At 57.0% G+C, this 54874-nt stretch carries 54 protein-coding genes and 1 tRNA gene; 13 read left to right on the top strand and 42 right to left on the bottom strand.

Annotated elements, in window-relative coordinates; translation table 11 throughout:
- Positions 1–114 precede the first annotated feature (114 nt).
- The 5 genes from AB7D48_RS14375 to AB7D48_RS14355 form a co-directional block, all read right to left on the bottom strand.
- Positions 115–564 carry a hypothetical protein gene (locus AB7D48_RS14375; RefSeq protein WP_427980423.1) on the bottom strand — a complete coding sequence of 150 codons (450 nt, stop codon included), beginning with the start codon at positions 562–564 and terminating at the stop codon, positions 115–117.
- 482 nt (positions 565–1046) lie between these two features.
- Positions 1047–1832 carry a TetR/AcrR family transcriptional regulator gene (locus AB7D48_RS14370; RefSeq protein WP_427980420.1) on the bottom strand — a complete coding sequence of 262 codons (786 nt, stop codon included), beginning with the start codon at positions 1830–1832 and terminating at the stop codon, positions 1047–1049.
- 161 nt (positions 1833–1993) lie between these two features.
- The gene (locus AB7D48_RS14365; protein ID WP_427980418.1) at positions 1994–2740 is read right to left on the bottom strand and encodes a maleate cis-trans isomerase family protein; all 747 of its coding nucleotides are present in this window, start codon (positions 2738–2740) and stop codon (positions 1994–1996) included.
- A 21-nt stretch (positions 2741–2761) separates the two neighbouring features.
- Positions 2762–4462, bottom strand: coding sequence for an AMP-binding protein (locus tag AB7D48_RS14360; protein ID WP_427980415.1), 1701 nt, complete (start codon positions 4460–4462; stop codon positions 2762–2764).
- A 7-nt stretch (positions 4463–4469) separates the two neighbouring features.
- Entirely contained in the window at positions 4470–5369 is a 900-nt protein-coding gene (locus AB7D48_RS14355) for a VOC family protein (protein ID WP_427980413.1), read from the bottom strand.
- Between the two features lie 82 nt (positions 5370–5451).
- On the opposite strand from AB7D48_RS14355, the gene AB7D48_RS14350 reads away from it, so the two are divergent.
- The 6 genes from AB7D48_RS14350 to AB7D48_RS14325 all read left to right on the top strand — a co-directional run bounded on the left by AB7D48_RS14350 (position 5452) and on the right by AB7D48_RS14325 (position 12852).
- Complete coding sequence (locus AB7D48_RS14350; protein WP_427980411.1) at positions 5452–6690, top strand: hypothetical protein; 1239 nt, start codon at positions 5452–5454, stop codon at positions 6688–6690.
- A 71-nt stretch (positions 6691–6761) separates the two neighbouring features.
- Positions 6762–7910, top strand: coding sequence for an FAD-dependent monooxygenase (locus AB7D48_RS14345; RefSeq protein WP_427980409.1), 1149 nt, complete (start codon positions 6762–6764; stop codon positions 7908–7910).
- 122 nt (positions 7911–8032) lie between these two features.
- On the top strand, positions 8033–8527 hold the full coding sequence (locus tag AB7D48_RS14340; protein WP_427980407.1) for an acyl-CoA thioesterase: 495 nt from the start codon (positions 8033–8035) through the stop codon (positions 8525–8527).
- A gap of 120 nt (positions 8528–8647) precedes the next feature.
- Positions 8648–9385 carry an SDR family NAD(P)-dependent oxidoreductase gene (locus tag AB7D48_RS14335; RefSeq protein WP_427980405.1) on the top strand — a complete coding sequence of 246 codons (738 nt, stop codon included), beginning with the start codon at positions 8648–8650 and terminating at the stop codon, positions 9383–9385.
- Between the two features lie 50 nt (positions 9386–9435).
- Entirely contained in the window at positions 9436–10944 is a 1509-nt protein-coding gene (locus tag AB7D48_RS14330; RefSeq protein WP_427980403.1) for an aldehyde dehydrogenase family protein, read from the top strand.
- A gap of 975 nt (positions 10945–11919) precedes the next feature.
- Positions 11920–12852 (top strand): helix-turn-helix domain-containing protein, encoded by a 933-nt coding sequence (locus AB7D48_RS14325; RefSeq protein WP_427980401.1) that lies wholly within the window; start codon positions 11920–11922, stop codon positions 12850–12852.
- A gap of 15 nt (positions 12853–12867) precedes the next feature.
- Here AB7D48_RS14325 and mobF read toward each other — a convergent pair whose 3' ends face one another.
- The 17 genes from mobF to AB7D48_RS14240 all read right to left on the bottom strand — a co-directional run bounded on the left by mobF (position 12868) and on the right by AB7D48_RS14240 (position 29960).
- Entirely contained in the window at positions 12868–16578 is a 3711-nt protein-coding gene (gene mobF / locus AB7D48_RS14320; RefSeq protein WP_427980399.1) for a MobF family relaxase, read from the bottom strand.
- Between the two features lie 52 nt (positions 16579–16630).
- Positions 16631–16984 (bottom strand): hypothetical protein, encoded by a 354-nt coding sequence (locus tag AB7D48_RS14315; protein ID WP_427980396.1) that lies wholly within the window; start codon positions 16982–16984, stop codon positions 16631–16633.
- A gap of 7 nt (positions 16985–16991) precedes the next feature.
- Entirely contained in the window at positions 16992–17216 is a 225-nt protein-coding gene (locus AB7D48_RS14310; RefSeq protein WP_427980393.1) for a hypothetical protein, read from the bottom strand.
- An 11-nt stretch (positions 17217–17227) separates the two neighbouring features.
- Positions 17228–18169 carry a hypothetical protein gene (locus tag AB7D48_RS14305; protein ID WP_427980390.1) on the bottom strand — a complete coding sequence of 314 codons (942 nt, stop codon included), beginning with the start codon at positions 18167–18169 and terminating at the stop codon, positions 17228–17230.
- Entirely contained in the window at positions 18166–19782 is a 1617-nt protein-coding gene (locus tag AB7D48_RS14300) for a type IV secretory system conjugative DNA transfer family protein (protein WP_427980388.1), read from the bottom strand. The genes AB7D48_RS14305 and AB7D48_RS14300 overlap by 4 nt, the downstream gene beginning before the upstream one ends.
- A 247-nt stretch (positions 19783–20029) precedes the next feature.
- Complete coding sequence (virB11, locus tag AB7D48_RS14295; protein WP_427980385.1) at positions 20030–21070, bottom strand: P-type DNA transfer ATPase VirB11; 1041 nt, start codon at positions 21068–21070, stop codon at positions 20030–20032.
- Complete coding sequence (gene virB10, locus AB7D48_RS14290; RefSeq protein WP_427980382.1) at positions 21060–22223, bottom strand: type IV secretion system protein VirB10; 1164 nt, start codon at positions 22221–22223, stop codon at positions 21060–21062. The genes virB11 and virB10 overlap by 11 nt, the downstream gene beginning before the upstream one ends.
- Positions 22220–23176: a TrbG/VirB9 family P-type conjugative transfer protein gene (locus tag AB7D48_RS14285; protein WP_427980380.1), complete on the bottom strand. Its 957-nt coding sequence runs from the start codon at positions 23174–23176 to the stop codon at positions 22220–22222. Before AB7D48_RS14285 ends, virB10 begins: the two co-directional genes overlap by 4 nt.
- Positions 23173–23865, bottom strand: coding sequence for a type IV secretion system protein VirB8 (locus AB7D48_RS14280; protein WP_427980379.1), 693 nt, complete (start codon positions 23863–23865; stop codon positions 23173–23175). The genes AB7D48_RS14285 and AB7D48_RS14280 overlap by 4 nt, the downstream gene beginning before the upstream one ends.
- 9 nt (positions 23866–23874) lie before the next feature.
- Positions 23875–24168 (bottom strand): type IV secretion system lipoprotein VirB7, encoded by a 294-nt coding sequence (locus AB7D48_RS14275; protein ID WP_427980378.1) that lies wholly within the window; start codon positions 24166–24168, stop codon positions 23875–23877.
- Positions 24165–25100, bottom strand: a complete 936-nt coding sequence (locus AB7D48_RS14270; RefSeq protein WP_427980376.1) for a type IV secretion system protein — start codon at positions 25098–25100, stop codon at positions 24165–24167. Before AB7D48_RS14270 ends, AB7D48_RS14275 begins: the two co-directional genes overlap by 4 nt.
- 8 nt (positions 25101–25108) lie before the next feature.
- On the bottom strand, positions 25109–25459 hold the full coding sequence (locus AB7D48_RS14265) for a hypothetical protein (protein WP_427980375.1): 351 nt from the start codon (positions 25457–25459) through the stop codon (positions 25109–25111).
- A gap of 2 nt (positions 25460–25461) precedes the next feature.
- Positions 25462–26100, bottom strand: a complete 639-nt coding sequence (locus AB7D48_RS14260; RefSeq protein ID WP_427980372.1) for a type IV secretion system protein — start codon at positions 26098–26100, stop codon at positions 25462–25464.
- 87 nt (positions 26101–26187) lie between these two features.
- The gene (locus AB7D48_RS14255; protein ID WP_427980369.1) at positions 26188–28578 is read right to left on the bottom strand and encodes a VirB4 family type IV secretion/conjugal transfer ATPase; all 2391 of its coding nucleotides are present in this window, start codon (positions 28576–28578) and stop codon (positions 26188–26190) included.
- Positions 28565–28900, bottom strand: coding sequence for a type IV secretion system protein VirB3 (locus AB7D48_RS14250; RefSeq protein ID WP_427980368.1), 336 nt, complete (start codon positions 28898–28900; stop codon positions 28565–28567). The genes AB7D48_RS14255 and AB7D48_RS14250 overlap by 14 nt, the downstream gene beginning before the upstream one ends.
- A gap of 1 nt (position 28901) precedes the next feature.
- Positions 28902–29243, bottom strand: a complete 342-nt coding sequence (gene virB2 / locus AB7D48_RS14245; RefSeq protein WP_427980366.1) for a pilin major subunit VirB2 — start codon at positions 29241–29243, stop codon at positions 28902–28904.
- A 3-nt stretch (positions 29244–29246) separates the two neighbouring features.
- A complete protein-coding gene (locus AB7D48_RS14240) occupies positions 29247–29960 on the bottom strand; it encodes a transglycosylase SLT domain-containing protein (protein ID WP_427980364.1) in 714 nt (237 codons plus the stop codon).
- A gap of 670 nt (positions 29961–30630) precedes the next feature.
- Between AB7D48_RS14240 and AB7D48_RS14235 the strand changes: the two genes are divergently transcribed.
- From AB7D48_RS14235 to AB7D48_RS14225, 3 genes are read left to right on the top strand one after another with little or no spacing between them, the layout of a single operon-like run.
- Complete coding sequence (locus AB7D48_RS14235) at positions 30631–31272, top strand: hypothetical protein (protein ID WP_427980362.1); 642 nt, start codon at positions 30631–30633, stop codon at positions 31270–31272.
- Between the two features lie 26 nt (positions 31273–31298).
- Positions 31299–32237 (top strand): hypothetical protein, encoded by a 939-nt coding sequence (locus tag AB7D48_RS14230; RefSeq protein WP_427980359.1) that lies wholly within the window; start codon positions 31299–31301, stop codon positions 32235–32237.
- Positions 32234–32929 (top strand): hypothetical protein, encoded by a 696-nt coding sequence (locus AB7D48_RS14225; RefSeq protein WP_427980356.1) that lies wholly within the window; start codon positions 32234–32236, stop codon positions 32927–32929. Before AB7D48_RS14230 ends, AB7D48_RS14225 begins: the two co-directional genes overlap by 4 nt.
- Positions 32930–32969: 40 nt before the next feature.
- Here AB7D48_RS14225 and AB7D48_RS14220 read toward each other — a convergent pair whose 3' ends face one another.
- The 7 genes from AB7D48_RS14220 to AB7D48_RS14190 all read right to left on the bottom strand — a co-directional run bounded on the left by AB7D48_RS14220 (position 32970) and on the right by AB7D48_RS14190 (position 39512).
- Entirely contained in the window at positions 32970–33599 is a 630-nt protein-coding gene (locus tag AB7D48_RS14220) for a plasmid pRiA4b ORF-3 family protein (protein ID WP_427980354.1), read from the bottom strand.
- Between the two features lie 91 nt (positions 33600–33690).
- A complete protein-coding gene (locus AB7D48_RS14215; protein WP_427980351.1) occupies positions 33691–34230 on the bottom strand; it encodes a GNAT family N-acetyltransferase in 540 nt (179 codons plus the stop codon).
- Entirely contained in the window at positions 34227–34523 is a 297-nt protein-coding gene (locus AB7D48_RS14210) for a DUF1778 domain-containing protein (protein WP_427980349.1), read from the bottom strand. Before AB7D48_RS14210 ends, AB7D48_RS14215 begins: the two co-directional genes overlap by 4 nt.
- 186 nt (positions 34524–34709) lie before the next feature.
- On the bottom strand, positions 34710–35030 hold the full coding sequence (locus AB7D48_RS14205; protein ID WP_427980347.1) for a DUF736 domain-containing protein: 321 nt from the start codon (positions 35028–35030) through the stop codon (positions 34710–34712).
- 419 nt (positions 35031–35449) lie between these two features.
- Positions 35450–36232, bottom strand: coding sequence for a hypothetical protein (locus AB7D48_RS14200; RefSeq protein WP_427980345.1), 783 nt, complete (start codon positions 36230–36232; stop codon positions 35450–35452).
- Complete coding sequence (locus AB7D48_RS14195) at positions 36229–38463, bottom strand: ThiF family adenylyltransferase (protein WP_427980343.1); 2235 nt, start codon at positions 38461–38463, stop codon at positions 36229–36231. The genes AB7D48_RS14200 and AB7D48_RS14195 overlap by 4 nt, the downstream gene beginning before the upstream one ends.
- Positions 38460–39512: a hypothetical protein gene (locus tag AB7D48_RS14190; protein ID WP_427980341.1), complete on the bottom strand. Its 1053-nt coding sequence runs from the start codon at positions 39510–39512 to the stop codon at positions 38460–38462. The genes AB7D48_RS14195 and AB7D48_RS14190 overlap by 4 nt, the downstream gene beginning before the upstream one ends.
- A 304-nt stretch (positions 39513–39816) precedes the next feature.
- Between AB7D48_RS14190 and AB7D48_RS14185 the strand changes: the two genes are divergently transcribed.
- Both AB7D48_RS14185 and AB7D48_RS14180 read left to right on the top strand, forming a co-directional pair.
- Positions 39817–40125, top strand: a complete 309-nt coding sequence (locus AB7D48_RS14185; RefSeq protein ID WP_427980339.1) for a helix-turn-helix domain-containing protein — start codon at positions 39817–39819, stop codon at positions 40123–40125.
- Positions 40122–40655, top strand: a complete 534-nt coding sequence (locus tag AB7D48_RS14180; protein ID WP_427980337.1) for an ImmA/IrrE family metallo-endopeptidase — start codon at positions 40122–40124, stop codon at positions 40653–40655. The genes AB7D48_RS14185 and AB7D48_RS14180 overlap by 4 nt, the downstream gene beginning before the upstream one ends.
- Positions 40656–40757: 102 nt before the next feature.
- On the opposite strand, the gene AB7D48_RS14175 is transcribed toward AB7D48_RS14180, so the two are convergent.
- Together AB7D48_RS14175 and AB7D48_RS14170 are read right to left on the bottom strand one after the other, a co-directional pair.
- Complete coding sequence (locus tag AB7D48_RS14175; protein ID WP_427980428.1) at positions 40758–41693, bottom strand: DUF2493 domain-containing protein; 936 nt, start codon at positions 41691–41693, stop codon at positions 40758–40760.
- Positions 41694–42004: 311 nt separating this feature from the next.
- Positions 42005–43120: a DUF7146 domain-containing protein gene (locus AB7D48_RS14170; protein WP_427980335.1), complete on the bottom strand. Its 1116-nt coding sequence runs from the start codon at positions 43118–43120 to the stop codon at positions 42005–42007.
- A 176-nt stretch (positions 43121–43296) separates the two neighbouring features.
- Between AB7D48_RS14170 and AB7D48_RS14165 the strand changes: the two genes are divergently transcribed.
- Positions 43297–43569: a hypothetical protein gene (locus AB7D48_RS14165; RefSeq protein ID WP_427980333.1), complete on the top strand. Its 273-nt coding sequence runs from the start codon at positions 43297–43299 to the stop codon at positions 43567–43569.
- Positions 43570–43651: 82 nt separating this feature from the next.
- Entirely contained in the window at positions 43652–44122 is a 471-nt protein-coding gene (locus AB7D48_RS14160) for a type II toxin-antitoxin system VapC family toxin (protein WP_427980331.1), read from the top strand.
- A gap of 65 nt (positions 44123–44187) precedes the next feature.
- On the opposite strand, the gene AB7D48_RS14155 is transcribed toward AB7D48_RS14160, so the two are convergent.
- The 11 genes from AB7D48_RS14155 to AB7D48_RS14105 form a co-directional block, all read right to left on the bottom strand.
- Positions 44188–44799 carry a hypothetical protein gene (locus AB7D48_RS14155; RefSeq protein WP_427980328.1) on the bottom strand — a complete coding sequence of 204 codons (612 nt, stop codon included), beginning with the start codon at positions 44797–44799 and terminating at the stop codon, positions 44188–44190.
- Entirely contained in the window at positions 44765–45130 is a 366-nt protein-coding gene (locus tag AB7D48_RS14150) for a DUF6915 family protein (RefSeq protein ID WP_427980426.1), read from the bottom strand. Before AB7D48_RS14150 ends, AB7D48_RS14155 begins: the two co-directional genes overlap by 35 nt.
- Before the next feature lie 10 nt (positions 45131–45140).
- On the bottom strand, positions 45141–45638 hold the full coding sequence (locus AB7D48_RS14145) for a DUF6878 family protein (RefSeq protein ID WP_427980326.1): 498 nt from the start codon (positions 45636–45638) through the stop codon (positions 45141–45143).
- Positions 45639–45734: 96 nt separating this feature from the next.
- Positions 45735–47873 (bottom strand): ParB/RepB/Spo0J family partition protein, encoded by a 2139-nt coding sequence (locus tag AB7D48_RS14140; protein ID WP_427980324.1) that lies wholly within the window; start codon positions 47871–47873, stop codon positions 45735–45737.
- Positions 47874–47962: 89 nt separating this feature from the next.
- Positions 47963–48352 carry a hypothetical protein gene (locus tag AB7D48_RS14135; RefSeq protein WP_427980322.1) on the bottom strand — a complete coding sequence of 130 codons (390 nt, stop codon included), beginning with the start codon at positions 48350–48352 and terminating at the stop codon, positions 47963–47965.
- Between the two features lie 115 nt (positions 48353–48467).
- On the bottom strand, positions 48468–49673 hold the full coding sequence (locus tag AB7D48_RS14130; protein WP_427980320.1) for a DUF932 domain-containing protein: 1206 nt from the start codon (positions 49671–49673) through the stop codon (positions 48468–48470).
- Positions 49674–49774: 101 nt separating this feature from the next.
- Positions 49775–50620, bottom strand: coding sequence for a hypothetical protein (locus AB7D48_RS14125; RefSeq protein WP_427980318.1), 846 nt, complete (start codon positions 50618–50620; stop codon positions 49775–49777).
- Positions 50621–51118: 498 nt separating this feature from the next.
- Positions 51119–52198, bottom strand: a complete 1080-nt coding sequence (locus tag AB7D48_RS14120) for an IS5 family transposase (RefSeq protein WP_048880429.1) — start codon at positions 52196–52198, stop codon at positions 51119–51121.
- A 64-nt stretch (positions 52199–52262) separates the two neighbouring features.
- Positions 52263–52637 (bottom strand): hypothetical protein, encoded by a 375-nt coding sequence (locus AB7D48_RS14115; RefSeq protein ID WP_427980316.1) that lies wholly within the window; start codon positions 52635–52637, stop codon positions 52263–52265.
- Positions 52638–52957: 320 nt separating this feature from the next.
- A complete protein-coding gene (locus AB7D48_RS14110; protein ID WP_427980314.1) occupies positions 52958–54457 on the bottom strand; it encodes a site-specific integrase in 1500 nt (499 codons plus the stop codon).
- A gap of 262 nt (positions 54458–54719) precedes the next feature.
- Positions 54720–54796 (bottom strand) — tRNA-Met (locus AB7D48_RS14105).
- Positions 54797–54874 lie beyond the last annotated feature (78 nt).

The following is a 54874-nucleotide window of genomic DNA, read 5'->3' as shown; positions in this document are numbered from 1 at the left end:
GCCAATCCAAAGCCGTTCAGATGGACCAAGAGCGCCGACGATATCCTCGCCTCAATTCAACGCTTCTGCCTGCGGTCCCTCACAAAAATGCCCAAAATGAAGACAAATTCCGAATCAGGACACTAGATTGCCTCCTCCTCCTTCGAATTCGTGCTGCAAAAGCTGGTAGGATGAATAGACGATAGGCTGACTAATCGCGGCGGCATAGCTTGCTCCGAGAAAATGCCATGGTGAAACCCACATAAGAATTGGCACTTCAACTAGCACGGTGAGATGCGTATTTGGCACCTTATCACCAGGGCTATAACCTTGAGCGGCGCCAGTAGGCGATCCGTATAAACTGTAAGAAGTATAGTAATTATCTAGTTCACCATAGAGTCCCGGCGGTGGCAGGACGCCTGCCGGCGCTCCTAGAAACAATCCACGTAATTGCTGGTCCCATAACTCCTCTGCGTTGGCAACATTTGCTGCGAACATTGCATTAATTGTGCACAGCACAAATAGCGTCACGAATCTAAAACGTAATGAGGAAAATTTTCCAACCCCGTATTTTATATTTTTCATCTGGTTTCCCCCGATTTTTCTTGACGTTTTGTAAAACGATATTCGCTTAGCATTCTCTTTGTTCGGGAATGCTTTTGACAATTTGACTTGGATGATTGTTTTTCGTCATTTATGTCAGATTATCAAGGGTAATTTTGCCTGACATGAAAATATTTTTGATTTTTGTGCCCGATACAAACAATAGTCTGCAAAATCAGAAGCACCGCATAGTCGATGCTCGTATCGATTTAATATAAGTGAAGAGATTCCATTATTGGCTGACTACTAGCGACCAGAAGGTGAATTCATTGAGCTTACAGCCAAGCTGTCCTGTTGACGCTACACATCGTATGATCTGTCGGCACCGATTTGCCTTTTAGGTAAGAGATCTCTGCAGCATCATGAAACGTCATAGCAAGGCTCGCGACGGCCACGACACAGTAATACACCGAATGGAAATATCCGGATATGTTTTGAACGCACCCAAAAACCGAACCGATGTTCTATCGGTTCGGTTTTTGGATCAACCGCTCAAGATGGTCGATATCCTCTCTTAAGATACGTAACCCGTCGATCGGATCGGCACTTCGCTCTCTATAAGGATCCCTACGCAAAACTGATGCAAGGGCCATATCTCCGAGAGTTTGCACGATCTCTTCCACTACGAGTTTGCCATCTGGCTTAAACCACCAGGCCGTCCAAGAGCACATGCCAATGATAGAGAACGCGGCGACACGCGCGTTTATGGGGCGGAATAACCCACGGTCGATGCCACGATCGATGATCTTTGTGAAATTCTCGAGTACCGCCCGTTTAGCAGTGGAGTGCACTCCTAAAAGTCGTGCTGGTAACTCGCTTTCGGAACGATCGACGACCTTAAACAGTAACCTGTGCTCAAGAATCCATTTGGCGTGTGATTGAGTTACCAAGCGCAGGGCCTCTGCAGGCTCTAGCTCGGAACGCTCTGCGATTGCGCTAGATTGCCGCTGGCTGGAGACCGTGACTTCCTCCACCAGCGCCTCGATTAACTTTTCTTTACTCGGAAAATGATAATATAATCCTGGTCGGCTGATGCCAAGACCATCGGCCACGTCCCGCAAGCTTGTTCCGCGGTAACCTTTTTCAGCAAAGATCCGAGCCGCGGTGTCGAGCGCAGACTGTTTGATAAGCGCCGTCCGCGCACCATTGCTCTGGTCTCCACCAGATTTACTTATTGGGGATGCAATTTTCGCATCCGTCTGGGAAGCAACAACCTTTGCACGGCTGGATTTGGTATTGGGCTTGGTCATTAGTGGATGATGGAGCATAGGTTTGATATGGGCAAGGATTAGTCGCCAAAAGTTTCAAACCAATCGGCAGTTCAACATCTTCTCCAACTCATTGGTTAACACAAGCGGCCAAAATCTGAAACTTTTAAGTCTTACTATGGGCAGGGAGGACTACCGGCCCATCATCCCATCAACAGCGCACCGGCGTTAGGGACAAACGGCCTTAGTCCGAGCTTGTCGAGCATAATTCTCGTCGTACAGACGGCCGTTGAGATCACAGGAGTTCCAAGCTTGTCTTGAGCAAGCTGAATCGCAGGAAATGAGGGCATTTGTACGCAGGCCGATAGAATGACCACATCAACACCTCGTGTATCGAGCCGCATGACATCGTCTAATAGACGCAATGGGTCACGGCGGCCGACTTCCAAATTATCGGATATTTCAAAGCAATCCCATGAGGTTACGCTAATTCCCTCGGCCTCTATATAGTCAACTACCTTTTGCGTCAAAGGCCGCATATAGGGAGCCAGAAGTGCCACGCGCTTCGCGCCTAGGATGTGCATGCCTTCGATAAGCGCACCGGCCGACGTCATAACTGGACAAGGGCCACCCGCTTCTTTGGCGGCTGCGGCCAACTCCATCTCGGTTACGCGGTGATGGCCCAGTCCCATCGCCATGATCGCCACGAGACAAGCTGTGCTCATCACGTCGACACGCGCATCGGCCAGCTCGGCGGCGCATCTGGTTCCCTCGGCATTCATCTTTCGGAGCTCTTCCAATTCAACTTTGTGCATTCGCATTCGGCTCGAATGAAAGGTAAAACGCTCTTCTGGAATAATCCCTTCGCGTGAGCGCAACATCGCGGGGATTTCTATTTCCATGGTCGTATTAGAACTGGGTACAATTTGCCCGATACGGAAATTTTGCACGGCAAGATAACTCCTAAATAATTAGTTTCCGCGGTGAGCAGACGATTCGGCCTCAAGCAATTCTCTTATTCTTTTCCGTAAAGCCATGCGATCCAACTTTCCGACGCGAGTGACTGGAAAAATGTCGATCCTCTCAACGCGTTCGGGACATTTGAATTTTGCAAGGCCTTGGGCCACCAAAAATCCAGCAAGCGCGGAAACGCCCGGCGCCTCGGCTCCGGGCCGGGGAATGATAAAGATGCAACCCTTTTCGCCGAAAATTGGATCCGGCATAGCAACGAGACGAGCTTCTGCGACATCAGGATGACGAGCAACGAGCGTTTCAACCTCCTCGCAGCCGATTTTTTCGCCACCTCGGTTCACATTATCTCGCGTCCGTCCCCGGAAGTGGTAGCCTATTTGTCCCTTTACCTCGACATGGCGCATGATATCGCCGGATTTGAAAAATCCGTCACTGTCCAGAACTTCGGCGGTTGCGTCCGGCGCGCCATAATAGCCCTTGAGAGATGAGGGTCCTCGAAAAATAAGTTCGCCGTCTTGTCCGGGAGCAGCTTCGGAGCCAGTTACAGGGTCGACGAGTCTAATTACGTCGTCAGGGATCCCGGAGAAGCCATTGCTCTCATGTCGAATTGCCGCAGCACTCTCCGGTGCACTGCCGAGCAGCAATCCCTCGGTAATGCCATAAAGATTAACACAAGGGACGCCTAGATGTTGCTCAAGCGTTCGCGCTCCACTCATTGTCGCGAACATGCGCAGACTCTTCAAGTTGTGGTCGGCAAGATCTTTGTAGTTCAAGATCTGCCCCCCCACTGGCCCGATCGAGATAGCATGCGTCACTTGGTGGCGCTCGATTGTTGCAAGCAACTGCCTGATGTCCAGCTTAGGGAGAATGACTGTGGAAGAGCCAAGCACCAGCGGAGGTATCATTGCATATACCTGCCCCGCGTTATGCAGAAGCGGGAGAGGCCAGATCATCCTGTCCTCACACCCGAAACCAAACTGTCGCATGCCGGCGACAGTGTGAGCGAGATATTCACCGTGGAAACGCGGAATAATCTTGGGGATACCGGTTGTGCCGCCCGATAGTTGGAAGCTTAGCACGTCGCCTGAGCCAATCGGCAGATCGACTAGGTATGCTCGCGCATCTTTCGGCGAAATGGCTGACGCTAGCGCTATAAGATCCGCACCGATTTCCGGCCGAGAACCGCGCAAAATGCAGACATGCTCAATCGTAGAATGTTCTCCCTTCATGCGATCAGCAAAGGCCGCGAGGTCAAAGCTGCTAAAGTCACATTGAACAATGTGCGCACGGGCACCTGACAATGTAATAAGCTGACGGATCTCGATCTCACGATATTGCGGTATCGCGCAAACGGGTATCAACCCTGCTTTATAAAGGCCGGTAACTGTGATAACTGTCTCGATCGTGGTGCCAAGCTGTACGACCACACGGTCTCCCGGTAGCAGTCCAAGGCTGAGCAAAGCAGCGCCTACACGGTCGCTTTCAATATCCAACTCCGCAAAACTAAGTAAACGCTCATCGCTGATGAATGCCGGGGAGTTTGGTTGCCTTTGTGCCTGAATGTGTAAGGCATCACCAACGGTCATGTCAAACCACGACCCGTTGCTAATCCACTGGGCAACGTCCTCCGGCCGTGAATAGACGACGCCCGGCAGACGGTTCAGCACCGAGCCTACGGCTTTTTTTGTTCCGCTAGCCATCGTTCTGTTAACCCGCCTCAATGCTTAACGTGTCCCGATCAAAACGGGTTATGCGCCCAACGATGCCGCCTGTCGGGACGCCATACCAGACCGCCGGCTTCAGCCCAAGAGTTCGGCGATCGAACCTTAGGGGACTGGTTGAGCGAATCCTATGGTATCCATCTGAAGAGATGTCTACTTCGCAGTTAGGAAGGTCGCGCGCAGCCGCAATGATCGATGCGAACTCAGGTACATTGGGAATGCGAAGAGTGACCACACCGCGCTCATTATTCGTGCCAGACGAGGTTTGCCCCTTGCGGCTCCACACGTCATCGATGGCTTTGATGCGCTCTCCCTTGGCGGCAGCCTCGCGTTCAACCGCAATCCCGGCCTCAATCGTTGCGGCTGCATCCACGGCGTCAATCGTATTCAGGTCACGCAACTTACGGGTAAATTCGACGAAATAGCCATTCGGATCCCGGCAGTAGATGGATTCGATCACCTCATGAGCGACATCGACCGACACTTCAATACCGAACCCCTCCAAACGCTTACGCCAACGGGCAAGGTCGGCCTCATTTTCGACCAGCCAAGCGGTGTGGGTTGCGTCAAACACATGATCTTCGGGCCAAGGCTTGGCCGGTGCGCGCTCGGCAGACGCAGGAACGGGCTGTTTGAGATAGTAAAAGAAAGCGATGGTGCTGTTGTTGCCGCTATCAAAAAAGAAATGAAGGAAGTCCGGGTGCGTCGCCGGCCCCCAGCCGCGTGCTGAGATAGCATGAACAAGCGGTAATCCAAGAATATCCCGATAGAAATGGACGGTTTCCTCAAGTTTCCAGGTGGGGCGGGCGCTATGATCAACTCCGTTCAATCTTAAAGGGGACTGTGCGGCTTGCGGATCGGGTGTACGGGAATTGTTGGTTTGCATGACATTATTCCTCCACTTCGTCATACTTGACAGTTTTTGGTCATTTGAGTCAAGTATTGTCAAACTAAGACTAGGAGCTGAGATGTCCGAGAAGGTTGCAACGGCAGGATTTCGTAACGCTGGCTGGACCATGGGGGCCCTTCCACCTGGTGTTCAGATCTCCATCCATCCACTCGCCACGCAAGATGGAGCGGCGGTAACGGGTATCCTTTACCGTTCTGGGGGGGCGGATACTGTCTTCTGTATCATGCATCCTCGCGAATTCCTCGCATCTCATTATCTGGTGCCGGCATTGGTCGCGGCAGGCTTCGCGGTTTGGACGCAGACATCCAGGTCGGTCGGTCAGGATATGCGGCTCGAACATGAATTTGCCGTGATTGATGCCGCCGCAGGAACCGGGTTTCTGCACGCGCAAGGGTTCAAACGAATTATCCTGATCGGGAATTCCGGTGGCGCAAGCCTTTATGGCTTATATAATCAACAATCCCTGCTTGCTGCGGAGCGCCGCTTGACGCGAACACCGGGTGGTCGTTCGGTACCACTTGCGACAACCCAAATGCCCGTCGCGGACGGGATGATCTTCGTCTCGCCGCATCCAGGCCAGGGCCAACTCCTCATGCGCTGCATCGATCCGGCGGTACAAAATGAGCAGAATCCGCTGGCAACCATCCCCGATCTCGATTTCCTCAATCCCGAAAATGGCTTTCAGCCAGGTTCAAAAGGCTCATCTTACCCGGCCGCATTTGTTGAGCGTTATCGCCTAGCACAGCGAGAGCGGGTAGCTCGTCTTGATGCCTTAGCCTCCAAGATGATCGAAGAGCGGATGGAGGCGCGCAAGCGTGCAAAGGCGGGCGGTTCTCTGCAAGACGCACGGCTAGGCGCCGTCAGTGGGCTTTTGACGGTATGGCGAACTGATGCCGATCTGCGTTGCTGGGACCTTTCACTTGACCCTTCCGAGCGCAAGCTTGGATCCGTCTGGGGTAAAAACCCCATTGATACTAATTACGGCGTCCCTGGATTCGGACGTGTTTGCACGCCGGAAGCATGGCTTTCGACATGGTCAGGGCTAAGCTCGCGCGCAGATCTATTCACGACAGCGACCAACGTCGAACAACCCTGTTTGCAGATCGAATATACTGGTGATAACACGGTGTTCCCGTCTGACGGGGAGGCGATATTTGCAGCGATCGTCAGCGGCGCGAAAGTCCGTGCACGTTTCCGTGGCGACCATCATGGCCGTGCCTTAGAGCCAGAAGAGCGCCCAGGTCGTGACGATGCCGCAGCGGAAATTGTCCGCTGGACCCGCGAAATGTGGGGCTAACACGGTGACAAGGGCCACGGTATCTACCGCGGCGATGAAGAATAGCTAAAGCATCGTAGTGAGGACGAAAGATGAAAATCGATATTGTTGGTGCCGGGCCCTCGGGTCTTTTCTTTGCCTACCTTATGAAGCGAGATTTTCCGCATTATCGAATCCGTATATTCGAGCAAAATCCGGCAGAGGCAACATTTGGATTTGGCGTCGTATTTTCTGGACGAGCCCTTCATTATCTTTCATTGGGTGATGCCAAGTTGATCGAGCGCCTTTCGTCCAGAATGCAAAAATGGGATGATCAGCATATCGTAAAAAATAACGAAAGAGTCGTAATCGATGGCAGTAGTTATGCCGCAATCGAGCGTCTGACTTTGTTGCGTGAGTTAAGAGAAGCTTGCGGTCAGCTTGACATCCCGATTCAGTATGAGCAGCGCATTGTAGACCTCGATTTATTCGAAGATTGCGATGTGCTGGTCGGTGCCGACGGCGCTAATTCCATACTACGCGATCGGTATTATGATGCATTCGGTACGCGGGTCAAAGATTTAGGAAATTTTTTCGCCTGGTACGGTGTTGACCACGCCTACCCCGCGCACACTTTGACATTCAAACAGAATGCAGAGGGAACCTTTTGCGGTCACCATTATCGCTATACACCAACCCGGAGCACCTTCGTTGCCGAGGTCGATAATGCCACCTGGTACAGCTCAGGCATGTTTGAAATGAGCAATGAGGACCGACAAATCCTATTCGAGCGTCTATTCGAAACCACACTGGGCGGCCAAAAATTGCTTAATAACCGGTCAAATTGGAAGCGCTATCGGTTGGTCGAGAATAATCGTTGGCATTTCGGCAAAGTTGTGCTCATTGGCGACGCATTGCGCACAGCACATCCATCCATCGGTTCTGGTACCCGGCTCGCCATGGAGGACGCGATTGCGTTGTGGTATGCTTTCGGCCAAAAAAAAACCAATATCGAAACATTATTTAGCTCATACGAAGCAGAACGAGCTCCAATACGCAACAAGCTTAATAAGGCAGCTGCGGCCAGTATTGCCTGGTATGAGGATATGGCTGCCAAGATGAGTATGGATATCTATCGTTTTGCACACGATTACGCGGTACGCACGGGCATCATGACAGTACGCAGGCTTGCAGAAGAAAGCCCTCAATTCAGCGCGCTTTATGCTGAACGTGTCGGCTCGCAAGCTGCGCTCTCCGCATGAAAGGCTATCATTGCTTCTCTGATATACAGACGGAATCGGCGGCAGATAAGACAACTGGCATAACGCATAGTTCATCGTTTATCCGTCGATCATCACAGTGAAAATTTAGAAACAAATTCGGCATGAGTGACAATTCGCTTTCCAGTTATCAAACTTTTGGAAATCTAACCATCCCAGCCGCAAACGAGGAGCTGATCTCGAACGTGCCGGTTATTGTCCGTAAGCGAGTTGCCTTTGGCGACTGTGACCCTGCCGGCATCGTCTACACGCCACGCTTCGCCGACTATCTCATCGTTGCGCAGAGCTGGCTACGAGAAGTGCTCTTCGATCAGCCGCTCCCTGTAGAGCTACCAATGCGAGGCATGACCCTTGATTTCCGTCTTATGATGCGTGCGGGTGATCGGTTCGATATGAGATGCGACGTAACGGAGATTCGACGTCGGATGTTTACGATTAAAATCGTAGGTGTAGGGGGGGACGGGTTAGTCACGTTTGTTGGTACCCTATCACCGATCGCGTACGATCAAAAACGAAGATGCTCTGTAGATTTACCTAAATGTTTGCGAGATCGGTTGTATCAATATCAAGAAATATGTCGAGCTTCAGAGGAAGCTTGAAGTTTATCTCGATAGGAGATGGTTTTCTACCGCACCTACCAACGAGGCGCTTCGTCAAGGTCGGTTCAGAAGAAATAAAGCGCTTCTTTAACATTGAAACATCCAAATGGGGGAGAGTACATGAAAAATACACATGAAGGCCGGGTCGCGTTGGTAACGGGTGCCGCGAAGGGGATTGGACAGGAGATTTGCATTCGCTTGGCTGAGAGGGGAGCGACGGTCGTTCTCGTTGACCTGGAAGATCCGGCAGAAACGGCATCCCTGATCGGCGGCAACCCGCTGCGCTTGACCGGTGACGTTAGCAATGCAGAGAGCTGGGTACAATTTGCTCGGCTTACCGATGAACGGTACGGTCGTGCTGATATTGTTGTCAACAATGCGGGCATCTATCCATTCGCGGAGATTGACGATTTGACATACGAAATATGGTCGAAGACTCTACGAGTTAACCTTGATGCACATTTCTACTCGGCAAAATCCTTTGTACCGCTCATGAGACGCAATCAATGGGGCCGTTTCGTTAACACTTCCTCGAACTCAATCGGAACACCGCTTGCCGGATTAAGTCACTATATGGCTGCCAAAATGGGTGTCATCGGTTTTGTGCGTGGACTTGCCAACGACCTAGCCAAGGACAAAATCACGGTCAATGCCATTCTCCCGGCGATTACTAAAACACCAGGTACAAGCGGAATGCCCGACGAAATGATCCGTACGGTCTGGGAGCAGCAAGCGATCAAGCGATTTGCTGAACCCAGTGATATTGTGGGGCCAATCCTATTTCTGACGAGCGATGACGCGACCTTCGTAACCGGACAGGCTATTGTCGCCGACGGAGGGATGTACAAAGTTTCCTAACGCTAGATTGAAAAATACGCTTTCATAGGCGCAAAATAGGGGAATCGACCATGAATACGATAGCAAAAGCGAGCGCTAATGTACCTCTCCATCTCGAGAGCTATGGAAACTACATCAATGGTGAGTGGGTTGAAAGTACAAGCGGACGAATGATCTCCCTCTTTAACCCTGCGACGGGCCTGCCACTGGCCACCATCCAGGCGAGCAACGAGGTAGACACCGCCCACGCGGTAGCAAGCGCACATGCCGCATTTCCAAACTGGTCGCGCACGAAGCCCGGCCAGCGCCAAGAGATTCTTTACGAGATCGCGCAGCGCCTGAAGCGGCGCATCAATGATTACGCAGTGCTCGAAACGCTCAACAATGGTAAACCAATCATGGAGGCCCTCCATTTTGATATGCCGATGGCGATCGATCAATTTCTATTATTTTCTGGCATGTCCTGGGATCTTCATGGCGGATCAATGAAGCACGGCAGTGCACTTGGCATCATCCACCGTGAGGCGCTTGGCGTATGTGCGCAGATTATTCCCTGGAATGTACCGATGATCATGCTTGCCTCCAAGTTGGCCCCAGCTCTCGCTGCCGGCAATACGATCATCATGAAACCTTCTGAGATCGTATGTTTATCGGTCATGGAGTTTTTCAGGGAAATGGCAGATCTAATTCCACCGGGTGTTGTAAACTTGCTGTGTGGTTATGGACCAGATGTTGGGGAGGCTCTGGTAACCGACCCTAGGGTTCGAAAAGTTGCTTTTACCGGTTCTCGGCCAACGGCACGCAAGCTTATCCAATATGCCTCGGTCAACATTATCCCACAGACTATGGAGCTTGGCGGGAAGTCAGCAAATATTATTTGCGAGGATGCTGATATCGATGCGGCGGCAGAAGGCGCGGCAATGTCAGTCGTGCTTAATAAGGGCGAGGTCTGCCTCGCGGGTTCACGCGTGTTCGTGCACAAGAAAGTTGAGGACAAATTTTTAGACAAGTTCCAATCTATTCTAAGGGAGGTTCGGATCGGTGATCCGATGAATCCCGAGACACAACTGGGTGCTATGGCATCACAGGCGCAATTCGATAAAGTGATGGGTTATCTTGAGATCGGCCGTGAAGACGGTGCCAAGGTCGTTTTGGGCGGCGCCCAGGCAAATGGGGAAGGTCTCGATCGAGGGTTTTATATTCAACCAACCATCTTCACGGGGGCAAGCGAGGATAGCCGTATTTCACAGGAAGAGATTTTTGGTCCGGTCTCGACAGTCCATGCCTGGTCTGACGAAGAGGAAATGCTCCGCTCTGCAAATAACTCGGTTTACGGCCTCGGTGGCGGCGTATGGACGAAGAATATCTCGCAAGCCCATCGTATCGCAGGTGCGCTCGAGACTGGGACTGTCTGGATTAACCGCTATTATAATTTCATGACCGGCATGCCCATCGGGGGTTATAAGCAGAGTGGATTCGGGCGTGAGTTTGGACGTGAAGTACTCGATCATTATACTCTTACGAAAAGCGTCATCATCAATCTCGATGATGGTCTAGTCGGCGCCTTCGACCAAACCTAATCCGACCGCCAAATTATGCCCAGAGATCCACTCAGCAGAGGAGCAAGAAGTCGGAGACACAGAAGGAGATACGGCTATAATCACCACTCGCCCGCAAGCCGTAGCCGGTACCCGTCCGGTCTGCGGGTGAGTGTCTAGCCGCATTCACAGTCGCTACCCAGTGTTTGGTAGGTTTACCAATTGATTGCTGCAGCTCCTGGTCTTGACGCGTCAGTTTTATTGCCTTGAGGCTCAGTGTAGGCCGTGGGTTTTCGCCAAGCGATTCAAGGAATTGCCACCATGGGGTGCCAAACTGGGCGGCTGGACGTGATAGCGCCCCACTAGGCCTCGCGTTAGGTGGCCCGCCGATGGCAAATTTTGCTACCCGACTTACGATCCCAATCAGCAATGATACGGTAAACTCGAATTTTGCAGCACGGAGTGAAGGAAGGTTAGGGTTTACCGTCGCAGGTGGCAGGACAGATTTTCGAAGACCAGGAAGTCTGGTGGAGAGCCCGTTCTGCTGAAGTTAAACGGTGAGAGATCATCAATATCGGCTCTGGATAAAATCAGCTGTACACAGAAGAACGAACACTCTCCGCCGGTTAGCCGGAGCTGGTCCGGCTACTGGCAACGACACGCAGCGTGACGGCGTCACCGATTGTCCAGATGCACATGCCTTTGCGCTTTTCAACCATGCGGACAAGCTTGCGCCTTGCCGCATGACGCAGGGCTTGGACGACAGATTCGATCCGCCACGAGTCAGATCAAACCTGAGAAGAATACCCTCAGGCGTGGCGACTCACCCTCTTGGTCACCCGGATTGAGAGCTACCCATGATATTGCATCTCTCCTTATCATGATAACTGCAATGGATTGGCTATAGAGCCGTTACTCGAAGAAGAGTTAGAAAACAGGATCTACGATACATATATTTATGTAACCCAAAGGCCCTTCTTCTTGACTTCAATGAAATTGTTCTGAATAGGAATAATCGTGTCGCCGCTGTTCGCTTCCTCTCCACCGGAACTTGTTGATTTCACAGGCATTTCCAGCCTATCCAAAAATATCGAAATCGTGAAACGACTAACCTATGGTTCTATTGCATTTGGATTCTACCGGCACCGCTCCAATGACGGGACCTTGATCGGTACAATTCAGCACTCTGTTCTCATCAATGAAGATGTCCCATTTGATCTTGATTGGCGGCCAAATGGTATTTCTAAAATACAGAAAACGGAAATATACACTGGAATAATTCAGATTCATCCTTCCGACGTACTGATTTATAAGCGCTGGAACCGGCCCTCGCGGATGCTGTTTTTCGCGATAGACCAATCATTCGTCCGACGTACCCTAGAAGACATCTTCGGCAATAGTTCCATACAACTCAAGCCCAATATTGGTATCCAAGACCAAGTGATTGCCGGCATGGCAGAATCATGGCGCGAAGAGCTGCGCCAAAATGGGGCAGGAGGTCTTGTTTATGCAGAAGCTTTAGCAACAGCATTGGTCGTCCATCTGTCTCGAACCTATGGGGCCAACCACGCCGAGCCCCCTCACTTTTCCGGTGGCATGAACGCAGTTCGCCTCAACCGTGTCGCTCAATATATCGAGGATCATCTGGCCGAGGACATGAGCCTCCTCACCCTTGCTCAAGTTGCTGACTTCAGCGTTTACCATTTTAAAGAAGTCTTCAAAGCAGAAACCGGAAAAGCGCCGCACCAGTATTTAATCGAACGGCGCATTCATCACGCAAAAGAGATGCTCCTGGCAGACGATCTGCCAATCGTGCAGATTGCGCTTGCCGTCGGCTTCTCCAGCCAGAGCCATTTTACGCTCAACTTTCGTAAACTGACAGGACAGACACCTCTAAGATTCCGCCAGGAGAGCAGGCATGGCAGCAATGATACGCCGCTCGAAGAATAAGGGTATAATCAAATATCAGCGAATTATGTTGTTCTTCTGTGAAGCGTTTCGGGTCAAATTCCGTCGTTCTTCTGCCCCCTGATGCAGCCTCATTGTATTCCAATAATCCACCTCAGATTGCTCCTCACCGGCGAGTTGTCGCGCGGTATTCGCAATTTTCTCGACAAGAGCCATTCCTAAATGCGCAATGCGTACCAGAGCGACCGCGCGTTCCCGCAAATGTTCGGCCACCATCGGAAACTGCTCGGTCAAAGCTCGGCTCAACCGGCTGTCCGCAAATCGACGGCCAAGAGAAATCCTGTCTCCGCGCTGTTCCTCCTTTGCCTCTATGGCATGAAGCGAAACCTGAACCGTACGGATCGTCCCGCGGCGCAGATCCGCCGACCGCTCCATCATATCAAGAGCCGTCTCCTTAACCGGCTGCTTCGAGAAATTCCTGACGATGTTGTTCAGAATGTCCCCACGCATGATTTCACGCCGGTCCCCCAGCGGCCGCCGCGCGACGATCTCCGCCTGTTCTGCCCCCTCGGACGTCACGATAAAACTCTGTTCCCGGTGCCTGCTGCCGGACGTGTAGGCCCCAAAGGCAGAAACCAGCCGCGTGCCGGCGGTCACTGCATGGATGTGCTCAGTCACGGTTGTTCCCTGGGCCGTATTGGTCGTGAGGGCATCGCCATAAGCCAACAGCACCCGATCGCCGGTCTCATCCCGGAGAGAACCCCATGCGACCAGCCCTTCCCTTCCGGCAGAATTACGAAGAACCAGACCCTCGCTTCCGACCGAGACTACTTCCAGCACCGTGCCATTGCGACCGATATTCCCGACTGTGCCGCTCTCCGAGAATTTGGCATTGACTCGACGGAACAGACGCACCCGGTCGCCGTCGGCCAATGCCATGTCGTAGGTACGACTCCCCTCCCCATCGGTAGCTTTGATGATGAGACGGTCCTTTTCAATCTCACCCATCCGCCGCCGGCGGGTGCGGATCGCCAAACTTACATCATGAGCCTCAGCATTTGTCGGCGCGCTCACGGATATGCTAAATTCATTGCGATTCTGATTAACCCCCCGGCGTTCCGCCCATAGATCTGCGATATATTCTACCGCCTCACGATAACCTCCCGGCACAATCCGCAACGTGCCATTGGCGTCCTTACGCTTCAGCGCCTCCTCGGCTTGGCCATTGCGGAACATGAGGACCGTCTCACGTTCTTCCTCATCCTTCTGCCGAACGGAGCTGATCAATTCCGGAATCTTGCCGCCCCCCAAGGCTCGCCGGAGCAATGTGAGGACCGCCCCCGCTTCTACCGACTGCATCTGACTGGGGTCGCCCAGCATCACCACCTGGAACCCGGTTTGCTTCTGAAGCGTCAAGATTTCGTTCAACTGCCGCGTACCTAGCAGCCCGACCTCATCGATGACGATGATTGCTTTAGGATTGAGCCGAAGTTTTCCCTGTTGGGCCGCATGCAGGAAGGACGCAACTGCCCGCGTGTTACGGGGCGCGATCCCCGCCTCAGTCAAATCATCCGCCTGCCGCCACGCCAAAGCGATACCATATACGGTCCGCCCATCATCCTGCCAGGCACGGACCAGCGGCTTGAGCAAAGTGCTTTTGCCTGATCCAGCCACGCCAATGGCCACGCCAATGCGCCCGCCTATCCCCAGCTGATCAATAATTTTCCGCTGCGCGCGACCATGCCCCGTTTTAAAATCAATCTCCGGAAAGGACACGATCGCGGCATTGATCCGTTTCGGCGTAAGAGCGCAGCTTCGATCCCGACTCCCAGCCCGCGCAATTTTTATGAGGCGTTGTTCCTCCTGAATATCAAGCGTGGTGGTGATGGCGATACGGTCCCGCCCCTGATTGCCTTTGACCGTTCCCCAGATCAGCGCGGTATCCTGCCCGCGGCGCTGGACACCACGCTCACGGAACGCCTGGGCCACGGCATCGACATCTTCCGCCGCATCCACGCCGGCAGCGATCAGCCCCTTCGCTGCCGCAATCCTCGCATCCGCACCGTCCACAACTGCCCGCCGGTCGAACAACTTGGCAAGAAGAGGAACCGCAACCTGGTACGCCTCCTCCAAACGCCGCGCACGCTCGGGCACAGAAACCCGCACATCGGGCTTCAGGACGCTGCTATGCACATAACCGATCGCAGCAGCCGTGCGGCACCATGCCTCAAAATCACTGATGTCGTCTGCTTTCCCTTCCTTCCGGTTCTGCACACCGGATTTAAGCAGCGCAATTTTGCGCTCGGGATCAAGATTATCCCAATCCAGCCCCTGAGACAGCGCAAAGGCACGAGCTGCATCCGTGCCATTTACCGTCCGGCGGCTGAACTGTTCCACCACCTCGTCCGGCACGGCGGAAAGTTTCGCCAGCTCGGTGCGCTGATCCAGCTCAATTTCCACACCATGTGTGCGGAGATTGGTTGCAAGATATGCCTGATAGAGCGCGCCCCATTCATGGATACGGCCCTCAAGCTGCGCGAGATCAAGACTGCCGACCCGGCCGCTGGGCGTCTCGACAACATTGAGCACGGCAACATGGGTATGGATCTGCATATCACCCGGCACACGCCCTTTGGTGCTGGTGAGGCGATGCAACTCGGTGAATGGCTGGCCCAGATCGTCGGTCCGGATGATTTCAACCGTGGGACGCGCCGCGTAATGGTCGAACGAGACCCAGCCGATGCTCCCCGCCTCATAGCCCAACCGGGCAGACCGCCCCATGGACGCCCGGCCAATCTCCTTCTCGATGGCAAGCATCACACTGTCGATGGCATCTCGGTGTGCCTGGTGGATGATCGCCCGTTCCGCGGACGTCGGCGCAAAGGCCCAGGCAATCGAGATAGATTTTGGTGCCGAGAAGGTGAGGTCGATATAGCCGTTGCGGGATTTCGAGGTCTCCAGGATGATTCGATATTCCCGGTCGCTCAGCTCCTGCCCTCCCGCGGCTTTGCCTGACAGGATATTTTCCCGTTCCTCGTCACTCAGCTTCCGTGATTTGCCCCCAAAGGCCAGGGTCAGCCGCCGCAAGGCACGCTTCGCCTCCCGTTCCGGCAACTCCTCTCCCTTCCCGGTGCGCCCTGCAAGCACGTGCTCCAGCTCGGCGCGTGTCGGCCGCCGGCCCGGGTCAAGGCCGAAGATTTGTGACATGGGCAGACTGGCGGTTTGTGCCGCCCTGCCCTCGATGGCACCGCCGTCTGCGCGTTGGCCGTTAAGCAAGAAGGCCACCTCTCCAGGTCGCAACCCCCGGTGCGGATCAATACCGAGGCGTTTCGCCAGAGCAGGATTCATATCGCGCCGCGGCGTCGCGATGGCGCTGCTATAATCGCGAGCTGTCCGAGCGCGCTCTGTTTCGGCATCAAGGCGGGGGACCGCAATTTCAGCCCTCAAGCGGCCCCCTGAGGCCAACGCCTCGTCCCGGCTGACCATCTCGGCCGCCACGAAAGCAGCCAGGGCACGCAACACCAGCACGTCCCAATCCAGTGCACCGCCGCCATCATCGCGATAGGCATTGTCGCCCAACCGATCGGCTTCCGCCTTCACGGCTTCATCAAGCGCATCACCATCTGGGATCACCCCGTTCACAGCGAGCCTCGCATAGCGTGACGCCACCGCATCCGCTGGCGTCGGCGGCCTCACGCCCTGCTCATAATATTCGGCCATCGCGGCCATTTCCGGGGAAAGGGTCTGCTGCAGAAGATGCTCCCCCATCAGACGCGCCGCCGAGGGCGCCCCTGCCGCGCCCGTCCGATAGGTCAGCATTTCACCGCGTTCCCCCGTTGGTGTGGGGTGGCGCCGGGAATATCCTCGCCTCTTCCCTCACGGCTCCGGCAAGAGTGTCCGCCAGCCGGTCAAATTTCAGCTCCATCGTGCCGATAGACGCATCCAGTTCCATAATCGCCGACGTCAGCTCGCCCAACACCTTGGTCACGGGCGAAGAAGCGGGCTCTTCGGCCGCATATTGGCTAAGTTTTCCAAGGAGATTCGCCTGCGCCCGCAACGTGTCGATCATCAGCCCCAAGGCGCCATTTATGGCATCCTGACCAGACTGCAGGGCCACCAGACGATCGATGATCGAAGCTACCTCCGAAGCGTCACGGGCATTTGCGTCAGCCATGGCGCCGCTACCGTGTGAGCCTGCGCCCGAGCGGCAGATCGAGGGGCGGCGCTTCCAGCTCGTTCAAGGTGGGTTGCCTGGCACTATCCGGAATACGAGATTCCGCCCGCGCATCGCGGAGCAAATTCATAGCGCGAGACAGAGCCGCATCCTTTCCATATCCGCCCTGACGCGCAACGGCGAGCCAGTAATTCGCTGCGGCGCGGTCAAGATCGGCGACGATTTCTGCCATGGTGTGCCCTCCTAAATCGAGCGCCCGCGCCGGGCTGCCGGGGTAAGCCCCTGCGTTGGCGATAATGACGCCCCAGGAAATTGCTCCGAAATGTTACGCCAATAGCTGGTCGCATCCGCAGCGGGGCGATGAGCAAATTCCCGCCTGTCTCTGCTGGCAGTTGCCGCCGTGCGGGTACGCGCAAGTGCGGTGCTGTCCTTCTGCACTGCCACTGCACGGGTTTCGCGCTCGGGCCGTTGTTGCGCGGCCAGACCAGTACGGATTTCGATACCAGCCCCTCGCAGCCGACCGAGAATATCCGCGACAGCGGTAAGCTGCGCCTGATAGGTCCTGCCCTCAAATGAGGGCTCAAGAGCCAAATCACGCCCCACGGATTTTACGGCACCCAGGTCGGTGGTCTCCCGCGTCAGATCAATGACGCGGTTATCACCATAGAGCACGCCCCGTATTTTTTCATCCAGAGACGCAACGAACAGCAGTTCGTCCCTTACCTCCCCCGACGTGCGCGCATCGCGCCAAGCACCCGTCTCATAGGAAAAACTCAAATCATCAAAGCGCTCCCTGACATCCAACGCCGCCGCACGTACAGCCTGCGGCATGTCCCGGCCAAGGCGTGCATCGATCTCCTGATCCAACCGCACATGAAAATATCCAATATGCCGCGTCTCCACATCCTCCGCAAAATCCGGTTTCCATCCGACAAAGCGGGGCGTGACATGCTCCCAGAGAGACGCCGCAAATTGCAGCGGCACCTCTCCTTCCACCGCAAACGAGCGAAGTCGCGCCGTGAATTCGTCAATCTGGTTGCCCCGGCGCAAAGGGTCGCTGCCATCATCGGCAAAATGATAACGAAAATCGATCCCGCGCCCCTGCTCCTGCAATGCGGTCAATTCGTCGACCTGCCGGTCTGTAAGCCCGGCGGCTTTAAGGGCGTCGGTGATTGACCCGCTCATTGCGCCGCCTCCTCACGAGGTGACGCGGGCGACGTGCCCAGCGGCCGATAAAATCGGTTGGGTGCCACACGCTCTTTGAAGTCCGGCCTCCTGAAGTAGATCGCGCGCCCGCAGCGCAGGGGCACCATGCCGCGGCCCAAAATAAATTGTTCATCGTCACGAACATCATGCATCAGCTCCGCCGCGCGGATCAGCGGCCGGCCAATCTCATGATAGGAGATGTTCGAGCCGCGCGAGAGGTTTGAGGCTTCCATCGCCTTACCAGCCTTGCCGGTATTCGTCCCCTCGGAGCTTGCCATCACGCCAAAAGTGCCGAAGGATTTTTCCAGCTCGGTGGCGGTATCGAGATCCTGCACGGCAGCGTAACAACGATAGGAAACGCCATCATACCAAGAGCGCTTGCCCTGCTCCCCCCATTGCTCAACGATCTGCCCTGTGGACTGGTAGATCGGCTGAAGCGTGATGCCGTATTTGCGCCCCGCATCGCGCGCGGTTTCCAGGATTTTCATATAACCAAGGCGCGCCGCCTCATCGAGCAGGAACAGCACCCGCCCGTTGACATCGCCATCTGCCTCATACACCGCGTTCAGCAATGCCCCGATAATGGTCCGCGCGATGCCCGGCTCCGTCTCCAGCGCCTTCATCGGCATTTTGAGAAACACCGTCGTCTTGCCGTCCAACAGGGCAGACGTCTTGAAGCTCGCACCTGAAACAAGATGACTGAACGCTTCATTGCCCAGCCATGTCGTCATTTCCGCGGCACCGCCGATAACGCCACTGAATGTTTCCTCGACCAAACCACAGAGCGGTCCCGCCAACTGGCGTGCGTACATGCTGGGGCTGCTCTCAAAAATACCGTGCAAGGTCGCGCGTATCTGATCCGCCGGCAGGGCAATGGCCCGGCGCACGGTATGCAGCGTCTTCAACTCCGGCGGAGCATCAGGATCGAAAACGAGGTGCGCAAGAGAACAGCGCACAACGTTACGCGCCATGCTGTCGAAAAAATCATCCTTCTTATTGGCGGGCTTCGCATCGCCACAAATCCAGGCAACTACGGATGCGATATTGGTCGCCGCCAGCAGCGAGCCGATATCGATCCAATCAACCACATTGATGCCCGTTTGTCCGGCTGGGTCGAGCTCATAGACATTGTGCCCCATCGCCTGCCTCGCGGCGCGTAGCATAGGCGCCAGCTCGCCCGATGGATCAAGCACAACGGCAGAACCGGTCCAGTGTAGCAGAGTGGAAACCGCGCAGGTGGTTTTGAATCCACCACTGCCGATGATCATCAGCGAATGAGTTGGCCCCTCCCGGCAAGGGTCAATCAGCAGCGGCGCTTTACCGCCCTGCCCCCAGCTTCGCGGATTATCCGGATCAAAGCGTTTGCGCGCCGCCTTATCCTGATCAACCCGGTACGCCTCACCGACGACAATCCCGCCAAAAACAGGATCAGGGCCAGAGAATCTCCCTTTTGCCGCCGCCATGCTCATCCATTCGGACCGGCCGTGATTGTCGGTTACCGCGAGAGGAGATGAAACGATGCCGCCAAAGAGCGGACGGCGCAGGCGCGGCCCCACGACCTGCCGGCTCCGGTAAATCAGGCCAGCGATCATCACCAAAGGCGGCACAGCCCCCACCCCGGCGCCAATCTTCAGCCATAGGGCAACACGCGCATTTCCATCTTCATTCAGCGCGTAAAGCCACCACTGCCAGAACGGGTGCGGAAAATCACGCAGCAACCCGGTACCCATGAGGAACACGAGCGACGCTCCCACGGTCCATGCAGCTACAGCCAGAATCAGGCCGAAACCAAACCTGACAATAAACTGGCCAACCTCCTCTCCAACCAAGGTGCTCATGTCACGCTGCCCTCAATAGCTGGGTTGCACTCTCGCCCCGCCGTGCGGCATCGGGGGCGAACCAGACCTCACAGATTTCGTAGATCGTCCCTTCGTTCCGGAACGGGATGATGACGTCCACGGCCGCAGCCAGAAAATCCATCAACGTCTTGTCGTCCCACCGCCCGCCCTGAGGGCTGCCCTTCACCAGCGCAAAAAGCCGTTTGAATGCCTGCTCAGGGTCGCGGCCATGTATGGTGGTGATCGAGCCGGGATGACCGGAAACAACCTCGTTGATGTACGTCCAGGCCGCATCATCGCGCAGCTCCTGCAGCAGAATGCGGTCCGGCTTCATGCGCAAGCTCGCCTGAAGCAAGGATTCCGCGGCGACCCGTGATAGCCCAATCCCATCCTTCGAATACAGCAGCCGGACATGGTTCGGCTGGGGGATGACCAATTCCAGCGTGTCCTCAATGGTGATCAACCGCTCGTGGGCAGGGATCGCGCTGATCAGCGTCTTGCTCATCGTGGTTTTGCCGGAGCCGGTGGCGCCGCAGAGCAGGATGGTGAGGCGCATTCTGACCGCGGCCTCCAGAAAGCTCTGCAAATCTCCCGCGTCGTATAAGGCCAGCAGCGCACCAAAATCGCGCTGTGCCGCCGCCCTCCGCCCCTGCCATTGGTTCCAGCGCGTTGCCTGGTAGCGCGAGGTCAGCGCCGCCAAAGGGGCCACGGACTGTCCCGGCTTCCGGATCGTGAGACTCACCGTGCCAGCCGGCACGGCAGGCGGCAGGCAGATTTGCAGCCGTTCCCCGCCCGGCAGCTCGGTCGCGCAAAGCGGGCTGCGCGACCCGACATCCTGCTTGCGCAGCGCCCCGGCCAGGGTGGCGATGTCTTCCAGGTCGGCCAGGGACAGCCCCACCTCCCGGCACTGAAACGCGCCACGCTGGCGGACGAACAACTCACCCGGACGGTTGATGCAGATTTCTTCGGTCGCCGGATCGCCCAGCCATGGCGCGAGCGGTTTCATGAGGAAAGAGAGTTGGCGCGCTGCTTCACCAGCCATTGCTGCCTCCTGCCGTCTGATGATTGACCTGAAGCTTGTAGACATCCGAGAAATCGAGATCGTGAGCCACGAACAAGGCGACGGTCTCGGCCTGATTCTTGGTCAAGGTCGGCGGGATATTGATGGAATTCTGTAAGGCCGTGTTGGCGATTGTCTGGCCATTGCTTTGGGCGGCGTAAACAAAGCCCAACGCGGCCTGGCTCGACGTCGAATTATTATCCCCATTCCCCGCCGCGGTGACGGTCGCGGCATCCAGCGCGCCCTGTACCAGCGTCAGCATCAGCGCACCGCCGAAACGCTGCCAAAAATGGTTATCCACCGCCCCGGGCAGACCACCGCGCCCAAGTTCATCCGCGCCCGGAGAATCCAGCGTGACGATGACATGCTCCGGTGTCTCGGCCCGTGTCCAATCCACAAAAACACGGTTCTGTCCTTGGAGAAGCCCGCTTTCGATCTGACCGACAATTTTGGTGCCGGCATCGAGCAGCACGACATTGCCTGTCGTGCCGCGAATATCGATCGGCACCACGCAGGTCACGAGGCTGGGCAGCTCGGTGTTGATCGCGGTCTGCAGGGTGCAAGGGATGAGCGTGCCCTCGGTGATGACCATATCCGGGTTGGGCAGAACGGACGCCTTTTCCCCGTCCAGCACCGTTGGCTTCAGCCTGGCCGCCAGCGGGGTGGTATCGGCCACCTGGGTCGCTCCCGTACCACCACCTCCTCCTTCCGGCCCGCTACCTGTTTGCGCGGCCGCCGCAGAGGGTTGCGGCACAATGTCGCCACCGCTGGAAAACGCCATGATCGGCGCCGAGGCGGGAGATTCGCGCGGCTCACCGCCAAAACTTGCCGTTTGTGGCGCCGGCGCCGGCATGGGGATAGACGGTTCAGACTTGAGTGGTAAGGCAGGCGGCGCGTTGAAATTCTCGCCACCCATTCCGTACACCCCCGGAGCTGCTTGCTGCCGATCATCGGCCCTGTGATGGCTGTAGAGCGCGTTGAACCAGATGTACCCCAGGATGATCACGCCCATCAGGACAATGAGGCCCAGCTTGGTACCCGTCGAAAGCTCACGGCGGGGGGCGCCAGCGACCGGAGAGCGGCCATTATCGGCAGGCGAAGGCGCCTGGCCGGCCGGCGGCAAATTCTCGCTCATGGCGTGCCTCCCGTAGTGCTACCGGTACCGGCTTCCGGGTCATCGACCATACGCGAGACATCTGGGCTCGTGGTGCCCGTGCCAGGGTTGCCGCCGACGCTATCAAAGCCAAGATTGTAAATATTGAGCACGGTACCGCCGTCACGCAGCCGAATCTCGCGTGCCGTCTGGCCGATTTGCAGAGTTGAACCGCTGACCGCATAGGAAGCCGTCGCCTCCTTCCCATCTGGGTTGATGACAAATACGGCGGGGATGCGCGCATTGCCCGCAAATTGCAGAACGGTGGAATAGCCATTGTCCCACACAGCGAGGGGGACGAGATTCTTGTCGCCCTGTGCCACATATTTGTAGTTCCGCGGGCCGGCAAAAGGATTGGTGCGAGCAGCATCGAGCAGCGCCTCCGCAGCGCGCTGATTCGCCTGTGCCAGCGCCTGTGCGTTCAACTGCGTGACTCTTCGCGCCTCCTCCGCCGCTCGCGCAGCTTCAGCCGCAGCAACATCTTCCGGATAGGTGAATTGCACCGAATAAAACACGCCATTGCTGCCATCCGCCGCAGGAGACGGAGCAACGGTCTCGATCTCGAATACATACCGGCGGAGCGACCCATCCGCCCTCTGGGTCAGGACGATGACCGGCTGCAAAGAGAGGGCCGCACTGGGCTTAAAGAACAGGTAATTGCCCTTCGGAACCGCCGCCAAATGCAGGCTGTCGGTGACGGCCACCGATGTAACCGTTTCTGTGGCGGCAAAACTCACCACCATCGTATTGCCCACCAGGGTCGAGAGATGCACCACCTGGCCGGGGTTGTACGCCACATAGCGCATGCGGCCATCATATTGGCCTGCCGCCGGCACCTGATCTGCCCGGGCCGGCGCAAACGGCGCGAGCACCGTGACAACAAGAACGCCGGACGCGAGGAACGAGGCGCGGCATACGGAATGAACCCACCTCATGGCGCGGTATCCTCCTCAGCCTGGTAGCTGGTGACGATAACACCGGCCGGATCGGAGAGGCGTTGCGCCTGCGGCATCGTGCCGACCTGCTGAAATTGCAGTGTCGCGGTCCATGTCGTCGTGATCGCGTCATTGGTGCCAAGGGTAAGGATGCGCTGATATCGAGCCTGCGCCACGCTCGGCCCGATCATCGCCACCGAGATCGGCTCCACGGTCAGTGTGCCCTCTTTACCAACCGTGACCTGCGGTGATTGCGGGTTCGGATAATTAAACCATTGCTGATATCCCGTTCGCACGTCCGCATCTGACATGCCGGAGACGATGTCATAGCGATAACGCGCCGTGTCATAAGAATACCCCTCGCGCATCTGCACATATTGCCAGAGGGCCGCGCGGATCACGGCTTGATCTGTCGAGGGAGACAAGGTGGAAAGTGCTACGGAATCATCGATCGTTCCATCGGCCCGAACGACAAAATACACAGGCACCAGCTTGGTCAAAGGCAACATCGAGGCTACCACCCAAGCAAGCCCCAGATTGGCAAGCATCGAGACAACAAGCCCGATCATGGCGCCTTTTGACAGCAGCCGCGCGGAGCGGGCACGCCGTTCTTGAAAGGACTCAACCTCTTTATAGTGCTTTTCCAGCAACGGCGCCGCAAGAGGAAATGCCCCCGCCTCATCTGGCATAGCATCCCCCTAATGGTCTGACACGCTTGGAGGTGCCGCAAGATCCTGCACCGTTGGCTGCCAATGCCCGGCATTCAACGGAAAGAGCGGCCCGGACGCTTCGGCCAAAACATCATTGTTGCTGCACCCCACGAGCAAACCGAGTGTCGTCAACACCAAGCAGAACTTGAAAATTCTACCGGGAATCGCGAATATTCCTGGCAACGGCTTAACCGAATAGAAACGGCGGGATGCGGCCCACAACCACAGGGCTGCCGTCACTGCTTCCGCGAAATACTGGGCAATTTGCCTGTCCGTAATCATCGTGCGGCTCCCACGGCAGCAGTCGCTTGAGATTTTTGCTTCGTCTGTCCTCGGCCAAGTGCCCCGCCCGCCTGACTAGCAGAAACCGCCATGGCCAATGGGCTGACCGAAATGCCACCACCGATGAAGCTGGCGATACCGGGCAAGAAACAGGTGATCATGCTGCCAATCGCGAGAAACACGAAAAGCTCCGTGCAGAGAAGGATCGCCTCGGGCTTCGACGCAGCAGCAACATTCGCTGCCGTCGTATCCACATAGCTGATGAAGCCATTGACGATAATCGAGAGCACGATGTCGACAAGCAACGTCAGTAAGGCCAAGCCAATCAATTTGCCCAGAAATCGATCTGCAATCTGCCTGGTGGCGGCGAACAAATAGCCCGCAAGCACGAAAGGCCCAACGCAGATAACCACATCAGTCAAAATTTTTGCGGTCTCGTAGATCAGAAATGTCAACCCGATCGGCACGACAATGAGACTCTGCAGTAGCGCCAGTTCAACCGAATAAAGCACATTGAAGAAATTGAGGTTATTCTCCGCCGTGGTAAACACCTGCGCTGAAGAATCCCAGATCACATCAAAACTATGTGCCGAGGGCGCAGGGCCTGTCGCGCCAAGCAGAGCATCGGCGATAAAATTGGGCAGCCCCGTGGTAAAGAAAGAGATGATATATTCATTATAAAGCGAGGTTGACATCAACAGGCCGACCACGACACTCACCGATATGATTCTCGTGATGCCGGTGCGCACGCCAACATCGCCGCGCATGACCAAAATGCCCGAGACGATGATCCATAATACAATGATGGCCGTGAGTGGTCCTTGGATCGCTGCGATCGCCGCGCTGACCGTCTCCTGCAGCCCGTCCGTGAACGGCGTCTGGATAATCTGATCGAAGGCATAGAATGGTGCCCAGTCCGGTGCGGTTGCCATCTCTCACCTCATGGAGTTTTCTGTTGCGAAGATTTCTCTGCCGCGGCGTTCGTGGCTGCAGCTTGCCCAAGCTGTGCCGCAAGCAATCTTTGATCCGCCGTGGCGGCATTCTGACATGCCGCCTGCGGTATGGAGGCTGCGTCACTGCCGCATCTGATGTCGTCCGCCTTCAACACGTCTGGATGCATCACATACCAGTCCGCTGTATGGACGACTTGGACGGGAGCACCCGGCGATGGATTTATCGAAACGAGCGGCGCACTCTCTGGATGGCCTCCACGATTGATCACCACAAAGACAAGACCGACGGCCACGCCGATGCCAATGATTCCCACGCCTATATATTTTGATGCAAGCATGATTATGGCCCACCATTGGAAGTCGCCGCCGATTGCAGCTCGGCTGCGAGATTGGTTTGATCTTCATCGAATTGTTCGCGATCCTGCTGCTGTCGCGATTGTACCTGCTCAGCAGCAAGAACTTGGAGATTTTGTGCCTGCGCCTGTTGCGCCTGGACAAATTGTGATTCAGCGGCGATGCGCCCATTGATGGCGTCGACTTGCGTGATTGATGTAGCAGAATTGAGGTCCGCTTCCAAGTCAGGAAGTTGCTGCAAGCGTTGTTCAATGGCGGAAAGATTCGTTGCTGCCATGCCCTCGACATTGGCGATCGTCTGCGCGCCTTTGTTCAAATCCGTGCTCGCAACCGAACCATCTGTCGGCGAATAAACATGATTCTGATCGTAATATGTTTGGGCGGCACCTGATCCTGCACCGGAGCCGCCGATCAATGCCGCAAGTGAATCCGCCAACGGCATGGGGTTTTCCAACGCCTGGTTTTCCATACCTGGCGCCATATTCATGATGTCGGTCGGGTTGGTGAACATCGCATAGGTCTGTTGCAACTGTTCGAGCTGCGCCTTGAGCTGCTCCACCTCGACAACCGCCTGGGCTGCGGTCTTCATGTTCTGCGCAAGATTGGCAGCGTCGAGCACGGCCATTTGAGCCCGCGCAGTATGAACCATGAGCGTGCCGGCCAGAATCGATACAACGCATAAACGCCTCATCATAGCCGGACTCCTCTTCTGCTAATCGGTTGCTTCGTGATAGCGCTGAAAAAATTCCGGCAGCCATTTGCCGGGCGCGTCCCCGAGCTGCGCGCGCAGCTTTTCCGCGAGCCGGACCGTGTTTGCCCGGCCAGAGAGCACCGCCAAATATTCGCGCATTCCGCTCAGATCGAATTCACAGATAACACTGCCTTCCTCGCGCTTGAGCAGAAAGCGGCGTTTGCCGATCGCCATCTCCTCCCGGACGGCCCGAAACTCACCTTCCGTGCATTTGAGCCCGTTCAGATAGATGTCCCGGTCCGCCGTCGGCGATGGAAACATGATTTTGGTCTGACACTGCGCAACGATGGATGGGCCGAGCGGGCTCTCCAGCACATGCTCCGGCATCTGTAAGGACAGAAACACCGCACCATTGCTTTTACGGACCGTCAGCAGAAGATTATCAACGACAGCCGCAAATTGTGGATTCTTGAGGTAGAAACGAAACTCGTCGATGCTGACAACCACGCGGCGCCCATCAAGAATCTGAGCCACACGATACAGTAGGTAGGCTCCGGCCGGCGCGCAAACCTCTTCGTGCTCCAGCAACTGGGTCATGTCGAAACCCGTGAGCGCCTCATCGATGCGAACCTCATCTGCCTCGCCATCGAATGCCCAGCCCAGCGCCCCGCCCCAGCACCATTTTTCCAGCCGAGGCCCGATGCCCGCCGGGTCAGCATGTCCAAGATATTCCCGCAAGCCGGCGAGAGACCGCAGATCGGCCGGCATGCTGAGTTGACGGCCCACGGCCCGTTCCAGACGCTGCTCTTCGTCCGGGTTCAGCCCCCCTTTGCCGTCGCTCTGCACCAACGCAATAAGCCAGGTCCGTAGAAAATCCCTGTCTGCCGCCGAATCCTTGAGGCCTCGTAGCGGCGCCATACCGGATGCCTGGCCCCGGCGCAGCTCCAGATAGGTACCCCCACTGGCACGGACGAGAAGCTCGCCTCCCCGGTCCTTGTCGAAGAAGATGACCGATCCCCGTGTGCCGGATACGGTATTTTCCTGAACCATCGCCTGTTCGAACATGACCAGCAAAAACATGAGCAAGGCCGTCTTGCCGGAGCCGATGGGGCCAAAAATGATCGTCATCGCCACATCCTCGACATGGGGGACGTAATCATATGCTGTCCCGCCCGACGTCCTGAAACGGGCAATGGGCCGCCCCCAATGCCCTGCTTCCCGTCCGGCCGGGAAATTATCGAAGCTCGACAGCCCGGCAAAATTGCGCGAATTGATCGCTCCTGGCCTCGTCCGCCATTCAACATTTCCCGGAAGCTGAGACCAGAAGGCCGCTTCGAGCCCGAGGCGCTCCTCAACCATCACGGCACCGCAGTCAGCCAAACGCCCCCGGGCACCGCCGGCACGTTCTTCAACCTCGGCCAAGCTGCGCCCATACACAGCGAGCGACAAATGATGGACGCCCATGACAAATTCATTCGAGGCCAGCGCATCCGCGGCTTCGATCAGCCCTTCAATCTGGCTGGCCGCCTTGTCCTGGGCGCCCACCATCTGCGCCGACTTAAGGGCCAGCCTATCTTGCGCCTGCGCCCGTGTGGTGAATGCAAAACTCTGCGCCAACACCAGGAGATAAGGGGCGGAAAGCAGCGTATTCAGCATGCCGGGCCGTGTGCGCGCCGGATATTCCCTGAAGGAGAAAATGGTGCCGAACGTGCTTTTGTCCGGGGCGCGAATCTCGATGCCCCGGCGGCCGCAGATGACTCTATCGGTATAGACAGAGTCCCCCAAATGCCCGGAGACGACGGGTACGCGCAAATGCCGTCCTGTGATGATCAAGCGCAGCACCTCCGCGATTTCGGAGAACATGATGCCGTCCCGCTCATAGATACCAAGGCGGCGCAGGCCAAAGCCTTCCAGCCCATTGGCAAGAATCAGCCACTGGTCCTCCAACTCGCGCGCGAGGCCATCCACAACCTGCGTCGTCTCACCGCGGAATTTTGACCAGAATTTTCGTGCACCGACTCCAAGCGGGCTACGGGGCAGAACGGCAAACGCCACATAATAATCATTCCGATAGAGCCGACCCTCCAGGGCAGTCGTATGATAAGCTTTATCAAGTGCTGCCGCGAACCCGGAGCGAAAGCATGTCGGTGGCGGCGACTCCTCATCTGCACGCCGCACGAGATAGGTGTTGATGATAATATTATCGTCGGCGACATTGCGGTACAGCGTATTCAGCAACCTCAGCCGAGAGTTTCGGATGGCATGATCCGCCAATTCGAAGGGCAGCCCGCGCACGTGCCCCATGGCAAGCAACGCGCCGCCATCAAGCAGTACTGTCTGCGGGCCGACATGCCCAACATAGGGAAGGTAACGTTCTGCACCACGTTCCGTGCGCCCATTATCGCCGAGCATCGATCATCCCCCTGCCCCGCCGCGCGGAGCGAATAGGATAAGGGGAAGCCGATGCACCACCCCATTTATGACTATCAACGGAGCGCCCAGCCGTACGAAGGTAGAGGAGCACAACGCCCACCGCATTGTAGTCGCGTGCCACCAATTCGCGCGCACCGAACCAAAGCGGGATCATGATCGCCAGATAAAGCGGATTTTTGAGCAAGACGACGATAAAGCCGGCAAGCATGAGCAACATCGCCGCCAGCGCAAGCGGAACGCCCATAAAGAGTGCAGGCCGAGTGGCCGCGAGATAGAGCGTGTTGGCTTCCAGCGGTTCCATATCAGCCGCCGGTCAACGTCTGGCCGAGATAGGAAGCACCGAACATGATCACGATGCCGCCGACGATGCTGGCAATCACACCCACTGACGCCCTGCCAAACGCAAAGAGAAAGCCGATGGCAATGATGGCAAGAACCGCAATCGACTGACCGAATGGACCAAGCAAAAAAGTGCAGACATTATTGATCATGGTCTCGGGGCTTGTTCCGCCTGATACGGTTTGCGCGCGAGCTATGGCAGGAGCCGCCGAAAGCAGAGGAGCAAGAGGTAATCGCGAAAGCCCCCGATAACTGGCGAGTTGGGCGCGTATCTGCCAAGATTCACATTCGATCGTTTTCAGCATAGTTCACCTCACGGAGGATTCTTGTTGAACAGTCGGCGGCAACGATATGAGCCACGGCGCACCATGGACCTCTTCATACGAACCCGCGGCCGCTACGTTCCAAGGTGGTGGCGTATTCGGGTCTGATACGGCGTCGACCGCAGAATTCATCGCCAGAGTCTGCGGCACCGGGCCGCCCACATTCGTCATGCTCATCATCACTTTACGGGCGTATCCATTCATGATCCCTCGAAGGGGTGAGCCCGTGTTGTAACGAGAGAGCGCCATGAGCAGTGCCACTTGTTGCGTTATCGGTGTATTATCACCGCCGTATGCGGCACGCAGTATCTCTGCGCCTGCCGCAAGAGAGGCACATGGGTCCAAAGCCTGCACCGCCGTAAGATTCAGTGCTGAGAGATTTGCGGAATTGATTTGCATCATGCCGATATCGACGGAATCGTCGTGACTTATCCATTGGCTTGCCTGCACTTCAGCTTGCTCCAAACTGGAGACGTGCTGATTTTGGCCGGTCGTATTATCGTGCAATGCCCAGGGATCGAAGCCACTTTCGACTTTTGCCACGGCGCTAAGTGTCGCCAAAGCGATCGAAGGCGCGCAGCTCTGGGCTAACGCATCGAAGTTTGCAGTAGAAATCGGAGCGGAGAGCACCTGTGCCGGTAGCAAGATTAGGCCTGCCACCACTATAAACTTCTTAGAAAAGGCCGGCGCATTGAGCATAGTTCTCTCCGGACATACAACGACGAAGAGCCAAATTGATTGGCATGCTTCTCCAAAAAATCGATGTGCGTACAGATTAATCGTACTGCACTACCATCGACATGGAAGATGGTAACGCGCGCACTCTTGTCCGTGGCTCCACTGCGGTTATGTCAAAAATGGTTGGATCATGTGAATTTCAGCGGCAAAACTTTCGGTAGAGCTTTCCTTTGTTGCTCGCCACTTACGGTATCATCTCTGTCAAATTACAGCCGTTCAATAATGAGCCATTTTGGCATTTCCTCAATACGACAATCAAATTTCTTGCCACTGCGCTTCTCTCCGGACGATCGCGTCTACAAGGAGACTTTGGGCCAAATGCCAGAATCTTTCGTGGTCCGGTGGGCCCAACATGACATTCGTTGACGTCATGGCTTCAATGCATCATGCGATAGCTGTCAGAAAATTTTCTGCCGAAACTGACTTCGGCAATGAAGGCAGCACCCGCTAGGGTTCCTTGGTCTATTAGAGATAGACCGTAATTCGCAACGGAAAAAGAGGATAGGTTTTGGCTAATGTTTTGGCCAATCCTTTGGCTAATACCCCTCACACGAAAGCGGCAAATCTTTTGGCAGATGTTTTGAATTTTAATTGACGTGGATGTAAAAGTTGGAGTTTGGTGCCGGTCACCATGAACGAGAAACCGCTTCCACCTGATGAAGATGTGAGGCAATTGGCAAAGAGATTGAAAACTCTCTGGACGCCAAAGCAGAGCGTTCGGCGATTTTTGCGCAAGCATGCAACGTTGTTCAGAGAGCTAAAAAGTGAGGACTGGTCATGGGCCGGCATAGCCCTCGCGCTCAACAAAGCCAAAATCACCTACCGCACAGACAGGCCCTGGACCGGCACGGCTTTGATGCAGGCCTTCTCCCGCGCTCAAGTGGAATTGAAGGGCCCCTCTGTTCGCGCGACAAATTCGCGGCAGCATGGTGAGAGCTCGCCGACGCCGCCGGCTGTGGCCAGAACGGAAATGCCACATACGACGGAGACCACGGTACCGGCGTTTGCCACGCGAAACGCAGTACTACCCTCGGCTTTACCTGTTCGCCAATTCGAGGACCTAGGTTCCGTCTTCGATGAACCACACGAAGAGGCCGAGCCAGAATTTCGACCGGTGCGCTTCATCGACTGGGATGAACGACGCCGCCTTGCATGTGAAGCGGCTGCGGCCACACCGGCGCAGGCGCCGCACAACGAACCGCCCATCGAGCAGTTCAGCGAGCATTACCGCAGAACCATGGAGCGCCTCACCGGCAAGAAATCACCATTCTAGGCGTTGACCCAGAACAGGAGTGCCCAATGTCCACCGAGAATTCCGACAAGCATACCCCTGCGTTGCTCGCATTCCCCAGCGCAAAAGGCTCCTCTGCCACTCGGCCCGCGAACATGGCGTTCGACTTCATGGCGGCAGACAACAACGTGCCGGAGCTCGATCTGCTGAGCGTCGACCCAGCACATACTGGCGACGGGACTGAGCCCGAAGCCTCCAATACGCTCGACCTCAGCGCCAAGAAAAAGATCATCTTCTGGGTCGGCCGCGGCAAGACCGGCAAAACCACCGGAATCCGCTGGCTGGCTGAGACCGTGCTGGCCCAGGGTACCCCCCTCCTGATGGCCGACATGGACACGACCAACGACACCTTCTCCCGCTATGCCGAGCGCGTCGCCCGGCCGCCTGAGGCGTCAGACCCGACAAGCTCCCTGAAATGGCTGGACCGGCTGCTGCAGCATGCACTGCAGGAACAGACCTCCCTGCTCGTCGACCTCGGCGGTGGCGATACCAATCTCCGCCGGCTGGTGGCCCAGCTCCCCGACCTGGCCAAACTGTTCGAGACCCAAGGCTTCGCCATCGTGCTGTGCCACACTACCGGGCCGCAGGAAGAGGATCTGTCCCCCCTGGCCACCCTGCAGGGGCTAGGCTTCCGGCCAACGGCCACAGCCATCATTCTCAACGAGGCCCTGGTAGAGCCCGGTGACACGCGCGAAGCCGCCTTCGCCCGCATCTTCCGCCACAGTGTTTTCCGGCAAGCTGTCTCGATCGGGGCAGTGCCCATTTATATGCCGCGCCTCTTCGCTGCCCAGCAGGTTGAGGTCCGCCGCCTGAAATTCCGCGAGGCGGTTGACGGACGTACAGGACGCGGCGATGCACCTCTCGGCCCGTTCGACCGGGCGCGGGTCGCCAAATGGCTGGACGGCATGAGTGCCAATTTCGAACCCATCCGGTCCTGGCTGCCATGAACGATCTGGCCGGAGATACTGCTTACGAACCGGGCGACGACAATGACAGCGAGGCGCTGGGCCGTGACATCATTAAGCTCATCGCCGATTTTAACCGCAGCGCGCAACTCGCCGGCCTCAAGGGCGATCCCCTCTACCCCCTGCTCGAGATCACGCTGGCATCCCTGAAACTGCAATGGCGCCTGCACGACCAGGCCGTGCGCTATTTCCGTGACGCGAGCGGCCGGCTCGACCGGCAATATCATGAGACCATCCAGCGCACGGGCCTCGTCCTCAAGCGGGGCGAGCAAGCCCTGGAGTCACGGCAGGTTGCGATCGTCGAGCAGATCGCCCCCAAAATTGCCGCCAACGTCAACGATGCCATCCGCCGGCATGCGAAAACCATGCAATGGAGAACCCTCGGCGGGTGGGGCATCGCAGTACTCGCCCTGGCACTTCTTCCGAGCGCATTCGCCTATACCACCGGGCTCAGCACCGGCCGCGCGGAAGGCGAGATCGCGGGGCAGACCATCCAGGCTGCCATGAAGGGCGGACCGGACGCAGCAGCAACATGGGCCACTTTGATGGCAAACAATGACCCGCGCCCCGAGATGACGGCATGCCGCAAGGCGATCTCCACCGGCGAAGATGGCCGGCACTTTTGCACCATGCCCGTCTGGCTCGACCGGCCCACTGCCGCGCCGCAGCCATAACAACCGCCACTGCGAAGGTACCCCTCGTATGTGGGCCGGTCTATGCCTCCGGTTTTGCCGCCTTCGGTTTGGGCTGATGCTGGCGCCGCCGGACATTCGGTTTCAGGGCCGCTCGCACATCCTTGTCGGTCAACTTCAGGTCAAACCACTCAGGGTCAAAATGCCCCCCACACCAGCGCTTGGTTGCCGCATATTCGGGATGTTGCGGATCAGCCATGATCTCCAGAAACTCCTCATAGCCGGACGTACCGCCGACATCCTCCGGCGGCCGGGCGCGAGCGCCAGCAATGCAGACAGCCTGCCGCGGCGGCTCATCCAGGGGAAGAAACTTCTCGATTTCAATCGTGTGGTGCCAATTATCGCCAAAATCGTAGACATAGGTGAACACGATTCCAGGCTCCCGAAAGTCACGCAACCGCACTTCCTGCTGATCGAAGCTTCGCGGTCCGTCCGCTGCGCGCCCATCCTCAAGCATTTCGGGATCACCATAACTTAACCCGCCAATCCGAAACTCATAGAGATGGTAATTCCACCAGTTAAAGGCCGCCTGGATGACCAGATGCAACTGCCCAAGATTCCATTCCAATGGCAGGATGAGACGCCGCCATATGGCGGGCTCGACCCCATCTACTGAAACCCGGATTTGTAGGGCGTTGGGATATGTGAACATGTTGAAAATGGAGCCGGAAGGCGATGTAACGTCAAGACGCCGGCAATACAATTTAGTCTGTTTACTCGATACACCCAGCGCTCGGCACGCCTCAGTCGCCTACGAACAGCGCTTGCACTGTCTCAATCGGCATCAGCATGATCGTCTCTCCAAGTGGAGAAGCTAAAAAACCATGCCGCCGGTAGAAAGCCGCGGCCCCATCATCAATGGCATGCACGACGACGGCCCGAACTCCAGCAATCTCCGAGGCAGCAAGGCAGCGCTTGAGCGCATCCGCCAACAAATCCGTGCCCAGACCATGGCCTTGCCATCTCCGGTCAAGCGCCAACCGGCCGATGAGCAGGAGCGGAATCTGCTCCGGCATGCCACGCCTCAGTTTAGCGCTGGGGAGCGAAAGGCGCTGTTCCATGGCGGTCGTGATCGCGTAGTAGCCAATCACCTGAGATGGCGCTTCGGCCGCACAGATCACATAGGTCCGTGCCGACAACCCTTCGCTCGCCAGAGCGCGGTCCCGCAACCAATCATCCAGGGAAGAATGACTACCGTTCTGGAACTCCGAAACGTCATGCCGGGCTGTCAGACGCTCCGGAGGCGAAACCCGCGGTTTCTGCAAACCGCCGGCCTCCTTCATTCATGCTCCCAGACCGGCGCCCGGCTCATCCGTGCGCGCAACTCAACCGCCGGCTTGCCCGGCGCATCGAGCATGGCCAGAAACGCCTCGTGGGCCTCTGGATCCAAAAAGAACACACGCTGGTCGAGGATCGTGTCCTCGGCTTGGCGGCGGGCGCTTTCGAGCATGAATTCCGAGAGCTTTTGCCCCCGCATCGCCGCCGCACGGTTGAGGACCGCCTTGGTCTCGGCCGAGGTTCTGATCTGAATCACGTCCCCCTTGCGAGGGGCGCCGGTGCTGATCGTCTGTGCCATATCGCTCTCCATATTCACGACGCATGGTAAGGATTGTACTGATAATGTCAATACAATCCTTACCATGCTCCATCTGCCGTGCCGCCCGGGTCATGGCACGAAAAGCGCCCGCACTGTCCAGCTAGGCGGGCGCTGTGGCGTCCACGAAAAAACCGGCCTCGCGGGAGCGAGGCCGGTTTGGAGCGGCTAGGACGGCGGGTTCCAGATGATGACCTTCTTGGAGCTGTCATCACCGGGCGCCGGGGCAACGTTGCCGTAGATGGTGCCGAATTCGGGCGCGGAGAGCGAGACGGAGATGTATTCCTCCCCGCTGGTCTTCGAGGTCCGGTTCCAGCCGCCGCCCAGTTCGAAGCCGTTCTTGCGGCTGACGATCCGGTAATCGGGCTCGTTGTCCTTCACCTTGCGGCCGTTCTTCACGAGCGCGATCTGGGCAGTGATGCTGAGGGTTGTGAGTTGGCCTTCGAAGCTGCCGTCGGCCTTCTGGGTCAGGGTAGCAATGGTCGCCATGGTCTGTCTCCTTCGGTTGCTCGGGGATCATTCCCCGGTGACGCCAAAGAAGGGGGTGGGACGCCGCCGTCACCGAGCGCATGCGAGGGGAACCCCCTTGCGGGGTTGACGGCATAGGCGGACCAGCCCCCTACAAAGGCGTCATAGTACGGGGAATGATCCTGGCAGCGGCCGAAGAAGACAGATAAATGGCGACCTAGCTTATAAGGCCCTGCGATTGGGCACAAGCGCGCGGCCAAACAGCCACGCCAATTCTCGTCCATCATTTATTGAAACGGTCTGCACAAGGAAATAGGACTTAGCTGGATCAGCTTGGGAGATTAACGATGCTGATGGGTGACACCAGCCATCGCGATACACAATATGCACCCTCATCCGACACTACCTCATCGGAATACACGATTGCACCTGATGGCCGGCTAAGAAGTAGGAGCATCTAATTCCGAAGCTTTTTTGCGAGATCGCCTTGGCACGGGCCCAAGATGAAGAGATGAAAGTAGGCGCTCAGCATACGCCACACCAGCATCCCATACCTTTTTTTCGCCGATTACAGTACATTGAAACAAAACCCATACCCCTGTTAGAAAAAAGCTGGGTAAAGCGTTCGGGAACGTCGTCAAGCCGTCGTGCAAGAAAATCAAAAGCATGACACTTGAAATTAGTGATGCGATCAAAGCTGTCGGCCGCATACCTAACATGTTGCGCCAAAAACCGTAGGCGATGTTATCATTGAGTATAAGACGATAAGTTGGCCCTCGACGCATTTCGATGAGACGGCGAACCGCTGAGCGATAAAGCCCTAGTGCGCCACTCAGGTCTCTCGATTCCTGTTCCATATCTGGTAATGTTATATCGGTAGCGAGCTTTTGCAGGGCGCGATGATACGCGCGTTTCGTCGTGACCTCAATCGTTTGGTCTTTCCATGCCAGCAGTAATTCGGTTGGCATCCCACCCCAACGGTCAGTCAAACGCTTCTGAACTCTTCGTCCGTTCGCCCGAGCCGACTGCGCAAACACAAACATGGCCGCAATCGAAATAAAAGAATACCCAGCGAGGGTTTTAAGGTCGCTTGTGATAAAGCGCGGCGCCCCAACAGCAAGCGCAATAGTTGGCACCAGAGGAGCAAGAGCACCAGGAATTATGCGGGCAAGGAGATCATAGCGATCGAACAACTTCAACCAATCGAAGGAAGCTCCCGTCACGCGACATCTCCTTCGAACACAAGTTGAGCAATCGAAAACTCACCGTCCGCAAAAATCAGCATCGTAGCTGGAAGTTGCTCACGAGTCAGCTGGGTATGTAAACTTATCAGTTGATCAAAATCAACGGAACTTGGCAATGACGAACTACGCGCCGGGTGTGTGTGCCATTCGCCGAGATACCGCACCATACCATGTGTTCGCGAACCGATCTCGGCCAATTTATCAGCAACGCCAACGACTCCTCTTTCAAATCCATTGCGGGAGGAAACACTGTCTGGTGGCGCAGGTAGTGCATCAACAACAAAAATCTGTCGGCGAGGTACATCAACTATGCCGATGAGGACGCCCCCCGTCTCGCAAGGAAGATGGTCTCGCCGCCGAATCGCCAGCTGCTCTAAAAGAGCTCGGTCAACAGAGACAGACCATTCGCCGAAGTGCTTATCCACGACACCCGTCGGAACAATGATATCGCAACGCGATGAGCCGTCATTTGAAAGCGTCCAAACGTTGACGGCCGCGTCGGGCTTTCGCAACCCCGTTGCCACGCCGGTCGCGACAATACCAGTCAGTGCTGCAATACGAGATTCGGGAATTTTGGCCGAAGCCCCCCGACATGCGGCCGAATGACGTATCCCCGAACTGTCTACGGCGAGATGCGCTTGTAGTGCGGGCTCGTGCAGGATCAGTCGATAATATTGAGCCTCCAAAACACTGAGGGGGATCGAACGATCAGCGTCTTCCATCAGCATCACGACGGAATCACCACGAGGGTTAAGAAAAATCGAAACGCAACGTTGCCGGACATTCAATGCCGCCAGCTCACGTCCAACCGCAACAGACGCAGTAGCATCTATGGCAATTTCTGACTTCTCCAGCGCGGCTTTAACCGCGTCGCGATCTTCTACAGAACCAACTACATCAGCAATGATACTATCAGGGTGCACACACTGATACTTGCCGAGTTCTCTCGCTAATGCCGGCGCCTTACTTTGACCGATTTCGCCTGGAGATAGCGCATGACGAGCAACATTATGTGGCCGCAACCAATCTTCGTCTATCACGGCACGGAATTCGTGAGCCCCTTCTTTGACAAGAATCGTGGCTAGATGTGAGCCAAGCGCACCTGCACCAAGCAGCGTCACTGGAAGTGCGGCCCCGTCTTCAATTCCACAGCTCACTCGACTCAGCTCTTGATCGTAGTCAAGCGATACATCAAGACCGATAAGGGGAAGTGTTGCGAAGTTCGGATCAAGTGCAAGCATAGGGGACAAAACTTTTCCCCATACACGAATGCCGTCGGGCATTGGCTGCAAGATGCCTAATGCCGTTCCGATTTCTCCAATTGATGAACTTGATGTGAGCGCGAGAAAATCGTCTCGCCTCAATCCTTCAATACCTTGGACTGGGCAGTGAAGCAGAATAGCAAGCCGGCAGGTCAAGGCAGCGGCGTCACATTGAGAGATGAATTTACCTATGGAAGGCAGAAAACCATTATCACCTAGCCCCCCGAGATCAAGAAACTCGGACAACGTCCTGGGAACGTCTTGGAGCGCTCCTGGTGACCTCGGAGGCAGAGCGACAAAAAACACTCGGAACGGATGCGAGCTATGGGCCGTGGGATCATCGGCTTCAACTAGCCGGAGCGCTTTCGGAGCCACATCATTTTTCAGGAAAACAAGAGCATAAGATTTCGCGCTGTTCAATGACATCAATAATTTTCGCGCAATCAGAAGATCCGGCCCCAACGGAAGAAAAACGGGATCAACGACTTGACCCGCCCCCGTCAGCCCACCTTCCGCGGCCATGGCAAACCACCATCGTACACGTGCAATATACGAATATGGAGTCCATGTCAGTGCGGCATCAGCCCAAGGCCGGTCATCAATACAGGGGGCTACGGGCAATTGAGCACCTACCGGATTGCAATGTGCGATATGAGGAAAATTGCCCCGAAGCGCGAACAATACAGGATGACAATGACGTTCAGTGAAAATCGCCGCGACTTCCTCAACATGGTGAATATCCGCCGCTCGATCTTGAGGCGGGTAGGTCCGAATTTGGAAGATTACGGCATCAAATTTTTCCGTCTGCCGCGTATCGATGAACGTGGCGTCTCCATCAGGAGCATTAATAAGGTAATCTGCCAGGGCGGCGGCCCGATCGTCGCGCAATGCATTCGCGGCGATCGGCGCTCCGAGCTCGGATGCGAAGGGATGTAGCAGGCCCGTCACCCGGCCCGCATCGGAGTGGCGGCAACTGCGGCAGCCGGTGCCAAGGCGGAAGGCTGAAGGCGAGCACCCCTGTTGGTGATCTCAACCACTGTGGGACGCGGTTTCATCGCAGGACGCTCCATGGTTACTTCGAAGGCTCCATCGTGAAGACTCGCGACCGACCGGTAATAATTAGCGGCTTGTCGGTGCGGAGGCTGAGGGTCGCGATCTTCAGGAGTTCGGGGCAGCGGGATGATCTTGCTCGAAGAAATCAAGAGTGAACCACGCTGTCCAGCGTTCTCATACAACCAGGCGATTTGGGATGTCGGTGTGGTCTTGTCGTCCCCTTTCTCAGACGAAAGTGACAGGTAGCTGCAATGATGAGGTATGCTCATCACGTCCCATTCCAACCTCTCATCATTGCCATGGCCGCGGGAGATATTAACAATATCATTCAGGCCCTCCCACTCCATATCTCCCGTGAATAATATGCGTGTATCGCGGCCTCCTTCCCGGAGGGTGGCCTGAAACACCAGGCTGTCCTGATTTCGGTCTTCCACTATGCGCTCGTCGCGGCGCCAACCAAATGGGGAATGGATAAAAAACTCCACACCTTCATCCCCCCATTTGCTAAATCCGGGGACCAGCGTTCCCGCGTCCGTTATTAGATGCGCACGTTTCGACATCTCAATCTCTTCGTGTGCAAACCAATCACGTAAGGCATCGGGGCGCGAGAAGACCCGAATGCCATACCCTTTCCGCATACGGTGTCGCGCCTCCTGCCGGATCACACGAGCGCAGTCCTGAGTTCCAACCTCGGTGAGAGCCCCAGCCGGAACCCAAAGCTCTCGAATCTTGATCCGGCCTTCCCCTTGATATTCCTGGGCGTGATCAAACCAAAAAAATTCGCTGGACCCTTGCACATGATCTCGATCAAGGTGCGTAAAAGCGACAATGTCATAGTCAGAGCGGCGTGCATTACGCAGGTCGGCTTTAAGCTCAACCGGAAGATCAATACGTTTATCCGCCGGATCGTCCGCGTTCCGAGTGTTGGCGTAATCGACGAGCATCTTTCGTCCATCTCGAAAGTCAAGCAACGAGGTATCGGCGTTGCCAATCGGGTAAGTCGTTAGCCTAGGCATCTTACGTCCTTTCGCCTTGACCAGAGACCCGCCGGGACACGTCGATTCGGCATGCTGGTCGTTGAAGGGCATAAAGTCACGATCCTGCGATTCTTGTCAATACTAATCACAAATCTACTTATGTGTATAAAGTACACACCAATATCGTACACGAAGCATTAATGTGTATCTGGTTGACAAAGCACGGGCGCAATCGTTACCTGTACTTGCGGTCGATGATTCAAGAGGGACAATGGAGCAAACGATTTATACCGGACTCGCCGCCAAGCTGCGCGAGCACCGCTCGAAACAAGGGATTAGCCAACACGAGCTCGCAGGACGAGCGGGTCTGACACGGAGCACCGTGGCCAGCATTGAGGCCGGACGGCAGGGGGTTTTGCTCCATCATATTTATGCATTGGCTTCCGCCCTCGATACCACTGCGGTTAATCTACTTCCGGACGCCCCTGAACCGCCGGCAAACAGATTAGAAGCTCCCCGTAAAGTTGAGTTGTTTGTCGCTTCTTTGTCCGCTCGGTCGTCCAAGGCAAAACGGGCATGAAGCCCGCACGTCCTCGGTGGGCACTTGTTGAGCGCAGGGTGGAGGAACTTCTAGCTAAGTATGGGATTAATGAACCGCCTATCCCAATCGAGATCTTAATTCGTAGCGAGGGAATCGAGCTGCACTATCCTGACCTCGGAGATGACGTCTCCGGTGTATTGGTGCGGCGAATCAAGGGAATGGTTATCGGCGTCAATCGGCGCCACTCAAAGGCACGGCAACGCTTCACGGCTGCGCATGAACTCGGGCACGCATTATTGCACGAAGGGAGCGAGGTTCATCACGATCAAGTCTTTCGTATGAACCTCCGTTCGGATCTTTCGTCTCAGGGCGTAGACCCAGAAGAAATCGAAGCCAATCATTTCGCCGCGTCGCTGCTCATGCCCAGAGTAACATTGGAGCGTGACCCGTCTACATTTCTAATTGAGATAGAGGACTCCACCGCGATCTCAGTTCTTGCAAAGCGTTATGGTGTGAGCACACATGCAATGGCGCTCCGACTCACTGCGTTATCCCGAGTGCGATCTTAAACCGAGACAAACTTCCTGTTGGATTTTGAAAGTCGCCTCGTTGACGTGGGGACCAATTCCCCACGCTCAAACAAGTAAACTACTCCTCGTCGCCTGTTACGTCTAAGCGCCATCTGCTTCATAGCGCCAGATTGGGATTCCAAGACGCCGTGCCTTGTCTGCAAGATTGTGCTGAATGCCCGTGCCTGGAAAAACCAGAACCCCGATCGGCAATACTTCGAGCATGGCGTCATTGCGTTTGAACGGCGCCGCCTTGGCATAGCGTGTCCAATCCGGCTTATAGCCGATTTGTGTGACCTTTCGGTTCTCAGCCCAGGCCGCAGCAATACGCTCTGCTCCCCTGGGGCTGCCACCGTGTAGCAACACCATGTCCGGATGCTTGGCGTGGACACGATCGAGCTGCCGCCAGATAGACTCGTGATCGTTGAACTCCAGCCCGCCGGTAAAGACGATCTTCGGGCCAACGGGCATCAACGTCTCGGCTTCGGCCCGACGCCGAGCAGCGATAAAATCCCGGCTATCAATCATCGATGCAGTGAGGGCCCGGCGGTTGGCCATCGAACCCGAACGCGGCCTCCAGGCCGAGCCGATATGCCGCTCGAATAGCTCCGCCGCCTGGTCGCGGAAAAACTCCATGGCGTCCCGGCGCTCTAACAGCGTCTGTCCCTCCGCCGTGAGGCGTTCCAGCTCCCCGGACTTCACCTCCGAGCCGTCCTGCTCCTGCTGGCTGTGCTTCTGCGCCTGTTCGTTCTTGTCGAGGTCACGTTCCACCCGGCCGGCAGCACGGTGGAACAGGTTGACCGTACCCCAGAGCAATTCCTCCAGATCGGGTTCAAGCCGCGTCTCGCCCAGCGTGGCGATGAAGGCGTCGAAGATATCGGCAATAGCGCCGGCAGCCTCGTTGGCCTCCGGCATCGGCCGGGGATCTGGCTCGCCATCAAAAGGGCGGTAGCCGTACATCTGGAGTTCGGTGAGGACATGACCGGTGGGGGAGAGACCGTGTGGCGGCTCGTAACCCATGTCATCATTTTCGGTCATCATAGCGGGAAAACTCCTTGCCTGGGCCGGCCGCGCCCATCGCGGCCTTGGCAAGGCGATCCCGGCCAGAGCCGAGGGTGGCGCGCACCCGCAGGGCCGAAGCAGCGCGGAGGATGGCGGCGAGGCCGCTATTTTGGCTCGCGATGCAAAGATGGGGTGGCCTCGTGCCGCCCCATCGGCGGAAAATAGCGGCCCCGCCACCATTGCGGGCAGCCAGCGGTTCTGGCACGGAGCGCCCTCTCCAAGGCCGCAGGCGCGGCCCTCCTCGGCAAGGGAAAGCCAAGCAAGCGGGCCGGAAAGGAGAGTGACGGTTACGGCGCCCTGCCCTCAGCCCCGCCACTCCACGGCTTCGCCACCTCCATAAAACGCACCACATCGCCTGGGGCGGGCTGCTTCCGGACAGTCGCCCGGAGGCGGGCGATACCGAGCTTGACGAGATCATCGTTGAAATCGCCCAGTTGCGGCGAAAGCACGCGCACCTCGATCCCGGCGGAACCAGCGCGGTCCGTCAACTGCTCCGCCGCCCGGTCACCCGCCGGGTCGGCATCGCGGATGACATAGAGGCGCCGCAAACCATCCGGCAGGACGAGGGCGGCAAGGTGTGCGGCGGACAGCGCCGCCGCCATCGGCATGCGGGGCAACAGGCAGCGCACGGACAGCACGGTTTCGATGCCCTCGCCGGCAGCGAGCACATCGCCCGGCCCACCAAACCGCACGGCATGGCCAAGCAGATGCCCCAGCGCCCGCCGCGGCGTGTCCACGGGAGCCTTATCCCGGCCCAGCAGGTCGAGCCAGGTGCGATGCACGCCGGTGATTGTACCGTCAAGGCTGGTAACAGCGGCGATCAGCGCCGGCAGTACCTGACCGTCCGCATCCATATCTGCGCTCGCACGGTAAAAGCAGCGCGGATGGAAACGGAGCGCCTCCACGCCCTGGAGTGCCTGACCCGTGATCCCGCGCCGCCGCAGATACACCGCCGCGACACTGCTCCGGATCGAGCGGGACGCGCTAAACAGGCGCCACGCTGCATCGGCAGAATCATCCATGTCGGGTGTCGCGTCGCCACGAGCAGGCTGGACATGGCCGTTCCGGCTGCCATGGCGTGGCAACGGCTCGGGCTGTGCCATGCCAAGAAACCGCCGCGCCTCATCCGCGATATCCCTGAACACAGTGAGACCGCACGCTTCGCGGATGACGTCCAGCAGATCACCATGCTCGCCGCTCGCGGCATCGGTCCACCGGCCGGCAGCCCCCTTGCCCGCTTGCGGCCCGGAGAGGCGAACATACATCGAGCGGCCCGGCGTGTTGTGGACGTCGCCCACCAGCCAGTACCGTCCCTCACGGCGGCCGTTGGAGAGATAATAGCGGCACACCGCCTCCGCGTTGCGCGCAAGACGATGCGACAGATCCGACGCATCCTGAGGCATAAACGATCTCCTTATATGGCGCGGCGTGCGGTACCGAGAATTGGCGATGCGCCCCCATAGATCAGCATCGCCAATCCCCATCCGGTCTGGCCGACGGCATTCTACCTGCATGGTTCACAACCAGACCTTGCCGTTTAACAAATAAACATATATGTTAAACACCATGGAGACCCATCATGAAGGCTGAAGCAACTGAACCGGCCGTTACCCGTCGCCGCACGGTGGTGGAGGCGGCGAAGGCCGAAGGTCTGCTCGCCGGCGACAACAGCGCGCTCGGCGCACGCGTTCCTCACCGCCTCATCACCCGCGCCAAGGAACGGAGCGGCATCAGCTCAACCACCGATCTCGTCGAATACGCACTCGCCAAGGTGGCGCTCGAAGATGATTTCGGCGTCAAGCTCGTTCGCCGCAAGGGCAGCATTCCCGCGGATCTAAAACTTGGGGTTTGACCGCAAGGCGTCGATCCGGCGAATAAAACCTCAACGGCGTACACCCCCGCTATCGCGTCGTGCCGACACAGCCCTTCCGTTCGTGACCGGCGCGCCGCCGGCCGGACGGGAATTGCTGCTCGATACCTGCGTCTATATCGATGTCCTCCAGGGTAAAACGCCCGCCAATGCCGACCGGTTGCTGCAGACGCGCATCGTGAACCATTCAACGATCGCCCTGGCCGAACTCACCCATCTTCTCGGCGCCCTGGACCCCGCTCACACCGGAACCACCACTGTTCTAAAAAGCCTTGACGAAACCATCGACGACATCCCGCCGCATCGGCTGATCTCGCCATCGGACCGCACGTTCGGCGAAGCCGGCATGCTGGCCGGCCTGACCGCGCGGCTCACCGGACAATCCAACAGCGTAGCGCTGCTCAACGATGCGATATTGTTTCTGCACGCGGCGGAGATGGGATGCGACCTGCTGACAGGCAACATCCGGGATTTCGACTGGTTCGACCAGCTGATGCCGGGAACGGGCTTGCTTCTCTACAGCAGAGTTCCATAAAAATGGGCCGAACCACTTCAGGTCCGGCCCAACATTATTCTGTGTCGTAACGCCTGTAGATCAGATTATTCCGATTCTCGGCCCGAAGCAATTTCCGCGAGACAATCGGCGATGAACTCCGTTGTCGAAAACCCTTTGACCGCATCTGCGGTGATGAACAACGCCATGCCACCAAATCCATCGGCGCGCATTTTTGAGCACATGAACGCCGCGGTAACCGTGATGTAGCGCAGCGTGGGTGAACGCCGGACGATGTCCTGCAGCATATGTTCCCACGACGCCTCAGCCAGATCGAGTTCGATTTCTCCTGCATCGTCCGGATTCGCGGCCGCAAGTTGCTTCTCGATCTCGGAATGCACCTGGCTGTCTTTATCATGCGATGCAGCCAAAGCCTGCGTGAGTTCAGACCGGCTTACCCAAATAAGGTCCGACGGCCCCTCCGAGGACGAAAAATAAACCCCACCTCCATCCGGCACAGCCTCAAACACATGGGAGAGCAAAAGCTGCTCCAACGCCGTTATATCGGCATTCGGAATTGTCTCCTGAACCACTGTCGGCGTGTAGTAATCCGCCATTTCAACCTCCATAAATGCAAAAAGCCCGGCACGATGGCCGGGCTTGGATTGATGATGTGTCGGGGTATCAGGCGGCTTCTGCCGCCGGTGGGTCAGTTTCAACGGCAAGCCGCTTCGTCCGTCCCATCCAAGGTTCCGGGCGGATGCATTTAACCCAATCGGCAAAACTCGGAATGAATCCCAAATCTTCCAGCACATGTTGTTCACCGATCAAACGCACGGGAACAACGCGTCCTGTCGAAAGCGTCAAAACATGTCCGAAGAAACGTTCCGCCATAAAGATGCCTTCGGCATGATGCCGCAGCGCCCGGTGCCGAAAATCGGCCGTGATCATTTTACTCTCATCGAACCATGTATGCAGGTCCAGGAAATCTTCCGCCGTCCCGCCCCATTTTTTCGCGGAGGAAAGCGCATGATGATATGGATGTGCCACCGTCGCCTCCTCAAAATTCGTGAGTGTAGAATTCGGACGAGGTGTACCGCTCATTGTAATCGAGCGAGATCGTCCGTTCGGTGACATCGAAGGTAAATTCGCCGTAGGCGCCGTCATTATTTTCCCAGCCGACATGCGTCTGGTGCAGGAAGGCATAGGCCATGTGTTCGATCGCTTCCTGGATCGTATAGGTTTCACGTTTGGTTTCGGTGCTACCCCAGATCGGGCTCAGAATTTCGATCTTCTCATCGGGCAATTCAGCAGGCTCATCGCCGGCCTGCGCCGCAATTTCCTCAATCTGGCCGCTGTCGCCATAACCGTCAAAGGACACCACAACCGTGGTGATGCCAGCCGCGGCGAGCACGCCGAACAAAGCGGCTTTGTTTACCGGCAGCAACTCGTCGGCGCGGCGTCCATGTTCGCGATCTTTTTCGTACCAGGCTTCCAAGTTGAAATCCGCTGTAGGGATTGGCTGAGCATTTGCTGTTGCAGGTTGATCGTCGCTCATGACAGTCTCCATAAATGCAAAAAGCCCGGCTCGTGCCGGGCTTGAATTGAAGGAAAGCAACTGCGGGGCAGCCTGAGCCGCCCCGCCCGCAAAGGGTTATTCCGCCGCAATGGCCTGATGATTGGGATCGTCCTGATTGATCACCGGCACATCGACCACGTCGCCATTGTCAGCGGTCGGTTCGGACGCGCCTGCTGATTCATCGTCGGCCTGCGGCGCGACCATCGTGTTGACGCCAGGCGTGCGCACCACCTCGGGCAACCAGCCGGTGCCGGCGAGCAGCTTCTCAGCGGCAGCCGCCATATCGCCTTTCTTGAGATGGGCAATCCGGTCCACCGCATCGTCGCCCTTGGCCTCGCGCACGGCTTCAAGGATTCGCGCCTTCGTCACCCGGCCAAGATAATTATCGGCCGTTGCCACCCAGCCGGCATCCACCAGATTGACCGACAGAACCTCGGCCAGCTGGCCGGCATGAGCAATCGCCCTGGGCTGCCGGTTAAACGCCTCATGGATGCCGTTCACCGTCAGCGAAACACAATGCGCGAACAGCTCGTGCCGGCTGTCGCTGTCGAGCCCGACCAGCGCCTCCCAAAGCGCCCGCGGATCTTCGGGGAGCTTCTGTGTCAAAGCTCGATGCCGCGCATCGATGATCTGGGCGAGCTTCGTGTCAGCCAACCCTGGCGCGCGATTGCCAAAGCCCACCATGCTGGCCCTGACCTCCAGGCAGGAATCCAGCGCATAGGGATAAAGCAACTGCAGAACCAGCGCATGCAGCATGGCGAGAAAGGCGATGCCCGGATCATTGGCCACAGCCTCGCGGAGCGCCAGCGTCCGGTAAGCGGTCAGCTCCGTGAGCAGCCGATCCGACAACGGCCTGATGCCGTCCTCCTCGGGCTCTTCTTCGGCATCCGGCGCAGCGCCCCTGGGCGCCATACCATCAGCCGCTTCATCGCCGATGCCGTCCACACCATCCTCGGGCGAGACCTCTTCCTCGCCGCCGACATCCCCAGCCACCGCCATTTCAGGAACAGGCGGCTCGTCCTCCCGGCGGACGTAACCACGCTCGACATGCAATGCCCCGTCGCGGCCGATGCTGACGAAAGCCCCCGCGATGGCGATATCCGCCGCTTCATACACCAGCGGGCGCTCCTCTATGGCGGTGAGCGCTTCATCGATTTCCCCCAGCCGCCGCTCAACCTCCTCCGGATATTCGGGAGCATCCTCATACTCGGCCTCGAGATTTTCGGCCTCCGCCCGCAGCGCGGCCTCATTCGCCGCCGCCTCCTCGGCCAGAGACGGCTGCGTCCCCCGCAGGCCACGCAGCCCGTATGTATGACCATAGGCAAAATCGGGCGCCACCTCGACCCACTTCCAGCCCTCGGCACGAACCACAGCGGCATCGCGCTCAAGTTTTTCCCCCACCAGCCGTTCAAGCAAGGTGACGTCCTGGAACCAGCCACCTTCATCGGCCTGGAACAGATCACGCATGACCGGCCCTCCGGCGGCTTCATATTCAGCGGCAACATAAGCCGCGCGCTTGTCCGACGCACGAACCGCGCCCTCGGTCAGCAGGCTGCGGATATGCGGTGCATCCTTCTTCCAGCCATGCTGGATCGCGTCCCACACCTGCTCCTGGCGTTCGTGATCCGGATTCACCGTGAACCCCATGAGCTGGTCCAGCGTCATGCCGTCCTCGGCATAGACCTCCAGAAGCCTGGGCGACACGGAGGCCAGCCGCAACCGCTGCTTCACCACGCTGGTGGAGACGAAGAACACCGCCGCGATTTCCTCCTCGCTCTGCCCCTTCTGCTCCCGCAGAGTCTGGAATGCGCGGAACTGGTCGAGCGGGTGCAGCGGTGCGCGCTGCACATTCTCGGCCAACGAATCTTCCTCGTCGATGCCCGACGTGCGTACGATGCAGGGAATCGGCGCATTCTTGGAAAGGCGCTTCTGCCGCACCAACAATTCCAGCGCCCGGTAACGCCGGCCGCCGGCCGGTATCTCGTACATGCCGGTCTCAGCCCCGCTCCCCTCCTGCACCTGACGGACGACCAGGCTCTGCAACAGGCCGCGCCGCGCAATATCCGCTGCCAGCTCCTCGATGGAAATGCCGGCCTTCACCTTGCGCACATTCGCCTGGGACAGCCTGAGCTTGTTGAAGGGAATGTCGCGCGACGCACTCAGCATGATCTTTGCCGCGCTTCTCGCAGCGCCCGGCTCTTTGGTCTGGGTCATGGTCATGAAAATCACTCCGCGACGGGCGGCCGAAAGACTCTCTCTCAGCCTGCAAACCCGTCGCGAAGCGCCCAACCCCTCTCTCCCTCTCACACATGCCCCAACCCCGGAATGCGGAACTGGTTCCACACCATCGCCCCCGCCGCGAGATAAGCCTCGGCCACGAACGCGAGCGGCGCACGCGACAGCGCATGATAGGGGGGCCGGTCCGGCTCTTGCCCCACCGCGACCAACGGCCCGTTGATGGCGATCCGTGCAACAACGCCGAAATCCACCAGGCGAGTGTCGATCACCGGCAGGCCCGCCGTGATGCATTCCGCCTTGATACCCTCGATGTCACAGCTGCTGATGCTGACACCCGCGCCAAAGAAAAGCGTCGCACCGCCCCTCCCGACCGCGAGATGTCCACCTTCCGTGGCCAAAGCCTGCGCCACATACCGGCTATAATCATCACCCACCGAATAATTGCTGTGGTCCATTGTCCGTCTCCGCGGCGGGCAGCCGGAACCTGCTCCGGCCTGCACACCCGCCACGACGCGAACGGCCGCCCTCTATCGAGGGCGGCCGTGACGTCAGACAACGAAACAATCTTCGCTAGACCGCGCGCGCCATCAGCAGCTTGGCTTTGCCCTCAAGCTCGAGCCGCGCATCCTGGTGCGGTTTTGTACGCGCGACCGCGGTGATCCCCTGCACAAAATCATACACGCTCGTGGGCGGATGCCCCTCTTCATCCAGGACCGTGGCAATGATCTTCGCCGTGTCCGCCTTGCCGAATCCGCGTTTACGCAGGAAAGATTCACGGTCCTCATCCTTCCGCGCGACAATCTTCTCGCGCGCCGCCCTCACCCCCTCGATGAAAGGCGCCGGTGAGGAATCGGCAAACCGCCGCAGCGCCGGCGCGGCTTCATGCGCGAAGCGCTGCGCCGCGAATTTGCTGTGCCGGATGCTGATCTCCTGAAAATTTTCTACACCCCATAGATTTCGATTCGCGCACACAGCACGGAGATAGAAAGAGGCAATGCCGAGCGTCTTTGAGCCGACCTCGCTGTTCCACGCGTAGAAGCCACGGAAATACAGATCCGGCTCCCCGTTCGGCAGCCGCCCGGCTTCAATCGGGTGCGTGTCGTCCACCAGGAACAGGAATACGTCCCTGTCGCTGGCATACAACGTCGTCGTCTCCTTCGTCACATCCACATAAGGATTGTGCGTCATGGTCGCCCAGTCGAGCACACCAGGCACCTTCCAGCGCGTATCGCCCGTGCCATCGCCAGCGATCTTCATGACGGCGCCGACCAGCTCATGGTCCCAGATGCGGCCGTAATCAGGGCCGGTAACAGCGCGCAGTTCGACCCGCCCATCCTCAGCCTCCAGCGTTTTGATCAGCTCGGCACGATGCGACAGTAGCCCGTGCTGCAGATTGATCCCGGCCAATGCAGCCGGCAATTCCCGCAGATAGCTGGCCGGCGCCCCCACCAAGCTGCTGAGCTGCCCAAAGCTCCAATGAGTCGGAAAAATCGGAGCGTCTCGCCCTGGCACAGCCAGGGCGAGACGCTCCGCATCACCCGGCGCCGCCTCCACCCGAATGGCACTGCTCTCCACGGTGCGGGCTGTGGCGCGCTCCGCACGGCCACGCACCGCCGCGTACATATCAGGCAACGAAAGATACCGCTCATCATCCGGACGCGAGAACCATTCCGACGACACCCGACCAACCCGCTGGCCACGGGACACGTCGACTTTAAACCCGGCCGAAGACACGCCCCCGGCGTCAGGCCGGGAAGAGGAAATTGCTGTGTTCATGGCAAGAACTCCACGCCGGGCCCCGGGAGCCTCTCTCCCGAATCCTAACCCGACAATGCGAGCAGCGGCCGCCCTCTACCTCTCGCTCTCCCTCGCCGTATCTAAATTCCCAATGAATGAGCTAATTGCTGAATTTTCGACAAAGCGACCGGAGCATTCACCGCGATGTTTTCTATCGTGACTAAACCATTCAAGGCCCTCGTGATCTTTGCAAACGGCGTTCTACCTTTCTTCAGCTCATCTACCGTCTTGCCCAGTTCTTCAATTTTCTCTTTTGCTTTCGTGTCCCCTTCAAGTTGCGGCAACAGCTCTACAACAATACCTGAAATGGCGTCCGCAAGTTCCTCGGCCGTAAACGAGCTATTTTCTTGCGCGATCGAACCAATCGTGCTTCCACCCTGGGCAAAACCACTGACAGGTGCATAGAAATTATTCGTGTAATTTGGCTTCTGCCGATCATTCTCCGCGTGCGCGCTGCGGGCAGCGACAACAATTTCCGTAATCAATGAATCAACTATAGTCATCGCGGCCGCCTTTGATTCCTCCACTATCGATACAAAAGAATTCACAAGTGCCTGTTGTTGCATATTCCCTTGAATCGGAATCAAATGACCACCGACCTCAGCTTTATACGCAGCGGCACTTAGATTTCTTCCAAAAAAATCAATAACTTTAGAGCGCATCATGCTTTCTCCTTGAACGATCCCATCTGGAGAAAGCGAGAGCCGAGCTAAGCGTAGTTGCTCTATTATGGTATCAGCACGTTCCAAGGCTTCTTTCCTAAACGATTCACCAAAAATTATTCCGCGCCTGCCGCTATTGAAAAGCCCTTGTGCCGCCATTTGCGCTTTCACATTGGCCAGGTTGGTTGTGTAAGCAGAGTCTCTGAAGGACAGGCGTGCCTCCAGAGACTTGACTAAACTGTCAACGATTAGCGAACTGTCCAAGTGCCTATCTCCCGTACAAACTGCCTCAGCTCAGAATGCTATATCTATACAACACTGTGCCGGGTCGTGGCAGCCATGACGACATCCACAGCCACACCAATATCACCCCTGGCCGCATTCTTCATGCCAACGAGGCAGGACAGACCGGATGCCATCTCCCGATGGATCTGGTTCTCCCCATGCGCACGCCGATCGCGCTCCAGCTGACCAAATCCTCAAAATATAGTGACGCGGATATGCGGAAGGGAAACAAGCCTGCGTCATTATCGATTCTGAAGCCCACCAGGGCTGTTGCAGTAGCAGTTGCAAATCATCTGGCAAATAGTGCGAGGCATATCAAAAACAGGATGCCTATACTTACTTAGCACTTCGCTGAAAAACCTGAACATTTGATCATCACGTTGTCTGGCATGGCTTGATGGTTTGACTTTCTGGCGAATTTTTTGAAACAGGAGTGAATTTTACGGTCTTTTTTCATGTACGGGACAGACTCGTCCCTCATGCTCCGGCCAGTTTTGGAATGCGCACCAGATTATAAGCGATCAGGTTGAGCATGAACGTACCGGTCACGCGGGCAATTCCGCGTAACTTGGTCTTGCGCATCGTGCCATGTTGCTTGCCCCAGCCGAATATGCACTCGATCATCGCCCGGCGGGTCTGCGACATCGCATAACCGGGGTGGCGCGTGGTGCGTCCGTCGATGGCGCTGCGGCGGCGCCTGCCGGTTTTGGTCTCACCGTTGTTTTGCGTAACATGTGGTGTCACACCGGCGTCGCGCAGATTGGCAACATGATCGGCGGTATCGTAAGCCTTGTCCTCGCCCACGGTGATGCGCCCGCCGGCTGACTTGGCCCTGGCTTTCAACATCGCTTCCGAGGCTTCACGCTCCGCCGTGCCGGTAGCCTGGGTCACGCGGCCCGCCACGGCCAGGCCGTGCCGGTTCTCCATCAGCGCGTGCCCCATGTATGAAAGCTTCGCCTCACGCCCGGCGGCCTTGCGGTACAGCCGGCTTTCAGGGTCAGTGGTGCTTGAATGGGTGTCATTCTTGCGCTTCTGGCCATGAAAATCCGAGCCGTCATCATCGCTACCGTCCTTGGGCCGAAAACTCTTCTGCGAAGCCCAGGCTTCAATCAATGTGCCGTCCACCGAAAAATGCTCATCCGACAACAACGGCATGACCTGGGGGTGGTGCAGAAGCCGGTTCATAAATTTGTGGAACACATCGCCATTCTGCAGGCGCTCGCGGTTTTTTGTAAACGTCGTCGGATTCCACACCGGATCATCCGGCGACAACCCCACAAACCACCGGTAAAGCAGGTTGTAATTCAGTTGCTCCATCAACTGCCGTTCCGAGCGAATCCCGTACAGAACCTGGATTAGCAACGCGCTCAGCAATTGTTCAGGCGGTACCGAGGGACGGCCCTCCTTGGAATACAGCCAGGCAAAGCTGCGGCTCATCTCATGCAGCACATCCCGAACCAAGGCACGGATCGCGCGCAACGGATGCTGTGCAGGAACCCGGCTCTCAGGAGAAACATACGAAAACATCCCGCCCTGGTCTCGAAAAGAACCCCGCATCACAAAACCCACAATATGCCCAGAGCAACTGAATCACATCATAATCCCAGAGGATAGGAGTTTTTCAGCGAAGTGTTAGGAAGGTTGCGTAATGGGTATAAATCTCTTGTTTCGTTTTGAGTTCTACAATTTGATCTCTTGTATTGTTAATCACGTTAATCTTTGTTCGTATTATTTTTGTATACCGAATAAATAGCGTCATGATTGCGAACACCGCCAAGAAAACTGTAAGACTCATGACAAATACGGCGAGGTTTACGGCAGACAAAGATTGATTTTTCAGATTAAACACAGACAGAACGATGGACACAAATCCCAAAAAAATTGCGATCTGAGGAGATACGAAGCCGTCTGACTTGTCCGCTAAGCCATCAATCATTTTGTCTAACTTTTCGATTATATCAATTTTGACCTGAAGCAAGTTGTCGTCGTCGCACATGATAACGTTTCCATGGTTGGATTATAGGGCGTCTATATATTTATTCTGATTTGCATTCGATTGCTGTGTCAAGATACGACCCAAGTCCGGGTTGAAACCAGTTATTGAATCGATGCTGCGATGACGGCCATCTTATATGAAGTTGGCTCGCAATCTTATGAAGATGGCCACTGATAGCTCACGGATCATAGCCTGTGCTAAGCATTTCTACCGGCCCTTCGGCCGAATTGCGCGCCGTACGGCGCGCTTTTGGTGCGATCCGGCGAGCGGATCGCACTTGGGGCGCCCCTCCGGGCGCCCTGTTGGCTTGAAGAGTATCGTCACCTCTTCACCGTGAGGTCTCCCGGCGCAGTCTGATAATCAGCCGGGCCGCGTTCCGCGTCCCGAAGTTTTGTTTTATGAGCCGGCCGTACCGGCCGGCTGGGTGTCCTTGCTGTCCGGGTCACAGATTTTGGTGCATTCCCCGCCGCATTCGCTTGCCGCTCAGCCGCACGGGCCGCCTTCGGCCGCATCACATTGACGGCAGAAGCGTTGATCATATTCGCAATATGCGCGGCATAATGCTCCTCGACCATCTCCACGGAGGTTCGGCAATTCTTCGCCACCTGGTAGATGTCCGCCCCCTCCGTGAGACGCAGACATATATAGGTGTGGCGCAGGCTGTAGAATGTCCGCGGCTTCCCATCCCGATCGAACTTCAAATCCACCGCATGCAGCAGCTCTCTGAACATCTTTGCATGGGTCTGCGGGAACACGCGATCCGTCCGCTCGGGATATTCCGGCGCCAGCACCGGCTTCGGATTCTTCTTGCTCCTGTTCCGCGGCTGCAGCCCGCGCGTCGGCTTCGGCCGGTTCAGCGTGCGCTCGTAAGGTATGACGGCACCGGGCATGCTCTTGCAGTACCCAACACCGCGCTTCCCCCGGACCTCGATCTGCAGAATCCTCTCCCCGGTCGCATGATCGGTGATGATCGACACATCCCGGTGCTGCAGGTTCCACGCCTCATCCGGCCGCAGACCAGTATTCCCCACAAAGAGGATAAAGTCATGCAGCTGCTCCGCATGCCATTTGAACTGTGGTTGCCCGGGATTGCGCGCATTCTCCCGTGAAGCAGCGTACAACGCCTTATACTCGTCCGGGCTGAACCACGGCCGGCGCACAATCTTCGTCTGGGCATTATACGGCGCAGAAATATCCGGCAGGCTGTTCAGCCAGCCATGCCGGGCCGCTGTCTTCAGCACCAGGTTCAGCGTCACGACCTCATCATGCAAGGTGCTCCGCGACGGTGGCCGCACCACCCGCTCCTGTCCCACCGCCTTGGCATCCTCCAGGATTTTCTTCAGTTCCGCCGGCGTGGGGTCGGGCAGCCCCTTCCTCTTCTTGAAGTTCCCACCCCGCGGCGCCGTGCCCACCTTGATACGGTGAACCCGGTAATCCTGGATCATACCCGGCGTGATGGCCGGCAAATCCGTCTCGCCAAAGAACGGCATTAGATGCAGCCTGATCCGCCCCCTGTGCCCCTCCACCCATTTGGGGGAGCGCTGTCCCTGGGTGATGGTCTCATACTCGGCCATGAATTTCTTCGCCGCGGCGGCAAAGGTCCGCTCGGACGAGAGCTCGCCATTCGCGGCCTTGCCAATCAGCGTCAGGTACCAGGTCTTTGCCGCTTCCTCGGCAAGCTTCTGGCTCTCCTTCTTGGTGCTGGTTTTCCGCTGCCTGCCGGCGACGGTCGTCTGCGCATACCAAAAAGGGCTTCTGGGCCGTTTGAACAGCTGGACATCCCCGCCCAGCAATTGAACGCGTTGAACAATATTTTCCATCGGGCAATTCCCCAAATCGGGGCCACTGCACGAGCAGATGCGCTCACTGACGCTCTATGGATGCGCTCGTATCAGCAGCCGCTTCGGTTGATACGAGGACATTGCCCTGAGGTCTGTCAGGTTTGCGGGGGGTCTTGTCAGGTTTAGAGGATAACCTCTTGCCAATTCTGTTGCCGCAAAGTGGGCTAACCAGTGGGCTTGATAATTCCGGTGTTTTGGCCCGTTTGAGGAACGGTTAACACACTGAATTACCTTGATTTTCTGGTTGCGGGACCTGGATTTGAACCAGGGACCTTCAGGTTATGAGCCTGACGAGCTACCGGGCTGCTCCACCCCGCGTCAAAAGCATAACCGCCCTTACTTTGCCTACTGGCATTTTAGGGCGGTTATTTTGTTTGATAGGCTGGAGGACCTGGC

This window comes from Acidocella sp., from assembly GCF_050253495.1.
GTDB lineage: Bacteria > Pseudomonadota > Alphaproteobacteria > Acetobacterales > Acetobacteraceae > Acidocella.
Note: the sequence above shows the minus strand (reverse complement) of the source record. Positions and strands in the feature narration are given on the sequence as shown.

Coding starts and splice junctions, on each gene's coding strand:
- AB7D48_RS14215 (WP_427980351.1), bottom strand. CDS start 34,230: ATGAAGGAGGCCGGCGGTTTGCAGAAACCGCGGGTTTCGCCTCCGGAG.
- AB7D48_RS14240 (WP_427980364.1), bottom strand. CDS start 29,960: ATGCTCAATGCGCCGGCCTTTTCTAAGAAGTTTATAGTGGTGGCAGGC.
- AB7D48_RS14375 (WP_427980423.1), bottom strand. CDS start 564: ATGAAAAATATAAAATACGGGGTTGGAAAATTTTCCTCATTACGTTTT.
- AB7D48_RS14225 (WP_427980356.1), top strand. CDS start 32,234: ATGAACGATCTGGCCGGAGATACTGCTTACGAACCGGGCGACGACAAT.
- AB7D48_RS14230 (WP_427980359.1), top strand. CDS start 31,299: ATGTCCACCGAGAATTCCGACAAGCATACCCCTGCGTTGCTCGCATTC.
- AB7D48_RS14220 (WP_427980354.1), bottom strand. CDS start 33,599: ATGTTCACATATCCCAACGCCCTACAAATCCGGGTTTCAGTAGATGGG.
- AB7D48_RS14135 (WP_427980322.1), bottom strand. CDS start 48,352: ATGGACCACAGCAATTATTCGGTGGGTGATGATTATAGCCGGTATGTG.
- AB7D48_RS14260 (WP_427980372.1), bottom strand. CDS start 26,100: ATGGCCGTGCTCGACGCTGCCAATCTTGCGCAGAACATGAAGACCGCA.
- AB7D48_RS14285 (WP_427980380.1), bottom strand. CDS start 23,176: ATGAGGTGGGTTCATTCCGTATGCCGCGCCTCGTTCCTCGCGTCCGGC.
- AB7D48_RS14345 (WP_427980409.1), top strand. CDS start 6,762: ATGAAAATCGATATTGTTGGTGCCGGGCCCTCGGGTCTTTTCTTTGCC.
- AB7D48_RS14305 (WP_427980390.1), bottom strand. CDS start 18,169: ATGAGCGGGTCAATCACCGACGCCCTTAAAGCCGCCGGGCTTACAGAC.
- AB7D48_RS14300 (WP_427980388.1), bottom strand. CDS start 19,782: ATGATCGCTGGCCTGATTTACCGGAGCCGGCAGGTCGTGGGGCCGCGC.
- AB7D48_RS14140 (WP_427980324.1), bottom strand. CDS start 47,873: ATGACCCAGACCAAAGAGCCGGGCGCTGCGAGAAGCGCGGCAAAGATC.
- AB7D48_RS14235 (WP_427980362.1), top strand. CDS start 30,631: ATGAACGAGAAACCGCTTCCACCTGATGAAGATGTGAGGCAATTGGCA.
- mobF (WP_427980399.1), bottom strand. CDS start 16,578: ATGGGGGAGCATCTTCTGCAGCAGACCCTTTCCCCGGAAATGGCCGCG.
- AB7D48_RS14275 (WP_427980378.1), bottom strand. CDS start 24,168: ATGATTACGGACAGGCAAATTGCCCAGTATTTCGCGGAAGCAGTGACG.
- AB7D48_RS14110 (WP_427980314.1), bottom strand. CDS start 54,457: ATGGAAAATATTGTTCAACGCGTTCAATTGCTGGGCGGGGATGTCCAG.
- AB7D48_RS14190 (WP_427980341.1), bottom strand. CDS start 39,512: ATGCTCGTCGATTACGCCAACACTCGGAACGCGGACGATCCGGCGGAT.
- AB7D48_RS14330 (WP_427980403.1), top strand. CDS start 9,436: ATGAATACGATAGCAAAAGCGAGCGCTAATGTACCTCTCCATCTCGAG.
- AB7D48_RS14170 (WP_427980335.1), bottom strand. CDS start 43,120: ATGCCTCAGGATGCGTCGGATCTGTCGCATCGTCTTGCGCGCAACGCG.
- AB7D48_RS14280 (WP_427980379.1), bottom strand. CDS start 23,865: ATGCCAGATGAGGCGGGGGCATTTCCTCTTGCGGCGCCGTTGCTGGAA.
- AB7D48_RS14270 (WP_427980376.1), bottom strand. CDS start 25,100: ATGGCAACCGCACCGGACTGGGCACCATTCTATGCCTTCGATCAGATT.
- AB7D48_RS14340 (WP_427980407.1), top strand. CDS start 8,033: ATGAGTGACAATTCGCTTTCCAGTTATCAAACTTTTGGAAATCTAACC.
- AB7D48_RS14210 (WP_427980349.1), bottom strand. CDS start 34,523: ATGGCACAGACGATCAGCACCGGCGCCCCTCGCAAGGGGGACGTGATT.
- virB10 (WP_427980382.1), bottom strand. CDS start 22,223: ATGAGCGAGAATTTGCCGCCGGCCGGCCAGGCGCCTTCGCCTGCCGAT.
- AB7D48_RS14335 (WP_427980405.1), top strand. CDS start 8,648: ATGAAAAATACACATGAAGGCCGGGTCGCGTTGGTAACGGGTGCCGCG.
- AB7D48_RS14315 (WP_427980396.1), bottom strand. CDS start 16,984: ATGGCTGACGCAAATGCCCGTGACGCTTCGGAGGTAGCTTCGATCATC.
- virB2 (WP_427980366.1), bottom strand. CDS start 29,243: ATGCTGAAAACGATCGAATGTGAATCTTGGCAGATACGCGCCCAACTC.
- AB7D48_RS14360 (WP_427980415.1), bottom strand. CDS start 4,462: ATGGCTAGCGGAACAAAAAAAGCCGTAGGCTCGGTGCTGAACCGTCTG.
- AB7D48_RS14350 (WP_427980411.1), top strand. CDS start 5,452: ATGTCCGAGAAGGTTGCAACGGCAGGATTTCGTAACGCTGGCTGGACC.
- AB7D48_RS14120 (WP_048880429.1), bottom strand. CDS start 52,198: ATGCGGGGTTCTTTTCGAGACCAGGGCGGGATGTTTTCGTATGTTTCT.
- AB7D48_RS14165 (WP_427980333.1), top strand. CDS start 43,297: ATGAAGGCTGAAGCAACTGAACCGGCCGTTACCCGTCGCCGCACGGTG.
- AB7D48_RS14355 (WP_427980413.1), bottom strand. CDS start 5,369: ATGCAAACCAACAATTCCCGTACACCCGATCCGCAAGCCGCACAGTCC.
- AB7D48_RS14130 (WP_427980320.1), bottom strand. CDS start 49,673: ATGAACACAGCAATTTCCTCTTCCCGGCCTGACGCCGGGGGCGTGTCT.
- AB7D48_RS14185 (WP_427980339.1), top strand. CDS start 39,817: ATGGAGCAAACGATTTATACCGGACTCGCCGCCAAGCTGCGCGAGCAC.
- AB7D48_RS14145 (WP_427980326.1), bottom strand. CDS start 45,638: ATGAGCGACGATCAACCTGCAACAGCAAATGCTCAGCCAATCCCTACA.
- AB7D48_RS14180 (WP_427980337.1), top strand. CDS start 40,122: ATGAAGCCCGCACGTCCTCGGTGGGCACTTGTTGAGCGCAGGGTGGAG.
- AB7D48_RS14310 (WP_427980393.1), bottom strand. CDS start 17,216: ATGGCAGAAATCGTCGCCGATCTTGACCGCGCCGCAGCGAATTACTGG.
- AB7D48_RS14250 (WP_427980368.1), bottom strand. CDS start 28,900: ATGGAACCGCTGGAAGCCAACACGCTCTATCTCGCGGCCACTCGGCCT.
- AB7D48_RS14205 (WP_427980347.1), bottom strand. CDS start 35,030: ATGGCGACCATTGCTACCCTGACCCAGAAGGCCGACGGCAGCTTCGAA.
- virB11 (WP_427980385.1), bottom strand. CDS start 21,070: ATGGCTGGTGAAGCAGCGCGCCAACTCTCTTTCCTCATGAAACCGCTC.
- AB7D48_RS14265 (WP_427980375.1), bottom strand. CDS start 25,459: ATGCTTGCATCAAAATATATAGGCGTGGGAATCATTGGCATCGGCGTG.
- AB7D48_RS14255 (WP_427980369.1), bottom strand. CDS start 28,578: ATGCTCGGCGATAATGGGCGCACGGAACGTGGTGCAGAACGTTACCTT.
- AB7D48_RS14370 (WP_427980420.1), bottom strand. CDS start 1,832: ATGACCAAGCCCAATACCAAATCCAGCCGTGCAAAGGTTGTTGCTTCC.
- AB7D48_RS14175 (WP_427980428.1), bottom strand. CDS start 41,693: ATGACCGAAAATGATGACATGGGTTACGAGCCGCCACACGGTCTCTCC.
- AB7D48_RS14115 (WP_427980316.1), bottom strand. CDS start 52,637: ATGTGCGACGACGACAACTTGCTTCAGGTCAAAATTGATATAATCGAA.